This window comes from Sphaerisporangium sp. NPDC049457 (genome assembly GCF_055586705.1).
In genome coordinates, this window is sequence record NZ_JBVJHR010000011.1 from 229,304 (window position 1) to 285,103 (window position 55,800).

Sequence of the window (55,800 nt, forward strand, 5' to 3'; positions counted from 1 at the left end):
TGCTCTGCGACGTCTCCGGCACCACCCCCACCACCACGGAGGCCCAGGAGGCCCTGCAGGAGGTCCTGCGCGACTGGGCCGTCGAGTCCCTGATCACCCCCGACGAGTACGCCACCCTGATCGCGGAGGCCGGACTGGAGCTCAAGCAGATCACCGACGTCAGCGAGCGCACCCGCTACTCGCCGGCCAAGGTCGTCGACATGATGCGGAAGATGATCGAGGCCCAGGGCATCGCCGTCGACTCGGTCGACCTCCCCATGGACGTGTGGGAGAAGTCGTTCACCGCCTTCGAACACATGGGCTACCTCCTCCTCACCGCCCAACGCCCGATTTTCTGACTGCCTCCCCTGCGGCCGCGTGGTCGGCGTGGTCGGTCCATAGGTCGGTGCTGTGCGCGGTCACGAGGGTGTGGACACGGGCGACGGCCTCGGCGGCCGGCAGGGCGTCCAGGCGGCGCCCGTCCCGCAGGCGCGGGGCGACCTCGCCCCGGGCGGCCTCCCTGGCTCCGATCACCAGCTGGTAGGGCGCCAGGCGGGCGGCCCGGACGCGGGCGCCCAGGCTGCCGTGCTCGGGTCCGGCGGCCTCGGCGCGCAATCCCAGTTCGTCGCACCGCCGCAGCAGGTCGCTGGCCTGCGGCATCTCGGCGTCGGAGATCGGCAGGACGACGACCTGGGTGGGGGCGAGCCAGGCGGGGAAGGCGCCGCCGTGCCGCTCGATGAGATGGGCGACGGCCCGCTCCACGCTGCCGATGATGCTGCGGTGCACCATCACCGGCCGGTGGCGGGCGCCGTCCGGGCCGATGTAGTGCAGGTCGAACTGTTCCGGCTGGTGGAAGTCCACCTGGACGGTGGACAGGGTGGCCTCGCGGCCGGCGCTGTCCGCGATCTGGACGTCGATCTTGGGGCCGTAGAAGGCGGCCTCCCCTTCAGCGGTCTCGTAGGCGACCCCGGAGTCGTCCAGGACGGCGGTCAGCAGGGCGGTGGCCCGTCGCCACATCTCCGGCGCGGCGACGTACTTGCCGCCCGGCCCGGGCAGGGAGAGCCGGTAGCGGGACGGCCGGACGCCGAGGGCGCGGTAGGCGCTCCGGATCATCGAAAGGGCCCCCGCCGCCTCGTCCGCGACCTGGTCCAGGGTGCAGAAGATGTGCGCGTCGTTCAGCTGGATGGCCCGTACGCGGGTCAGCCCGCCGAGCACCCCGGACAGCTCCGAGCGGTACATGCCGCCCAGCTCGGCCATCCGCAGCGGCAGGTCGCGGTAGCTGTGTCCCCGGGATCGGTAGATCAGGGCGTGGTGCGGGCACAGGCTCGGCCGCAGCACGACCTGCTCACCCCCGAGGTCCATCGGGGGGAACATGTCGTCGCTGTAGTGCGACCAGTGGCCGGAGATCTCGTACAGCTCCCTCTTGCCGAGCACGGGGGAGTAGACGTGCCGGTAGCCGGCCCGGCGCTCTGCGCCGCGGATGTACTCCTCCAGGGCGTGCCGGACGACCGCGCCGTCGGGCAGCCAGTACGGCAGGCCCGCGCCGATCAGCGGGTCGGTGTCGAACAGGCCCAGCTCGCGGCCGAGCTTTCGGTGGTCGTGCATCGTGGTCTCCTCGCGGGTGTCGAGGCGGGTGACCACACGGCGAAGCCCCGGGGCACTCGCCCCGGGGCTTCGGACTCGAAGTCAGCTGTCAGCGCGCCGGGACACTCCTCGGCGTCGTCGTCATCTCAGCGCGCATCATGCCGGCCACGGTAACAGAGGCCGCGACGCCCGCGCGCCCGCTTTCCCTCCCGCCATGCCGGAAGTGGTGGGGGTCCTAGGCGACGGGGGCGGTGAGGACGAAGGCGCACTCGCCGAACGAGATCTCGTCGCCCTCGCGGACGCGGGCCGGGCCGACCAGGCGCCAGCCGTTCAGCCGCGTGCCGTTCAGCGACCCGAGGTCGACCAGCAGCCATGACTCGCTCTCGCGGCGCAGCTCGGCGTGCACGCGCGAGACCGTGAGGTCGGTGAGCACCAGGTCGCACTCGGAGCCCCTGCCGACGACGTAGCGGGTGCGGCTGTCGACCGGGAGGGCGAGCCTGGGCAGCCGCGGGCGGCGCCAGGCGGTCTCGATGCGGGTGGTCAGGTCGGAGACCGAGGCCACGGCGTCGGTCAGCCTGCGCCGCCATTTCCCGCGCGGGGGGAGGTCGGAGACCAGGTCGGTCAGCTCGACGCGGCTGCGTGCCTGCAGCGCGCGATCGACCCGCCCGAGGAAGGTGTCGTGCGAGATCTGACCTTCGACGGCGTGATCGCGGAGCTCGTTGATGGCGCGATCACGGTCTCCGTCGGAGGCGCGCACAGGCGGGTGCGTCGAGCTCATGTCCCGAGTATCGGGCTGGCAACGGCAAGGTGTCCAGAATATGCGGGATCTGTTGCCCCGGGCATACCGAGTATGCATACTCGGTATTCATGTCCATCAGGCACGGCCTGCTCGCCCTGCTGTCACAGGGGCCCAGATACGGCTATCAGTTGCGCGCCGAGTTCGAGGCGTCCACGGGGGCGACCTGGCCGCTCAACATCGGCCAGGTCTACACGACGCTGTCGCGCATGGAACGGGACGGGCTGGTGGCGCCGGGCGAGCAGGACGACCAGGGCCGGGTCGTGTACGCCATGACCGACAAGGGCCGGTCGGAGCTGGAGCGCTGGTTCGGCACCCCCATCGCCCAGGCCGACCGGCCCAGGGACGAACTGGTGATCAAGCTCGCGATGGCCGTCACCGCGCCGGCGGTGGACGTCCGCCAGGTCGTCCAGACCCAGCGCACCGCCACCATGCGCACTCTGCAGGAGCTCACCCGCGCCAAGCGCGCGGAGGCCGGGACCGCGCAGCGGCTGGTGCTCGATTCCATGATCTTCCAGGCCGAGGCCGAGCAGCGCTGGCTCGACCACTGCGAGGCCGCACTCGCCACTTCCCAGGAGACCACCAATGACGACTGAACGCGTTGTCCGCCTCAGGGGCGTGACGCGCATCCACGGCAAGGGGGCCGCGGCCGTGCACGCCCTCAGAGACGTGAGCCTGCACGTCGCCGCCGGAGAGCTGGTCGCGGTGATGGGTCCGTCCGGGTCCGGCAAGTCCACGCTGCTGAACGTCGCGGGCGGCCTGGACCGGCCGACGACGGGCGCCGTCAGCGTCGAGGGAGTCGACCTCGGTTCGCTGCCGGCCCGAGAGCTGGCGGGCATGCGCCGGCGGCACGTCGGCTACGTCTTCCAGGATCTCAACCTCATCCCCTCGCTGACCGCCGCCGAGAACGTCATGCTGCCGCGCGAGCTGGACGGCGTGCGCACCGGCCAGGCCAGGCGCGAGGCGGTGGCCGTGCTCGGCGAGGTCGGAGTGGCCGAGGTCGCCGACCGCTTCCCCGACGAGATCTCCGGCGGGCAGCGCCAGCGGGTGGCCATCGCCCGGGCGCTGGTGGGGGAGCGGCGGCTACTGCTCGCCGACGAGCCGACCGGCGCCGTGGACAGCGCCACCGGGGAGGAGATCCTGGCCCTGCTGCGCGCCCGCTGCGACGCCGGCGCCGCCGTCCTGCTGGTCACTCACGAGCCCCGCCTGGCCGCCTGGGCCGACCGGGTCGTCTTCCTGCGCGACGGCGCGATCGCCGACAGCACCGGCGCCTTCGTCCCGGCGCCCGCCTCGACCGGTACGGCCACCGCCTCGACGGGCACGGCGAGCGGCACCGGCGTCTCGACCGGTACGGCCCCATGTTCCGGCGACCAAGGCAGGGGGGACGTCCGATGAGCGGCATCCGCGCCGCGTTACGCATCTCCCGCAGGGACGCCTGGCGGGCGAAGGGCAGAAGCGCAGTGGTCCTGCTGATGGTCGGCCTGCCCGTCCTGGCCATCACGGCCCTGGCCACCTTCATCGCGACGTTCGACATCTCGCCGCAGGAGTCGCTCGGCCGCGACCTCGGCACGGCCGACGCGCGGATCAGCGTGCCCCGCGGCCCGAGCCGCGTCATCCAGCAGGACTACTCCGGACACGCCCTGTTGTACAACAACGAGGCGCCGCCCAGGGGCGACAAGCCGTGGACCGCGGGCGAGATCGCCGGACTGCTGTCGCCGGGCGCCCGTGTGCTTCCCATCTGGACCGGCTCCCGGGTCTACCAGGGAACCTGGCTCAAGCCCACCCCGGTGAACGAGATGGACCCGCACGACCCACTGACGCGTGGCCTGGTGCTGCTGCGGCAGGGCCGTCTCCCGGAGCGGGCCGACGAGGTGCTCGTCTCGCCGTGGCTGGTGCGGCGCGGCGTCGGCATCGGCGCCACCCTGTCGCTTTCGGGGTCCGCCACCGCCCACCGCGTCGTGGGCGTCGCCGACGACTCCCGCCGCGTCGGCCGCGACCTGGTCATCACGCTGCCCACGGGCGCGCCGGCCGCGCGGCCGGCCACAGAGTGGCTGGTCGACGCGCCGGCCGGCGTGTCGTGGACCGAGGTCCGGCGGCTCAACGCCCAAGGGCTGTCGGTGCGCTCCCGCGCCGTCATCACGGCGCCGAATCCGCCACGAACCTTCTTGGACGGCACGAGCGCCGCGGACGGGCGCGACCAGGCCGTCGTCGGCGCTCTGCTCGTCACGATGATCGTGCTGGAGGTGGTCCTGCTGGCCGGCCCGGCCTTCGCGGTGGGCATCCGGCGCCGCCGCCGCGAACTGGCGCTGATCGCGGCCCAGGGCGCCTCCGGCCGCCAGCTCGCCGGCATCGTGCTCGCCGACGGGTTCGTGCTGGGCGGCGTCGCCACCGTGCTGGGCGTGGCCGGCGGCCTGGCCGCCGCGCGGGCCCTCGCTCCGGCGCTCGACGGGGTGAACACCTGGGTGGCCGGGCCGTACGAGGTGCCGGTCGCCCAGGTGGCGGCGGTGGCCGCGCTCGGTCTGGCCAGCGCGGTCCTCGCGGCGGCCGTCCCCGCCTGGCAGGCCGCCCGGACGCAGGTGGTGGCGGCGCTGTGGGGGCTGCGCGGCCAGGTGCGGACCCGTGCGGGATGGCCGCTCGCCGGTCTCGTCCTGATTCTCCTCGGCGTCGCCGGGACGGTCACGAGCATCGACGTCGCGGGGCGGCTCGTCGGCGGGTCGCCCGTCTTCGCCGGGGCGTCGCTGCTGACGATGGTCGGGATGGTCCTGCTGACGCCGTGGCTGGTCGGCGTGGCGGGACGCCTGGCGGCGCGCCTGCCGTTGCCGTTCCGGCTGGCCGCGCGGGACGCGACCCGCAACCGCGGCCGTACGGCTCCGGCCGTCGCCGCGGTGGCCGCCGCGACAGCCGGCCTCATGGCGCTGCTGATCGCCGCAGGGACCACGGACATGCGCCGCGCCGCCGCCTATCGGCCCATGGAGAGGATGGGCGCGTACTCTCTGCTCCTTCCCGACCTGAACCCGGATCAGCAGGTCCGCCTGCGGACGGCCGTCCAGCGCGCTCTGCCCGGCGTGCCGCTGGTCGACGACTACCGGCCGTCGTATCCGGGTGGTTTCGAGGGGAGCGTCGTACCGCGTCCACGGGAGTGCGGTGCCGCGGGGACGTCGCCCGTCGCCTGCCGCCGCGCCGAGTTCGAGCTCGCGTCTCTGGGACCCGCGGTCCGCATCGGCGGCCCGGACCTGCTGCGCTACCTGCTCGGTCGTGACGACGCCGACGCCGCCCGTGCGCTGGGAGAGGGAAAGGCCGTCGTCCTCGGCCCCGGCGTCGTCGAGGGCGGCAAGGCGACGCTGCGGATCACCAACGCCGACAAGAGCGACCTGTCGCGTGAGGTCGCCGTGCCGGCGGTGGAGGCCGCGCCGACGGAGCCGGGCATCGCCTCCATGGTGCTGCCGATGTCGCTCGCCGCCGACCTGGCGCTGAAGCCCCGGCCGGCGCAGTACATCGTGGACCCCTCCCGGTACAGGGTGACGGCGGCCGAGGAGGAACGGATTGCCCACATGCTGGAGGACATGGCGGCGGACGCCTCGGGCCGTGTCGAGCGAGGGTACGAGCACCCCCTTCTTCACGAGCTGCCGCTTCTGGCGATCGGCGCGGCGGCCGTCATCCTCGTCCTCGGCGGCACCTTCGCCGCCACCGGTCTGGCCGTCGCCGACGCGCGGGCCGACCAGGCGACGCTCGGCGCCATCGGCGCGCCGTCCAGGACGAGGCGGTTGGTCACGATGGGCCAGGCGTGGTTCATCGCCGTGACCGGCGTGACCCTGGGAGTGGTCGTGGGATTCGTCCCCGGCCTCGGCGCCGCCTGGCCGCCGAGGACGATGCCGAGTCCGGTCGGCCCGGTGTCCCGGTGGGCCGCGGCGGGGTACGCGATCTCGATCCCCTGGACGGCGATCGCCGTCCTGGTGGTGGGGCTTCCCCTGGCGGCGGGCCTGGTCGCCTCGGCCTTCGTCCGGACCCGCGTGGTGCTCACCCGTCGGATGACGTGACCGGCGCCGCGCCCGCCTCGGCGAGGTGGTCGGCGGTGAGGTCGTACTTCATCGTCATCCAGATGGCGACGCCGACGATGAAGGCGGGGATGACGGCCTGCGCCACGATGATCGCGGTGAGCGCGCTGTCGGGCTGGGTCACGGGGTGCTCGGGGTCGGAGGAGACGAAGCCTCCGGCGGCGAGCACCGCGCCGACCACCAGGGCTCCCAGGGCGGCCACCGCGCTCTCCACGGCCGTCCACAGGCCGGTGAACACCCCGCCCCTGCGCTTGCCGCTGCGCGAGGAGTCGTGGGCGATCACGTCGGCCAGCATGGAGAACTGCAGGAGTTGCAGGCCGGCGTACCCGACGCCGATCACCAGCGTCGCCATGTGCGCGTAGAGCGCGCCGAAGGCCGGGGTGAAGGCCATCGCGACGCCGCCCACGAGGAAGAGCGCGCCGGCCAGGATCATCGCGCCGCGCTTGTCCATCACGCGTGCCACCCACACCCACAGCGGCATGGTGATCAGCATGGGCCCCACCAGGGCGGCGAACAGGGTGCTGGTGGCCGCCGGGTTCTCGATGATGTACGACGCGAAGTAGGGCGCGCCCGCCAGCATGACCCCGGAGGCGAGCGTCTGCGCGCTGGACAGGCCGAGCAGCCACATGAACGGCCGGCTCGCCCGGGCGGCGGCGAGCTGGGTGCGCAGGCTGGGCTCGGGCTCGACGACGCCGGTCATCGGCGCCTTGGCCGTGCCGAGGAAGGAGGCCAGCATGGCGATCAGCAGCAGGGCGCCGAAGGCGAGGCCCATCGTCCGGTAGCCCTCCAGCGAGTGCGCCGCGACGGCGGGGGCGATGATGCCGCTCAACGCGATCGCGATCGCGACGAAGATCATGCGCCACTGCAGCAGCGAGGTGCGCTCGTGGTAGTCGTCGGTCATCTCGGCCGGCATGGCCTTGAACGGCACCTCGTACAGCGCGTACCCGGTGGCGGACAGCAGGAAGAACACACCGACGAACAGGGCGGCCGGCGTGCCGGTCAGCGAGGGGCCGGAGAAGGTGAGCGCGAAGGCGGCGGGCAGGACGGCCGCGCCGGCGAGCAGCCACGGCCGGCGCGGTCCCCACCGGGAGACGGTGCGGTCCGACCACTGGCCGACGAGCGGGTTGATGACGAGGTCCCAGGCCTTGGGCGCGAAGACCACGACGCCCGCCAGCCATGCGGGGACCGCGAGGATGTTGGTCATGTAGAACAACAGGAGGAGACCGGGGATGGCGCCGAACGTGGCGGTGCAGAAGGAACCGACCCCGTAACCGAGCCGGACGCTTCGCGAGACGGCCTTGACCGGAGTCGCCGTGGTCGAGGGAACCATTGCGCCATTACAGACCAGCAAGCGCTTGGCCGCCAGCCCTGACCGGCTCCAGCTCTGTGACGATCGCGCCCGGCGGCCCGCGCGGGGCTGTTCCAGGCTGTGCCAGGCCGTGCCGCCGCTCCTCGCGGAGTGCGTGCCGCCGCCGCGCGCGGGCCGTGCCGCGGTCATCACGGGGCCGGCGCCGCCGTCCGTTCCCCGGGTCGGCGCGCGGGCCGTCGCAGGGCCGGGCCGAGGGCGCGGACCGTGGGCGAGAAGTCAGAAACAGGAGTCAGGAACCCCGCGCCGGGACGCGGCCACGGCGTGGCCGGCGGATCGGCTGTCGCCGGGTCCGCCGGCCGTGGCGGGGCCGACCGGTGGCGGTCAGGTCAGGAGTCCGACACGTCGGCGCAGACGACGTGCGCGCCGAGCTCGATCATGCGGCGTTCGGTGTTGGCGTCGGCCACCCGTGCCATGAGGACCGGCGCCTCGCTGGCCGCGAGCTGCGGCAGCCGGGCGCGGACCATGCGGTGCAGATCGCGGACGATGTCCTCGGCGTCGCGGGTGTGCACCTTGACGTGCAGCATGATGCCCGAGGAGCCGGAGACCGTGCGCGCCTCGGAGATCCACACGTGGTGGACCAGCGGGAAGTCGCGCAGCAGCTCGGAGATCGCCACGCGCAGCGCGGGGAGGATCGGGTGGACGCACCGCTTGTACCCGGGATCGACCTGCTGCATCGGCCCCGAGAGATGGGGACGGGGAGCGGGGATCCACGCCCGAGCCGCCGCGTCCGGCGCGCTCTGTGGCACGGGGGCGGTCAGCGTCTCGTGCCGCCCGAAGGCCGGCGCGCTGGGCACCGTGCTGTGGCGCGACACCGTCGCCATCGCGCCGGTGGCGTAGGCCGTCGGCGACGCGCTGGACAGGGCCGGCGCGTGCGGGCCGCTGCGCGTCGAGGCGAGGTAACGCTGGAGGTCCTCGATGGGGACGGCCGCCGCCGCCGGTCCCGCCGCGTCGATGACGATCTCCCGCACACCGGTGACGCGCTGGATGTCGAGGATGGTGTCGGCGTCGCAGGCCGACAACGAGTGGTTGCCGCGGTGCCGTGCGTAGGTGTTCGGGCCGGTGTATCCGAGCAGAACACGCTCGCCGGCCTGCGTCGTGCCGAGCACGACGGACCGGTCGGGCCGCACGGCCACCAGGATGCCCCACTCGGCAAGAGCCGCCAGTAGTCGGTGCGGGCTGCCGTGCTGCGCGAGCACTTCTCCGAGAGCGGGGTTCCCGATGCTCATACGACAAACGATAGGTAGTAGGACACGGCTTATCAGCCTAATCGTCAAGAAATGTTGTGAGCAATACCAAGATGGCGGCTCGCGCGTGGAATCCTGCGGAGGTGGGTACCCGGTCGCCGTCTCGGATGGCGGACAGGCCGGGCGGCGCGCGGCGTCTCGGATGCCGGACGCTCGTGAGTGGTTTCACAAGCACGGATAGACTCGAACCTTGTCCGTGCATCCGCACTCCCAAAGGACCTACCCGTGAACAAGCCCGTCGTCCTGGTTGCAGAGGAGCTCTCCGAAGCAGGTCTCGCCGTGCTCGGGGCGGATTTCGAGGTCCGTCACACCGACGGGGCCGACCGCTCGCAGTTCCTGCCCGCTCTCGCCGAGGTGGACGCGCTCATCGTGCGCAGCGCCACCCAGGTGGACGCCGAGGCGCTGTCCCACGCGCCTCGCCTGCGCGTCGTCGCCCGAGCCGGGGTCGGCCTGGACAACGTCGACGTGGAGGCCGCCACCAAGGCCGGTGTCATGGTCGTCAACGCGCCGACCTCCAACATCACCAGCGCCGCCGAGCACACCGTCGCCCTGATCCTGGCCAGCGCCCGCAACGTCGCCCAGGGGCACGGCGCGCTCAAGGCCGGCGAGTGGAAGCGCTCCAAGTACACCGGCGTCGAGCTCGACGAGAAGGTCGTGGGCATCCTCGGTCTCGGCCGCATCGGTCAGCTGGTGGCGCAGCGCCTCGCCCCGTTCGGCGTCGAGCTGATCGCCTACGACCCCTACCTGCAGCCGGCCCGCGCCGCGCAGATGGGCGTGCGGCTGGTCTCGCTGGAGGAGGTCCTCAAGCAGGCCGACTTCATCACCGTGCACCTGCCCAAGTCCAAGGAGACCATCGGGCTCATCGGCGACCGCGAGCTGCACACGGTCAAGCCGTCGGTCCGCATCATCAACGTCGCCCGCGGCGGCATCGTCGACGAGGCCGCCCTGTACGCCGCCGTCAAGGAGGGCAGGGTCGCCGGGGCCGGCATCGACGTCTTCGCCAAGGAGCCCTGCACCGACAGCCCGCTGTTCGAGCTCGACAGCGTCGTGGTCACCCCGCACCTCGGCGCCTCGACCCACGAGGCGCAGGAGAAGGCCGGCACCCAGGTCGCCCGCAGCGTCAAGCTCGCGCTGGCCGGCGAGTTCGTCCCGGACGCCGTGAACGTCCAGGGCGGCGCCGTCGCCGAGGACGTCAAGCCCGGCCTGCCGCTCGCCGAGAAGCTCGGCCGGGTCTTCACCGCCCTCGCCGGGGAGGTCGCCACCCGCCTGGACGTCGAGATCCGCGGCGAGATCGCGGCCCACGACGTGCGGGTGCTCGAACTCGCCGCCCTCAAGGGCGTGTTCACCGACGTGGTCGAGGACGCCGTGACCTACGTGAACGCCCCGCTGCTCGCCAAGGACCGCGGCGTCACGGTCGAGCTGGTCACCAGCGACGAGAGCCCCGACTGGCGCAACGTCGTCACCGTGCGGGGCGTGCTGGCCGACGGCCGCACCGTCTCGGTGTCGGGCACGCTGTCCGGCCCGCGCCAGATCACCAAGATCGTCGAGGTCAACGGCTTCCAGATGGAGATCGAGCCGACCGAGCACCTGGCGTTCTTCACCTACTCCGACCGTCCCGGCATCGTCGGCATCGTGGGCAAGATCCTCGGCGAGCGCGAGGTCAACATCGCGTCCATGCAGGTGGCCCGGGACGCCAAGGGCGGCCGGGCGCTGATCGCGCTCACCGTCGACTCGGCCATCCCGGCCGAGGTGGTCGACCAGATAGCCGACGAGATCGGCGCCGAGGGCGGCCGCACCGTCGACCTCACCGACTGAGCCCCGGCGGGCCCCGGCCACGCCGCGGGCCCGTGTTCTCCTGTCCGTCGCGCCGGGCCGAGGCCATGGCGCCGCGACGCGGGAAGGCCCGCCACCGTCCGGGTGGCGGGCCTTTCTTGTCTCACATAACGAGATACTAGGTCTTCCTAGCAGACAGGCGCGCTACCGGCAGGTAACGTGGTGGGTGATGAAGCGCCAGGTACTCGTACTCATTACCTGCCGCGGCGGGGCCTGATCAGGGCAGGCCGGCGACCCGCCGCGGTGATTCCGGCGTCCGCCCGGCCGTGAGACCCGATTTCCCGCTCTGCGACCCGGAGCCGGGAGATCATCCCGGGAGCGGATTCGCGACCCGAGATCCGCTCGATTCTGCTGATCCAGGCGGTTCATCCTGATGCAGGCGGTTCACCGTCGAACCCTCCTCAGCCGACAAGCCTGGTTCGTTCCAAGACCACATCCGATCGCGTGCGCCCGAGCGCGTGCCTTCCAGCGAATGAGACCTGACATGTACGACATGTATCCCTGGAACCGTCCGGCGGCCGAAGAGCATCGCCATGACGACGAGACGCCCGACGCCGTGCAGACGGCTCTGGACCGCCGCGACAACGGCGGCGTGCCCCTCTCCTGACCCCTCGCCGGCCGCGCCGCCACCATGGCCGCCGGCCGAGGTCTCTTCTCGTCGCCGTCGCGTCTTCGCCGGTGCGACGCCGCGACGTCCGGAGAATGAGATGACGTGTTCGACCATCGAGACGGACCGGTAGGGTACGTGCATGCGGGATTCTCATGACATCCGTCTGGCCGCCATCCCGGGAGACGGCATCGGCGGTGAAGTGGTCGCCGAAGGGCTGAAGGTCCTCGACGCCCTCGGCCTGAAGGTCGAGACGACCACCTATGCCCTGGGCGCCGCCCACTATCACGCCACCGGCGAGATCCTGCCGGATGAGACCCTCGCCGAGCTGCGCGGGTACGACGCCATCCTGCTGGGCGCGGTCGGCCACCCGAGCGTGCCGCCCGGCGTCCTCGAACGCGAACTGCTCCTCAAGCTCCGCTTCGAGCTCGACCACTACGTCAACCTGCGACCGGTCAAGCTCTTCCCCGGCGTCGACACCCCGCTCGGCAAGGCCCGCCCCGAGGACATCGACATGATCGTGGTCCGCGAGGGCACCGAGGGGCCGTACGCCGGCGCCGGCGGCGTCATGCGCCGCGGCACCTCACAAGAGATCGCCACGCAAGAGAGCCTCAACACCGCCTTCGGCGTCGAGCGCGTCGTGCGCTACGCCTTCGACAAGGCCATGACCCGGCCGCGCAAGAAGCTCACGCTGGTCCACAAGACCAACGTCCTGACCTACGCGGGCGACCTTTGGGCCCGCGTCGTCGAGCGCGTCTCCGCCGAGTATCCCGAGATCACCACCGACTATTGTCACGTCGACGCCGCGTCGATGTTCTTCGTCACCGACCCGCGGCGCTTCGACGTCATCGTCACCGACAACCTCTTCGGCGACATCCTCACCGACCTCGGCGCGGCCATCGCGGGCGGCATCGGCCTGGCCGCCAGCGGCAACGTCAACCCGGCGAAGCCCGGCTCGGCCTCCTGGGCGCCCAGCATGTTCGAGCCCGTCCACGGCAGCGCCCCCGACATCGCCGGGCAGGACAAGGCCGACCCGACGGCGGCCATTCTGTCCGTCGCCATGATGCTCGACCACCTCGGCCTGGCCGGCGAGGCCGCCCGCATCGAACAGGCCGTGGCCGTCGACCTCGTCGAACGCCAGGTCGACTGGATGTCCCGCACCACCCGCGAGATCGGCGACGACATCACCGCGCGAGTAACCGGCTGAGGGGGCTGCCCGACGCCGGACCGACGCGCATGGTGGCCCCTGACCGGGCCGCCGTGCGCGTTTTCGCGTTCTCAGAGCAAGGTAGGCCCGGTCGGGGGAGGTCAAGGGAAGGTCGAGGGAAGGCTGTACCGACACACTCCCGTATGCCCAGTTGATGCAGTAGTTTCCCGTTACCTGGTCCGTCGCACAATGGATGCAGGCGCGACCGACAGAGCAGAGAAGGATCCCGACATGACCACCGCTCAGCAGCTCAGCTTCGACGTGCAGCTCTCCGACACCGCTCGCACTCCGGCCGAGCGCGAGGGTGTACTCGCGGCTCCGGGGTTCGGGCAGACCTTCACCGACCACATGATCTCGATCGACTACACCGAGGGACGCGGCTGGCACGACGCCCGGCTCATGCCGTACGGGCCGCTCACGCTCGACCCGGCCACCTCGGTGTTCCACTACGCCCAGGAACTGTTCGAGGGGTTGAAGGCCTACCGGCAGTCGGGCGGCTCGATCGTCGCCTTCCGCCCGTACGCCAACGCCGCGCGCTTCAACCGGTCGGCCGCCCGCATGGCGATGCCCGAGCTGCCCGAGGAGACCTTCGTCGAGTCCCTGGAACTGCTCGTCCAGACCGACCGCGACTGGGTGCCCACCACCGAGGGCCACAGCCTCTACCTGCGCCCGTTCATGATCGCGACCCAGCCGGCGCTGGGGGTCAACTACCCCTCCCGCACCTACAAGTACATGGTGATCGCCTCGCCCGCCGCGGCGTACTTCTCGGGCGGCGTCAAGCCGGTGTCGGTCTGGCTGTCGCAGGACTACACCCGCGCCGCGCCGGGCGGCACCGGCTTCGCCAAGTGCGGCGGCAACTACGCGGCCGCGTTCGTGGCGCAGCGGCAGGCCGTCGAGAACGGCTGCGACCAGGTCGTCTGGCTCGACGCCTTCGAGCACAGGTACGTCGAGGAGATGGGCGGGATGAACCTGTTCTTCGTCTTCGGCGACCGCCTGCTCACCCCCGACCTGACCGGGACGCTCCTGCCCGGCATCACCCGCGACTCGCTGCTGACCCTCGCGGCCGACCTCGGCCTGACCGCCGAGGAGGGCAGGATCTCCATCGAGGAGTGGCGGGAGGGCTGCCGGTCCGGCGAGCTGACCGAGGTCTTCGCCTGCGGCACGGCCGCCGTGATCACCCCCGTCGGCTCGGTCAAGGGCGTCGACGGCGGCTGGACCGTCGGCGACGGCACCCCCGGCAAGCTCACCCTCCAACTGCGCGACGAGCTCATGGGCGTCCAGTACGGCACCCGCCCCGACCCCCACAACTGGGTCCACAAGATCTGCTGACGCGCCTACCTCGCCCCGCCCGGCCGCCCGGCCGGGCGGGACCCGTCGCTCAGCCGACGAGCCTGGCGGTGTCGATCGTCAGCCGCCACGGCTCGGGCAGTGCCAGAGGCTCGCCGAGCGCCACCGAGACCTCCTGCCCGTACCGCCCCTGGTGCGGATGGCTGAGCAGCCGCGCCTTGCCCTCGAAGGTGTCGATCACCAGATACGCCGGCACGCCCGCCACCGCGCACTGGCCCGGCTTGACGATGTGGTCGTCGTGCGCGCTGCTCTTGGACACCACCTCGGCGACCAGAAGCGTCGCGTGGGCATACACCTCGTCCGGCTGCCACATCGGCGGATCGGCGGGCACGACCGTGGCGTCCGGACGATAGCGGTCCATCTGAGGGCCCAGGAAGATGGCGATGTCGGGAAGGATCTCCCAGCCGCGCTCGGTCACCATGGGGATGAGCTGCAGGAGCAGCCGGTAGACGATGCGCGCGTGTTCGGCGGTGGGCATCTCTCTCACCACGACCCGGCCGTTGACGAGCTCGACCTTGCGTCTGTTCTCAAGACGGGCGCCGGTCTCGTAGTAGATGCCCTCAAGCTCCGCATGGTCGCCGAGCGGGTCGACGGCCGGGCCGGGCCGGGTGCCGGAGGCCGCGACGAGATCAGGTGCCCTGTCTTCCCTGTCTTCCCTGGCAGAGCCGTCATTCCGGTCTTCCTGGGCGGAGTCGTCACTCCGCTTGTCCTGTTCGTCCGCTCGGGCAGCATTCTGTGGTTTGTCCAGGACCTTGGCCATAGGTGCATCATCCCCTCCAGGCGGGTTGCGTAACGTCGCTTTGCCGTCGCTTAGCGTAAGGGCGACGGGTTGCGGCCCGCCCGGAATTCGCCGACGCCTGTGGACGGCGGTGGGGCCGGTGGGTCGCCGGAGATGACGGTGGTCCGAATGTTGAGATCGATGTGCCACATGGTGGCGATGTATGGCAGACTGCCTAGCACTATGTTCTCTGGTCTGCTCATTATCAGCAGGCGCGCTGGCTGAAAAGGGACACCGCCAGCGCGCAGACCTCTCACGTCCGTGAGGGGTCTTTTTGTTTGGGGCCAGGTTCGCCCCTGACGGCGGACATCGCGCGCGGCGAACGCAGAAGACATCCCCGAAGGAGACGAAACCATGGCCGACGACCGCTTCCACGTGTACGACACGACGCTGCGCGACGGCGCGCAACAGGAGGGGCTGTCCCTCACCGTCGCCGACAAGCTCGCCGTGGCCCGCCACCTGGACGCCCTGGGCGTCGGCTTCATCGAAGGCGGCTGGCCGGGGGCCAACCCCAAGGACACCGAATTCTTCCGGCGGGCTCAGACCGAGCTCGACCTGAAGCACGCGCAGCTCGCCGCGTTCGGCGCGACCCGCCGGGCCGGAGTGAAGGCGGCCGACGACCCGTTGGTGGCCGCTCTGCGCGAATCCGGCGCGCCGGTCGTGACCCTTGTCGCCAAGAGTCACGACCGGCACGTCGAACTGGCCCTCCGCACGACCTTGCAGGAGAACCTCGCGATGATCCGCGACACGGTCTCCCATCTTCGCGCGGAGGGGCAGAGGGTCTTCCTCGACGCCGAGCACTTCTTCGACGGTTACAAGTCCAACCCGGCCTACGCGCTGGAGGTCCTGCGCACCGCCGCCGAGGCCGGCGCCTCGGTCATCGCCCTGTGCGACACCAACGGCGGCATGCTGCCCGACGAGCTCGCCGACGTCGTCCACGAGGCGGCCGGCACCGGCGCCCGCGTCGGCATCCACTGCCACGACGACACCGGCTGCGCCGTCGCCAACACCCTGGCCGCCGTCACGGCGGGAGCCACCCACGTCCAGGGCTGCGCCAACGGGTACGGCGAGCGCTCGGGCAACGCCAACCTGTTCACCGTCGTCGCCAACCTCCAGCTCAAGAGGGGCTTCGACCTGGTGCCGCAGGAGTCCCTGGCCGAGATGACCCGCATCGCGCACGCGATCACCGAGGTCACCAACGTCACGCCCAACTCCCACGCCCCCTACGTCGGCGTCTCGGCGTTCGCCCACAAGGCCGGCCTGCACGCCAGCGCCATCAAGGTCGATCCGAACCTCTACCAGCACATCGACCCGGCCCAGGTCGGGAACGACATGCGCATGCTGGTCTCCGACATGGCCGGGCGGGCGTCGGTGGAGCTGAAGGGCAAGGCGCTCGGCTACGACCTCACCTCCCAGCAGTCGCGCGAGCTGGTCGACCGCGTCAAAGATCTGGAGTCCCGCGGGCACACCTTCGAGGCCGCCGACGCCTCGTTCGAGCTGCTGCTGCGCGACACCGTCACCGGTGAGCGGCGCAGGCACTTCACCGTCGAGTCCTGGCGGGTCATCGTCGAGCGCCGTCCCGGCGGCGACGTGGTCAGCGAGGCCACCGTCAAGCTGCACGCCAAGGACGAGCGCATCGTCGCCACCGGCGAGGGCAACGGCCCCGTCAACGCCCTCGACCGCGCCGTCCGGCTCGCGCTGGAGAAGCTGTACCCGGAGCTGGCCGAGGTCGAGCTCATCGACTTCAAGGTCCGCATCCTGGAGGGCACGCACGGCACCGACGCGATCACGCGCGTCCTGATCACCTCCAGCGACGCCAGAGGCGAGTGGGCCACGGTCGGCGTCGACGAGAACATCATCGAAGCGTCCTGGAACGCCCTGGAGCAGGCCGTGACCTACGGCCTCCTTCGCGCAGGCCACTCCGCCTGACCGCCGTCGCACGCCCGGCCGCCGGGGGCGGCGGGCGTGCAGGGCGCGTGAACCGGACGTGCACGAGCCGTCAACGTCGCGGCGCTTTCATCGGGACGTGACCGGAACGCCCGGTCGCGAATGCTTCAGGGAGTTGGTCCCGATGACCGACAAGAGGATCACCGACGCCGGCCGCGGCGTCCTCGTGGCGGGGTGGTGATCGCCATGCAGTTCGGCATCTTCACCGTCGGCGACATCGCGCCCGACCCGGCCACCGGGCGCGCGCCGACCGAGCACGAGCGCACCAAGCGGATGGTCGAGACGGCGCTGAAGGCCGAGGAGGCGGGCCTGGACGTCTTCGCGATGGGCGAGCACCACAACCCGCCGTTCGTGGCGTCCTCGCCCACCACCGTCCTCGGCTACATCGCGGCGCGCACCAGCAGGATCCTGCTGTCGACGTCGACGACGCTGATCACCACGAACGACCCCGTGAAGATCGCCGAGGACTACGCGACGCTCCAGCACCTGGCGGACGGCCGGGTCGACCTGATGATGGGCAGGGGCAACACCGGCCCGGTGTACCCGTGGTTCGGCAAGGACATCCGCGACGGCATCGCGCTCGCCGTCGAGAACTACGCGCTGCTGCGCCGGCTGTGGCGCGAGGACGTGGTCGACTGGCAGGGCAGGTTCCGCACGCCGCTGCAGTCGTTCACCTCGACCCCGCGCCCGCTGGACGGCGTGCCGCCGTTCGTGTGGCACGGCTCGATCCGCAGCCCCGAGATCGCCGAGCAGGCCGCGTACTACGGCGACGGGTTCTTCCACAACAACCTCTTCTGGCCGAAGGAGCACACGCGCCGGATGATCGACCTGTACCGCACCCGGTTCGAGCACTACGGGCACGGGCCGGCCGACCGGGCGATCGTGGGGCTCGGCGGGCAGGTGTACATGCGGCGCAGGTCACAGGACGCGATCGCCGAGTTCAGGCCGTTCTTCGACAACTCCCCGGTGTACGGCAACGGGCCGTCGCTGGAGGAGACCATGCGGCAGACGCCGCTGTCGGTGGGCAGCCCCGAGGAGGTCATCGACAGGACCCTCCGGTTCCGGGAGGACTTCGGCGACTACCAGCGCCAGTTGTTCAACGTGGACGGCATGGGCCTGCCGCACAAGGCGGTGCTCCAGCAGATCGACTTCCTCGGCGAGGAGGTCGTCCCCGTGCTCCGCAAGGAGTTCGCGGCGCTGCGGCCGGCGCACATCCCGGACGCGCCGACGCACGAGTCGCTGAAGGCCGCGCTCGGAGGCGGCGAGTCGTCGAAGGAGGCGGAGACCCGATGAGACGCACCATCGCCGTGGTCTCGGCCGGGCTCCGCCGTCCGTCGTCGACCCGGCTGCTCGCCGACCGGCTGGCCGCCGCCACCGAACGCGAGCTGCGCGACGCCGGAGAGGAGGCCGAGACACGGGTGGTCGAGGTCCGCGAGCACGGGCACGAGTTGGTGGACAACCTGGTCAGCGGCTACCCGGGTCCCGCGCTCAAGGACGCGCTCGAAACGGTCGCCGCAGCCGACGGGCTGATCGCGGTCACGCCGACGCTGGCCGCCTCCCACAGCGGGCTGTTCAAGGCGTTCTTCGAGGTCCTGGACCTGCTGGACGACCACGCGCTGGCGGACAAGCCGGTGCTGCTCGGCGCGACCGGCGGCACCGCGCGCCACTCGCTGGTGCTGGAGAACACGATTCGGCCGATGTTCGCCTACCTGCGGGGCGTGGTCGTGCCGACGTCGGTGTTCGCGGCGCCGGAAGACTGGGGCGGCGCCGCCGCGCCGGACCTCCTGGCCCACCGGATCGACCGGGCCGCCGCACAGTTCGCCGTCGAGATCCGCAGGCGAGAGGCGCCCGCCGGCCGCGACCCGTTCGCGCCGATGCCGTTCACGGACCTGCTCGGCGCGGGCTGATCTGGAATACCGGTCACATTCCGGTCGTTGCCGCAGACGTCCAGGCGGTCGGTCGGGGGGAGGCCCTGGTGGCGGAGCGGTTGCGCTTCGAAGTGCTCGGCCCGGTGCGCGCCTGGCGCGGCGACCGGGAGATCGACCTTGGCAGCCCGCAGCAGCGGGCGATCCTCGCGATCCTGCTGCTCCAGGCCGGCCTGCCCGCTTCGCCCGACCAGCTGATCGCCGCCATCTGGGGCGGCGCCGCGCCCCGGGCCGCGGTCGGCGTGGTCCGCTCCTACATGTCGCGGCTGCGCCGCGTGCTCGACCCCGGCCGCCCGGCGGCGGTCATCGAGTCGGTCGGCGGCGGTTACGCGCTGCGGGCCGAGCACCTCGACCTCACCGAGTTCCAGCGGCACATCGGCGTCTCCAGGGAGGCGCGCCGGGCCGGTGACGCCCCAGCGGCGGCGGCCGCGCTGCGCGCTGCGCTCGGCCTGTGGCACGGCACCCCGCTCGCCGGCGTGAACGGGGACTACGCCGACTTCGAACGCGTACGGCTGGAGCAGCTTCGGCTGACGGCGATCGAGGACCTGGCGGCGGCCGACATCGACTCGGGCCGGCCCGTCGAGGCCGCCGCGGAGCTCGCCGAGGTGATCGCGGAGCAGCCGCTGCGCGAACGGCCGCGCGAGCTGCTGATGCTGGCGCTCTACCGGTCGGGCCGGCAGGCGGACGCGCTCGCCGCGTTCGAGGACATCCGGCGGCTGCTCGCCGACGAGCTGGGCCTGGATCCGGGGCCGGATCTCCGCGAGATGCAGCGCCGCATCCTCGCCTCCGACCCGGCGCTGCTGGCCCCCGCCGCGCCCGCGCCCGCCGCTGCCGCCGCCTCCCACGGCCCGGCCCAGTTGCCGCCCGACCTGCCGGACTTCGTCGGCCGGGACGAGGAACTGGCCCGCATGGCCGCCACGCTGACCCCGTCCCGGGCCAGCGTCCCGGTGGCCGGCGTCGAAGGACTGGCGGGCGTCGGCAAGACCGCTCTCGCCGTGCACCTCGGGCACGCGGTCGCCGCCGACTTCCCCGACGGCCAGCTGTTCGTCGATCTCGGCGCCGCCGGAGAGCCGCTGGCCGAGCTGCTGCGCGGCGTCGGCGTCCTGGACGCGGGGCTGCCCGGCTCGTTCAGCGAGCGGATGGCGCTGTGGCGGACGCTCACCACCGGCCGCCGGCTGCTCGTCGTGCTGGACGACGCCCGCGAAGCCGAGCAGGTGCGGCAGCTGCTGCCCGGCCCGGGCGGGCCCGCGGTCGTCATCACCGCGCGGCAGCGGCTGTACGGCCTGGCGTCCATCGACTGGCTGCGGCTGGCCGGGCTGGGCGAGGACGACTCGATCGCGCTGCTGGAACGGCTCATCGGCGCGGAGCGGACGCGTCCGGAACCGGCGGACCTGCGCGAGCTGGTCCGGCGCAGTGCCGGCCTGCCGCAGGTGCTGCAGGCCATCGGCGCGCGCGTCGCCTCGCGGCCGGGCTGGAGCATCGCCGAGGCGCGACGGCGGCTCATCAGGCCCGCCGCCGGTTCGCCGGTGCTCCCCGAGGAGTGCCGGGCCATCGAACGGCCGTACATGTCGGTGATGGAGCGGCTGTCGCCCGCGCAGGCGCGCGCGTTCCGGATGCTGTCCATGGCGGAGGAGCCCGAGATCTCGCTCGGCGCCGCCGCGGCCGTGCTGGAGCTGCCGCTCGGCCACACCGCCGCGCTGCTGGAGTCCCTCGTGGACCTGCACCTGCTGGAACCCGGCGACCTCGACAGGTACCACTACCAGGAGCCGCTGTGGATCTTCGCCCGCAGCCGCGCCTTCGACGACGGCCCCGAGACGGCCCGGGCAGCCCTCACCAGACTCGCCCGCTTCCACGGAACCGCCCCAGAACCCATCCGCGTCGAAGCCTGAGACGACCTGACGACGGCCTTCGACCAGGGGCTGCTCGTCTCGTGCTCCCCGGCCCACCGCACCGCGTCGGGGTGATCGAGGTCGTACACCGGGTGCGGTGGTCGGGGCGCGCACCGGGGCCGGTGGTCGGGGCGCGCACCGGGGCCGGTGGTCGGGGCCGCACACCGCGTCGGGTGGTTGAGGCCATATCGTCGCACTGCCGCTGCTTGATCGGCGCCGGTACGGTGGGTCGTGGGACGGTGAATACGGCGCCGTTTGCGGCGGGAAACCGGTCTGCGGCGCATGGGGTGCGGGTCCTTCAAATGGGGCGAGCCCTTGCCAGGGGCAAGGGCTCTTTTCTGTCCCTATTGGTGCCGCCGCATCTGGTTGAATGCGTGTTACGTGAGACCTGTCTGGTTCACGTGTCGAGCGCACCATCTTTGATGCCGTTCAGGAATGCCGACCAGCCGTCGGACGTGCACAGTATGGCAGGGCTGGCAGCGGTCTTGGTGTCCCTTACGGCGACGACGCCGGAGAGGTTCGACGCGACTTCGACGCAGTTGCCGCCGTCACCGCCGCTGTAGGTGCTCTTCCGCCACCGAGCGTCCCGAAGATCATGCATCCTGGTCCACCGCCTCGTGTATGAGCTTGAGCGATTCTCTGTACGGTACGGCCTCGGAGCTGAGAGCGTCATACCTGCGGAGCAATCTGACGATCGTGGGACGATCATCCACGATGCGTCCGTTGGGCTGTCCTTCCACGTATGCGGCGTACGAGGAGCCATTGCGCTCCGCGATGATGAATCCGCCCAGCAATCCGCAGAGCGCCCGCGCTGCGCGAGGCACGATCTGGATGGTCACCTGCGGATGTTGGGCCACCTCCAACAGGTGGATCAGCTGTTCCTTACGCACTTCGGCGGTACCGACCGGCCGGTGAAGGACGGCTTCGTCGATCAGGGCCACGACGAACGGGGGATCGTCTCGATCGAGGACCGCCTGCCTCTGCATGCGACTCGCGATGCGTTCGTCTATCTCATCGCTACCGATGCCGGGCTCCGCCGCGAACAACTCTCTTGCATATGCCTCTGTCTGAAGTAGTCCGGGAATGAGGACGGGCTCCCAGCCCCGTAGGGCTGTGGCGTCCTGTTCTTCTTCGAGCCACAGTCTGAAGTGTTCGGGGGCCTTGTACCAGGTGGTGGCGGTGTAGAGCCTTTTCATGGCGCCATCAAGGTGCAGGGCCTCGTCGCACAGTTCGGCGAAGCGCTGGGACGGGGCCCGCTTGAGGGACTCGATCATGGCGATCATGGACTCGGAGAACCCGACGCGTTCGGCGAGCTGTTTCTGGGTGAGGTTGGCTGCGGCCCTGTACCGACGTAGCTCGAAGACAAATAGGGCGCGCGGTGAGTCATGGGGATCTATCTCATTAATAAACGTCATATTCACTTGCCGGGGGAATGGCATTCGGGTGGACGCCTCACCCCCTGGGTCACCCCTATTGTGCCTGGGGTGTGAGCCGAATTCACTACCGATGGTAGCCGCACGTTGACATTCTGGTAAGGCGAAGTCTTCAGGACGCGTAAACGTTCCCGGTGGAGGAAAGGTGTTCGCGCATGGCGACAGGTCGGCTGTTGGGCGTCACCGAGCTGGTCGGCTCTCCGGAGTCGGTGTCACAGGCGCGTGAGTTCGTAAGGCTGAAACTCGGCGCCGCTCATCCGGCCATCGACGACGTCACATTGCTGGTCTCCGAGGTGGTCACCAATGCGATCCTGCATTCCGACTCCAGGAACGGCGGAAGGGTGACCCTTGCCATCGCCGACTGCCATGACTTCATCCACGTCGACGTCGTGGACGCCGGAGGCGAGTCCGCGCCGCGCGTGTGCGACGAAACGCTCGCGGAAGGAGGCCGGGGACTGATGCTCGTCGACCTCATCTCGCAGCAGTGGGACGTGTACGAGGACGACGCCGGGCGCACGGTCTGGTTCGACGTGAGATACAAGCGGGGGAGCGGCGGCACCGTGGAGCACGGCACCGCATCGTCGTTCGTTCCCCGTTCCAGCGGGGGCGGCGGCACGGAGGACCCATCGCGGGCGAGCCCCGACGGGTCCCTCCCCCCGATCCGTGCCGCCGCCCCGTCCGAGCCCGGCACCGGGGGCGGCGCGTAGGCCGTCTTCCAGCCGGTGACGCGGACGGTCGACACTCCGAGGATGTCGTCGGGCGTCATGTCTCGAATGGATGTGTCGGGCATGGGGCGTGGTGATTCTCTCAGGGACGGGAACGGTCGGTGGGAAGCAGGTCAGGGGCCCCGGCCCGCCGCCTTTGCGCCGGATGGACGACGGCCGTTATGAGGAGCGCGGCCAGGGTCGCGAGGAGGCACAGCCAGGGCAACCAGTCGCCGAAACGGGTGTAGAGGGTGGCGCCGGGGCCGGAGGGCACGGCGGCGGAAGCCACGGCGAAGGTGGTGCCGGCGACGGTGCCGATGCCGGTTGCGATGCCGGTCGCGGTGCCGGTTGCGGTGACTGTTTCGATTCCTGTTTCGGTGCCGGTCATGGTCTTGGTCTCGGCGTTCACCCGGCCCCAGGGGTCGGAGATCATCGGGAGGCCGCGCTGGTCGGACCAGGCCACCGCCAGGCCGTTCTCCACGCCGCGCAGCAGCGCCGTACGGCTGTGCTGCCACCCGTCGACGTCCTCGTCGGACGCCGGGACGGCGAGCAGGCCCGCGCCGGCGGCGGCGTAGGAGCGCGCCGGGTCGGGGAAGTTGACGTCCATGCAGACCGCCATCCCCGCCCACGGCCTGCCCGGCAGGAAGGCGAGGTCGTGGCCGGGACGGCTGTCCGGGTCTACGCCGACGTTCCATTTGCGGTACTCGACGGGAGCGCCGCCGGCGGCGGGGACGGCCAGCGCCGCGTTGTACCGGACGCCGCCGGTGGTGTGCATCAGGCCGACCACGATGTCGGCGCCCCGGGCCCGGGCCGCCCGTTCCATCGGCCGGAGCAGGGCGGGAAGGCTCGCGTCGTCGGCCGCGAATCCGGCCTCGGGCAGCACCACGATCTCGACCCCGTCCGGGAGACGGGTGATCCGATCCGCGTAGGCCGCGGCCAGCTTCCGGCCCTCTGGGGTCGCGATATCGGTGGCCCAGTGGTTCTGGTCCCGCACGACGACGGCGATGTGCCGCATCGCGGAGGCGCCGGGTGATCCCTGCAGGCGGAGGGCGCCGTATCCGAGGGCGAGGGAAAGGACCACCAGGCCGGTCACTGCTGTGCGCAGCCGCGCGGCGGCGGGGACGCCGGCGGTCAGCGACGCGGCGATCGCGCAGGGCGCCAGCAGGACGAGGTACTCGACGCCCCAGAACCCGGTCACCGAGGCGATCTGCACCACAGGAGTGACGTCGGCCTGCGTCGTCGCCAGGGTGCCCATGACGCCCGAAGGGCTGACCAGCGAGGTGAGATAGAGCGCGCTCACCCACGCGGCCGGAGCCGCGCACGCGGCCGTCACGGCCCACCCCCGGACGAGGAGGACGCGGAAGAGCAGCACCGCAGCCGCGAACAGCGCGGAACCGCCGATCAGGATGTTCAGGGCCGCAGGCAGCGGGATCGCGAGCGAGGGACGCGGGCGCAGCAGGTAGTCCCAGCTGTTCGCGCCGCCGAGCAGGTAGGCGAGGAAGGCGACCGCCGCGGCCCGCCGCGCGGTCACCCTGGGGGCGAGCAGCAGGACGGGGAGGGGCGCGATCCAGGTCAGCGCCGCGACGGGCGCCAGGCCGGTGCCGAAGTACAGCAGCACCGCCGAGCACACCAACGCCGCCCACGACCAGCCGCCGCTCCTCGAAGAGGCGGCGGGAGCCGTCCCCGCACCGGCACGGCCAGGCCATGAGCCGGTGTGTCCGGGGTACGAGCCGGTGTCCGGGGTCCGGGCCGGTGTGGTGGGGGGTGAGCTGGTGTGCCCGGGTTCTGGGCTGGTATGGGCGGGTTCTGGCTGGTCTGTGCTGGTGTGGGAGGTCGCCGATGTGGCGTGCAGCCTGTCTGTCGGGCTAAGTCTTGAGTCCATCGAGCATCCTTCTGGCCGAGCGCTCGCACAGGGAGCGGAAGTCCTGTTCCGACATGCCGATGCGCCGGCCGAGATACAGCTGCACGAGCCCCTGGGTCTGGGCGGTGATCGCCAGGGCGACCTCCAGGGGGTCGTCCGGCCGCAGGATTCCCAGGCGCATTCCTTCTTCGATGCCTTGGACGATCTGGCTGAACGGGGGCGCGTCGCCGCTCCGGTAGTCCTCGGGGAACAGCCGCGCCTCGTCCCGCTCGTCCGTCATCAGGAACTGGTACAGGTGCGGCGTGCCGAGGGCGAAGTCGAGGAAGTCGTCGAGCAGCCCGAACATCCGGCCGTCCCAGTCGTCCCCCCGGCTGCGCCCGCCCCATCCTTGGGCCAGATCGCGGAAGGACGTCTCGGCGACGGCCCGCAGCAGCGCGTTCCTGTTCGGGTAGTGGCGGTAGATCGCCATCGGCGTGACGCCGACGGCCTCGGCCACCCGGCGCATGCTGACGGCCGCCGCCCCCTTCTCGACCAGAATCGCCCGCGCCGCCGCCGCGATGCGCTCAGCGGTCTGCCCGTCCATCATGTATACACTGTATACTATTGATGTATACGCCGTATACGTCAGCGCGGTTCAGCTCCTGCCGCGGGGGGGCCAACGTCGACGGAAGACAGGGCCCGCTCCGGGTCACGACCGCAGGTTGGGGAGGAACCAGCAGTAGTTCGTCGCGGCCAGGACGATGTTGGCGGAGCGCGAGGTACGGTCGGTCAGCACGGCGTCCACCGCCTCGGCGGCCATCCGCCTCAGCACCTCGTCGTCGCTGGCCGCGGCCAGGCTGATCGCCAGGGACTGTTTGACGATGTACCCCTGCCCGACGGCGTCGCCGAGCAGTTGGAGAGCGCCCGCCGATCCATTGTTGGCGGAGATGAGCTCGGGGCAGGTCTCGGCTGTGGGGATGTAGAACCCCGACGCCATGTCCGCGGTCAGCGACATCGTCGCCTTGGTCTCCTCGGAGGCGTCCCAGTTCCCGTCCGTCCACGAGGTCAGGTAGCCGACGGCGAGGACGAAGACGGCGAGCGGCGCGGCCGCGACGACCGCCATGACACGCGAGGACCGGCGCCCGTCGGACGCCGCCGGTGTGCCGGCCGAGGTGGCGCGGCGCCGTGCCCGCGCGGTGACCAGGTAGGCCAGGGCGGCGGCGATCAGCCCCGGCAGCGCCGTGATCGCGTAGCCGAACAGGTTGAGGCCGCCGTAGAACTCCAGGTTGAACAGCCGGTCACCGACGCACGAGACGATGCGCCCGGCACCGCAGCTGATCGCCGTCCCGTGGACCACGTAGACGACGCCGGTGACGGGGGCGGCGAAGGCCAGGCCGAGACCGGTGACGGCCAGCGACCGTCCCGCCGTGTCCGTGCGGCCCCGCAGACCGCCCACCGCGCCGCCGACGAGCAGCCCGGCCACCACGGCGCCGATGCCCGGCGTGATCACGCCGGCCAGCGGCAGGGTGGCGAAGTCCATGGAGTCGGTGTAGCGCTTGCCGGCGTCCAGCCGCCGGGCGAGACCGTAGAAGGGGATGACCAGGACGCCGTAGACCCCGAGTGCGGCGGCGGCGGCCAGCCACGCCCGCATCAGCAGATGGCGGCGCAGGATGGCGACCAGCAGGCAGCAGCAGATCACCGACAGCAGGACGACCGGGTTGACCGTCTCTACGAGCGTCAGCAGCAGGAACTGATCCCACTGCCGCGCGCTGGAGTGGAAGGCCGAGATCCCGTTGAACCAGACGGCGAGCCACACCGCGAACACCGCCGCCGCCACCGTGGAGCCGGCGACGTAGGCGCGGCGCGGAGTGTCGGTGACGGTCAGCCAGAGGCGGGCGCACAGCATGACCCACCTGAGGAAGATGTGGCCGGCGGCCAGGATCAGGGCGGCCATGACCAGCGCCACGCCCCAGTGATCGCCGATGAGCGTCTTCCAGGTGCCCACCTGTGCCTGGTCGGGGAGGAACATCTGAGCCGCGAGCAGGCCGGCGGCGAACGACGCGGAGGCCCGCCACAGGGGCGGGGAAGGCGTTTCGCGCACCGAGGCGTACAGGGCGGCCCGCCAGACGAGCCCCGCCAGGCCGATGGCGCCGACCGCGCCGAAGGGCACGCCGACGATCCACCCGTTCAGGTGCGCCTCGGGCATGTTCGGGAACACCAGCGACACCAGGTCGAAGGCCGGAGAGTAGCCGAGGCCGACGAGAGCTCCGACGGCGGCGGGTTCCCAGACGCCCATCGTGAACAGCAGCGGCGCCCCCTTCAGCACCCGTGCCCTTCTGGAGTGGGAGGGATGGTAGAGCCGGGCCAGGCGTGACCAGCGCGAACGCGGCAGGGGGGCCGGCTCGGCGAACAGCGCCAGCAGCCTCGGCCCGATCTCGGGCTCCTCGGCCGCGCGGAGGTCGGCGTAGTACTCGCGGGTGCGCAGCACCGACGCGCGGGCGGACCACAGCGCGACGAGCAGGATCGGCAGGCGCCAGCCGAGGTGCAGGCCGAGCGCGGGCTCCTGCACGGCGACCGCGACCACGGGAACCGCCACCACCGCGACGAAGGCCCACCAGACCGCGACCGCCAGGTAGGTGATGTCGATGTCCCGGTTGCGCACGTGGGCGAGCTCATGCGCGAGCACGGTCTCCACCGCCGCCGGACCCTTCGCGATCAGGCCGAGGTCCATCGCGATCCGGTAGCGGGGGTACCGGCCGAACGACCAGGCGTCGGCGGTGCCGCGCAGTGACGCCACGTAGATCTCGGCCCGCACCCCGGACCGGGCGACGAGCGCCTCGATGACCGGGACGACGCCGGGCGCCCAGGGCTCGCCGGCCAGGGAGGACAGCGGCCGCACGCCTGATCGCAGCATCAGCCGGGGGATCAGGAGGTACACGGCGAAGGTGGCGAGCGCCAGCAGCAGCACCGCCGCCAGGGCGGCGAGCCCGAGGCGTACCGACATCTGGTTCAGGCAGCGGGTGAACGTGTCCGCCAGGGGTGCGCCACGCGTGAGAGTTTGGCCGCCGCGAGAGTGACGGCGGAGGAGGTGACGGACCAGCCGTCCGTCCGGCCGATGTTCATGTTCTGCACGGTCGACACCGCCGACTTGACCTTGGTGGTGGCGAAGTCGATGGACACCACGCTCGCGCCGGTCCTGCCGGTGAAGCTGAACGCGGAGGTCCCGGCCGCCCCGGGGACGGTGCGGCGGCTGATCAGCATCGTCACCGAGCTGCGCGTGCTGCGGGTCCCGTCGCAGGCGCGGCCGACGTTCGCCGTGGCCTTGAGCAGCGCGTTCAGCGTGGCGTCGGGTCCGGTGGTGACCGCGTGCATGATGATCGTCTGCTTCGTCGTGTCGCCCAGGTACACGCCGTCGCGCTTGCCGGCGTACGCACTGGTCAAGGCCCGCAGAGCGGTCGCGCACGCGGGCCCGGTCACCTGGGCCATCCGCGTGAAGATCGTGACGAAGGACATGGTGGCGTACTCGCCGATGTACTGCTTGCCGAGATCGCCCGGTACGAGCAGGGCGCGCTTCTGCTCCGCGGCGGACAGGGGCGGCTCCGCCGTGGTCGCGGCGGCCGCGAATGGCAGGGGCAGGCTGGTGAGGATGCCAAGGATGAAGAGGAGGGTGACTGCGGCACGTCGTGTTCTGAGCATTTCAGCTCCTATGGGGAATGCGTGCGCCGAGGTCCACCACGAGACGCGGCTCCGGCCTGCCGGACGCGACGCTCGTGTTGTTTAGCTGACTACAGGAAATGACGGGAAAGATGGAAGTTTCTGGCCATTGCGGCATCGTGAAGTGGTATAGCCAAGACTAGGCGATTGGCGTGGCTTGCCGTGGCGCGGCGCGTCCGCCTCTTTCGGCGCCGGGCTTTTCGGACCCGGGGCGGGGTCGATCACCTGTGGGATTCCTCGGCGATATGCCACCTATGCCGTGTTTGCGATGAGGTGGCGGCCCAGATGATCAACGGGATTTCGCGCGCGCAATCTTCGATACGGCCGACCGGATACCCCGAGCGGAGTCCGGCCGGATGGACAGGCCGGCTCCGCCCGCGGAGCACTCCGCCGCGGCGACGCGGCCCCGTTTCACTGCCAGGTCGCCGGGATCGGCCCGTGGATGATCAGAGAACGCTTCCCGTTCCCTCAGGACAGGTTGCCGGCGGAGGCGCGGAAGGAGGTTTCGCCGTCGGAGGTCTTGACGGTGACCCGGGTGCCCGAGCAGGTGACGTCGGGCTCGCCGGTGCCGGGGACCACGATGGTCAGCAGCGACCCGGTCGCGGGGGAGACGACCACCGAGGCGGGCACCTTCCGCATGTACGACGGCGAGATCCAGCCCTGGTAGGGGTTGGACTGAGCGCGCACGACCGACAGGCCGGAGATCGGCTTGCAGGACGGCATGGCCACCTGCACCAGGGTGGCCTTCCAGCCCGACTTGTCCTTCACGACGACACGCCCGCCGCTGGTGGACACCGGGGTCAGCGCCGGGTCCAGATGCCAGTAGCCGCGCACCCGCGCACCGGAGGCCACGGTGTCGTACACGGCCATCAGGTCGTCCCCGTGGTTGACCAGCACCGAGCGGTTCCGGCTCACGCCGTAGGCCTTGTCGGTGAGCTTGTACGCCTGCCGGTCGCTCTTGACCGACGAGCGGACCAGGGACGTCGCCGTCCGCCCACGGAAGGGCCTGCCCACGACGACGGGCACGTTGTGCGCCTCGGGGGACATGGTCCAGTAGCGGTACGCCGTCCGCTCGTAGGAGTGGAACCCCGCCTCCACCAGCACGTCGTGACCCTGCGCGTAGTACGTCACGCCCAGGTGATCCTCATGCCCGTGGAACTTCAGGCCGGGACCGAACCGGATGGAGTAGTACGCCGATTCGGGCTTGTCCCACGCGGTCCGCCCGAAGACGTAGCCGGACCGGAAGACCTGCACGGTCTTCTTCGAGTGCTTGTACCCCGACGGCTTGACGTCCGCGCCGCCGTCGCCGATCGGGACCATGTGCCCGCTGGGCTCGGTGGCGTGGGTGATGTACGCCTCCAGCGACTCCCAGCGCTTCTCGATCTCCGAGGGGACCTTCCTGCCGCAGTCGGAGATGGCCTCCATGCCGACCTTCAGCCGCTCGTGCACGTAGATCCCGTAGCGCGGGGCCTGCTCCTGCAACGCGCCCTGGGAGTCGATGTCGAGCTTCACCGAGCCGGTCATGCGGCGGATGGCCAGGTCGGTCCACTCCTTGTGCCCGGTGCGGCAGCCGATGCGCAGCAGCGCGATGTCCTGGTCCAGCCCGTGGTTGTGGCCCTTCTCGTACAGGGCCGGGTTGGACAGCATCTTGGCATGGTCGACCAGGCTGCCGGTCAGCCAGGACGCCTTGACGTGGCGGCTGAGGCAGACGAGGACGGGGGCGCGCAGCGCGATCGGGTGCTCGTCCCAGGCGTAGACGCTGGCCCGCGAGCTGCCACGGGGGTTGCTCTCCACCCAGCTCTTCACCAGTTCGGTCGCGCGGTCGAGCAGCTTCTCGTCACCGGAGGTCTCGTAGTCGGCCACCAGCCTGCCGACCCAGCGCAGGGAGGAGAAGACCATGTCCCAGGAGCGGTTCTTGTACGGGCTCCACCGCCAGTTGATCGTCTTGCCGATCTTGACGGACGGGAGGTCGAGGAACTGCACCTCTCCGGACATGACCTGGGCGGAGGTGGGCGTGGCGGGCAGCCAGTCGCCCTGGCATTCGGCGCTGGGCTTCACGGCGGAAGCCTCGGCGCCGCCGCGGGCGCCCGCGGGCGCGGCGTGGAAGATCCAGCCCCCGGTCAGCAGAAGGGTGGTGAGAAATCCGAGGGCTCGTGTCCGGCGACGCACGCCAGTTCCTTCCGTGACCAGTGACGGGGGGCGGATCATGCTGTCCGAATCATGACGAACAGGTCAAGTCGCCGCCGCCCCTTACGCCGCATCGTTAACAACCAGATGCCGCGCCCTCAGTCTTCTCCCAGCTATCGCCCCGATCTCGGGTCGGTCTCGTCCAGCCCCGGCGACGCCCCCGGCCGTGCCGGGGTCCGGGCTCAGGAGTCCTTGCGGCCGGCGCTCTGGACGACCTCGAAGGTCCACAGCTCCGAGTCGGCCGCCGCCGGGCCCTGACCGTGCCCGTGCCCCTGCCCGTGCCCCGCGCCCTGGCCGTGGCCATGCCCCTGGGCGGCGGCGGCGGCGTCGGCGGCGGCCTGGGCGTGGCCTCGCTGGAACGCCTGGCTCTGCTGCCAGCGCTGGAAGTCCTCCTCGCTGCGCCAGCGCGTGTACACCAGGTAGCGGTCGGTGCCCCCCACGGGCCGTAGCAGCTCGAACCACTCGAAGCCGTCCGACGCCTCCACCATGCCCGCGCGGCCCGCGAACCGGCGTTCCAGCTCCTCCCGCATCTCGGCGGGCACAGTCAGCACATTGATCTTCACAACGGACATGTCCACTCCTCGCCAGGGGATCTCCGGCCGGGGCCGCCCGCCGTCCGCCGCTCCCGCCGCGGGACGGCGCGAGCCCCGGTAGGGCAAGCCTATGATCCGCCCCCTCCACCATCGTGGAAGCATCCCTCCGCCGCGTCCGGCAAGGTTCCGCGCCGCGTCCGGCGAGGTGTCCGCGCCACGACCGGCCAGGGGCGCGCTCCATGGTCGGCCAGGTGTCCTCGGCACGGCCGGTCAGGTGTCCGCGTCGCGTCCCACCAGGTGGTCTCGCCACGGCCGATAAAGGTGTCCGCGTCGCCCGCCGGGCGGCACTAGCCTTGTGGGGTGCGTATCGCAAGGTTCTCAACAGGTGACGGGGTCGCGTTCGGCGTGGTCGAAGGCACTCAGGGTGAGGAGTTCATCTCCAGGATCGCCGGGCATCCGTTCGGTGAGATCCAGTTCACCGGTGAGCGCTTCCCGCTGCAAGAAGTGCGCCTCGTGACGCCGATGCTGCCCAGCAAGGTCATCGCGATCGGCAAGAACTACGCCGAGCACGCCCGCGAGATGGGCGGCGAGCCGCCGGCCGAGCCGCTGATCTTCAGCAAGCCGTCCACGTCGGTGATCGGCCCGGGCGAGGCGATCGCCTACCCGCACAAGCTCTCCGAGCGCGTCGACTACGAGGGCGAGCTCGCCGTGGTCATCGGCCGCCTCTGCCGCGAGGTGCCCGTGGAGCGCGCCCACGAGGTGATCTTCGGCTACACCTGCGCCAACGACGTCACCGCCCGCGACCTGCAGCGCAAGGACGGGCAGTGGACCAGGGCCAAGGGTTTCGACACCTTCTGCCCGCTCGGCCCGTGGATCCAGACCGAACTGGATCCCGCGGACCTGGCCATCACGACGACCGTCAACGGCGAGCTCAAGCAGAGCGCGCGCACATCCCAGCTCATCCACGACATCCCGAAGCTGATCGCCTACATCACCGACGTCATGACGCTCATCCCGGGCGATGTGATCCTCACCGGCACGCCCGAGGGGGTCGGCCCGCTGGAGGACGGCGACGAGGTAAGCGTGGGCATCGAAGGCATCGGCACTCTCACCAATCGGGTGGTCTCCCGTGACTGATCTCCAGGACGGCTCCGTCGAGCCCGCGCTGCGTGTGCGGTTCGCGCCGTCGCCGACCGGCATGTTCCACGTCGGCGGCGCCCGTTCCGCACTGTTCAACTGGGCGCTCGCCGAGCAGTCGGGCGGCCGGTTCGTGCTGCGCATCGAGGACACCGACGCCGCCCGCAACCGGCCCGAGTGGACCGAGGGCATCATCTCGGCCCTCGCCTGGATCGGCATCAACGGCGACTCGCCCTACTTCGAGGGCCCCTACTTCCAGTCGGCGTACGAGGAGCAGCACCGCGCCGCCGTCGCCAAGTTGATCGCCGGCGGCCAGGCCTACCACTGCACCTGCACCCGCGACGACGTCAAGGCGCGCACCGGCTCCGAGCACCAGGGGTACGACGGGTTCTGCCGCGACCGCGGGCTCGCCGAGGGGGCGGTGCGCTTCCGCACGCCCGACGAGGGCGTCACCGTGATCGACGACCTGGTCCGCGGGCGGGTCGAGTTCCCCAACAAGGCCATGGAGGACTTCGTCATCGCCCGCACCGACGGCTCGCCGCTGTTCGTGCTGGCCAACGTGATCGACGACATCGAGATGCGCATCACGCACGTGGTCCGCGCCGAGGAGCACCTGTCGAACACGCCCAAGCAGCAGCTGCTGTGGCAGGCCCTCGGCGTCACGCCGCCCGTGTGGGCGCACCTGCCGGTAATCGTCAACGAGAAGCGGCAGAAGCTCTCCAAGCGCCGCGACAAGGTGGCGCTGGAGTCCTACCGCGACGAGGGCTACCTGCCGGAGGCGATGGTCAACTACCTCATGCTGCTCGGCTGGGGGCCGGGCGGCGACCGCGAGATCATGCCGTGGTCCGAGATGGTGCCGCTGTTCAAGCTGTCCGACGTCAACCCCTCCCCGGCGTTCTTCGACGAGAAGAAGCTGCGGGCGTTCAACGGCGAGTACATCCGCGCCCTGCCGCTGGAGGTCTTCATCCGGCGCTGCGAGCCCTGGCTCGACCCCTCATGGGGACGTGAGACCTTCGCCAAGGTCGCCCCGCTGGCGCAGACGCGCATCGCCGTGCTGTCCGAGATCACGGCCAACGTCGACTTCCTCTTCCTGGACGAGCCCGTGTTCGACCAGGCGAGCTGGGACAAGGCGATGAAGCCGGGCGCCGAGAACGTCCTGGCCGGCTATCTCGCGCGGCTGGAGTCGGTGTCGTTCGACCCCGAGTCCCTGAAGACCGCCCTGGAGGAGGTCGGCGCCGAGCACGGCCTCAAGCTCGGCAAGGCCCAGGCCCCCGTCCGGGTGGCGATCACCGGCCGCACGGTCGGTCTTCCGCTGTTCGAGTCCATCGAGGTCCTCGGCCGCGCCCGCGCCATCGACCGCCTGCGCACCGCCCTGACCAGACTCCACGAGGCAGAGAACTCCCCGGCCTCCTGACCGGCCCCACAAGGTGACACCCCCAGCCTCCTGACCGAACCCGGGGCTGGGGTGGAGCTTCCCGGTCTGCCACCGCATCCCGCAGGGCAGCCCGCTCCCTCGTCGTCCCCGGCCTCGGCGAGGACCACGCGGAGGCGAGCGGACCCGGCGCCCATCACTCCAGCACCACATCGGGTGGACGCCCCACAGGCGGGCTCCTGGGCGGCGCCGGCGGGGACGGGGGTCAGAGGAGGCCGCGGCGGGTGAGGAGGGGTTCGATGTGGGGGTCACGGCCGCGGAAGGCGCGGAAGGCGGTCATGGCGTCCACGCTGCCGCCCTTGGACAGCAGCTCGCGGCGGAAGGTGTCGCCGTTCTCCCGGGTGAGGCCGCCGTTCTCCTTGAACCACTCGACCGTGTCGGCGTCGAGCACCTCGCTCCAGATGTAGGAGTAGTAGCCCGCGCTGTATCCACCGGCCCAGATGTGGGCGAAGTACGTGCTGCGGTAGCGCGGCGGCACGAGTGGCAGGTCGACGCCGGCGTTGCGCAGCGCCTGCCGCTCGAACTCCTGGGCGTCGCCCGGATCGCCGCTCAGCGTGTGCCACGCCCAGTCGAGCAGGGTAGCCGCGAGGTACTCCACCGTGGCGAACCCCTGGTTGAACTTGCGGGCCTCCAGCATGCGGTCGGCGAGGTCCTGCGGCATGGGCTCGCCGGTCTCGTAGTGGCGGGCGTAGTTGGCCAGCACCTCGGGCCAGGTGGCCCACATCTCGTTGACCTGCGAGGGGTATTCGACGAAGTCGCGCGGGACGGTGGTGCCGGAGAACCTCGGGAACCGCACGGCCGAGAACAGCCCGTGCAGGGCGTGCCCGAACTCGTGGAACATCGTGTTGACCTGCTCCCAGGTCATCAGGGTCGGCTCGCCCGCCGGAGGCTTGACGATGTTGAGGTTGTTGACCACCACCGGCCGGGTGCCCTCCAGCCGCGACTGCTTGACCAGGCTGTTCATCCACGCGCCGCCGCGCTTGGAGGCCCTCGCGTAGAAGTCGCCGAGGAACAGCCCGAGCGGCGAGCCGTCCTCGTCGGTCACCTCGAAGACCCGCGCGTCGGGGTGGTAGCCCACCAGGTCGGAACGCTCGGTGAACCGCAGGCCGTAAAGCTTGCCGGCCGCGTAGAAGACGCCGTCGCGAAGGACGCGGTCGAGCTCGAAGTACGGGCGCATCTGGCGGCTGTCGATCGCGTAGCGCGCCTCACGGACCTTCTCGGCGTAGAACGACCAATCCCAGGCGGCGATGTCGAAACCGGCCTCCTCGCGCAGCTCGTCGGCCTCCCGGTGGGCGTTGGCCACGGCCGCGGGGGTGAGCTTGGCGAGCATCTCGGTGACGGCGCGGGTGTCGGGCGCCGTCTGGTCGGCGACGACGAACTCGGCGTGGTTCTCGTAGCCGAGGAGCGCCGCCCGCTCGGCTCGGAGCCTGGCCATGCGGACCACCGGCTCGGAGTTCTCGGTGAGACCCCGCTCGGTGGAGGCACGGTGGATGCGCTCGCGCAGCGCGCGGCTCGTCAGCTCCTCCAGCGCGGGCTGGCCCGTGGGCAGCACCAACGTGAGGACGTACTTGCCGTCGAGCCCGCGGGACTTGGCGGTCTCGGCGGCGGCCTTGATGGCATCCGGGGACAGGCCGTCGAGCTCGGCGGCATCGTCGACCACGATCGCCGAGGCGTTCGTCGCGGCGAGGAGGTTCTGCTCGAAGTTGGTGGACAGGGTGGACAGCTCTTCGTTCAGCGCCCTCAGCCGCTCTTGGTCGTGCGGTTCGAGCTCGGCGCCCGCCCGGACGAAGTCGGTGACGTAGCGTTCGAGCAGCCAGCGCTCTTCGGCGTCGAGACCTTCGGTGGGGATGGCCTTGATGCGGGCGAACAGCCGCCGGTCGAGGTGGATGGCGTCACCGTGCTTGGTGAGCTTGGGCATGACCTCCTGCTGGATCTGCTGGACGGTGGGGTTGGTGTCGGAGGACGCCTGGTTGAAGAACACCGCCGAGACACGGGACAGGAGCTGACCGGACCGTTCGAGCGCGGCCACGGTGTTGTCGAAGCTCGGCGCCTCCTCATCGGTCGCGATGGCTTCGACCTCGGCGAGCTGCTCGGCCATGCCGCGTTCGAAGGCGGGCGCGTAGTGCTCCTCACGGATCTGCGCGAACGGCGGCAGCTGGTAGGGCAGGTCACTGGGGACGAAGAAGGGGTTCTCGGTCAACGCGCGGGCTCCTCACGTGGCGACGGCTCTCCTTGCAGCGTTACACAGCTGAGCCGTCCTCGGCACATCAAGAGGCGATCCTGTGGACAACGGGCCGGATCAGGGGCCGACCAGGGGGAATCCGGGGGATGGGCAATCGTTTTGGTCTTGGCCCCCAAGCTGGGCTATTCTTTCGGAGTCGCGAGCGACCCGGCGACGAGCAGGGGTCGCGAGCAATGGGGTATGGGGTAATTGGCAGCCCGGCTGATTCTGGTTCAGCTAGTCTAGGTTCGAGTCCTGGTACCCCAGCAGGTTTCCTGCTGGCGCCTATGTCCTTCAGAGGGCATAGGCGTTTTTGCTTCTCTGGGGCCGGGCCTGGGGCCGCCCAGGTTGAGGTTGAGCCCATCCCTCCACCGCCCTCGTCTCGCCGTCGTCGGCCGTCGCAGGGGGACTGTCGCCGTCCGAGCGGCCGGCGGTTTCCCGTGATCGGCGCGCCGCGAGGGGGTGGGCGCCCGCCGGCGGGACAACGGTTTGGCCGTGGTCTGCGGGGTGCGGTAGAGTTACGGCCGTTGCCGGGGCGTCCGCAAGGGCGCCTCCGTCGATTCAGATAGCTGCAGGGTCCCGTCGTCTAGTGGCCTAGGACGCCGCCCTCTCAAGGCGGTAACGCCGGTTCGAATCCGGTCGGGACTACCAACCTGCAGAGACATGACCTGAGGTCGTGTCGGCTCGGCTCCGTCGTCTAGTGGCCTAGGACGCCGCCCTCTCAAGGCGGTAGCGCCGGTTCGAATCCGGTCGGGGCTACACATCGGGAACCCTCGGAAGCGTCGCTTCCGGGGGTTTTTCGCATTACAAGCAGGGCGCCCGCGTCCTGGTCGCCGTCGCGTGCGGGAGGAAGCCTCCGGGACGGCGGACCAGGACGCGAGAGGGTCACTCGGCGCCGGTCGAGGCCTTCGAGCGGGCCTTGAACAGGGCGCGCTTGGCGGCCTTGGCGACCTGCTTGTCAGGGTGGGCCTCGCTGATGGCCTCCAGCAGCTCCTCGACGTGCGGGTGCGGGACCTTCCAGATGACCTCCAGCAGGCTGCTCAGCACCGGCGCGGGGCCGATGTCGTGCAGGCTGCTGACGAACTCGGGCCGGCCGAGCCCCGCCGAGATCGTCCACATGTCGAGGATGAGCCAGTGGGTGTCGCTCTGGCTCGGCTCCGGGGCGTCCTCGATGCCGAGCTGGGCCAGGTGCGTCGCGGCGTACGGGCGCAGCGAGGGCTCGTTCAGCGCCTCCCGCCAGGCGGGCACGGCGACCGGGCCGAGCGTGCCGACCAGGCTGGCCGCCTGCACGCGGATGAGCGCGTCCGCCTCGTCCTCGGCGGCGGCCTCCAGCAGCTCCTCGGCGGCCGTGGCGGGCTCGCGCAGCCGCATCCAGGCCGCGAACTCGGCGTCGGCCTCCTCCTCGGGCAGGTCGGCGCTGAGCGACAGCAGGTCGAGCGCGGTCATCGCGTCGATGGCCGGACGCGCGTCCACCTCGATGTCGTCGTCGTCCAGCAGGTGGACGACGCCTTCGATGCCGAGCGGCGTGAGCCGCACACGGTCGTCGTCGACGACGGCCATGCCGTAGCCCGACAGCCACTGGAGGACGGAGGCCAGCGGGTCGCCGGCCTCCTCCCACGCGGTGGCCCCGAGGTCGTCGAACTCGGCGGCGGCCTCGGCGAGCTCCTCGCGCAGCTCGCCGACCGGGCGTTCTCCCCCGGCGATCAGCAGCCTGACCAGCAGCGCGCGGGTGAGGCCGGAGAGCGCCAGCGTCAGATCGTCGTCGTCCAGCTCGGGGTCGCCGTAGTCGACCGAGTGGAGCCCGAGCATCCAGGCGTCCAGGACGTCCTCGTCGTTGTCGAACGGCCACGCGGCGGTGTCGTCGTCGACGCTGACGGTGTCGTCGCCGTCGGGGGTGAGGAACTCGAGGTCGACGGCGAGGTTCCACAGGTTCCACAGGGCCGGGACGGCGTGGGCCAGCGGCTTCTCGTCGGGCTCCGTCAGGCCCAGGACGGCGAGGGCCTGACGGATCTCGTCGTCGTTGAGCAGGCTGTCTTCGCCGACCTTGCGTGCCCTGCCCACCCAGACGGCCAGGTCGCGGGCCTTGTGGATCAGCGGCACCTCGCGCGCCGCGGCGGCCAGCTCGGCGTCGGGGCGCAGGCGGATGGTGGGCAGATCGGCCAGCTCGTCGGCGAAGGGCTCGAAGTCGCCGAGGCCCTCGACCTCCTCTTCGTCGAGCTCGTCGTCCTCCTCCTCCCAGTCGCGTTCGCCGAGGACCTCCTCCATCGCCTCGATGAAGTCCTCCTCGACGGCGTCCAGCTCGTCCAGGAGATCGCCCAGGTCGTCGGACCCCTCCGCCAGGCGGCCGGTCTCGGAGAGGAAGGTCAGGTAGGCGCGCACGGCGGGGAGCATGCCGTCGGCGGCCGCGTCGGGATCTTCGACGACCTGCGGCAGGCGTTCGACCAGCACCATGCGCAGGTCTTCACGCTTCCACAGGTGGACGTCGTCGCGAGCGATCAGGCGGTGCCAGAGAGCGGCGGGTCCCACCAGGTCTGGATCACTGTCCGGCGCGTTGTTCGGTGCCCAGAGAATGAACTCTTGAAGGAGGGGACGCAGCTCCGTCGCGGCTGCCTCGATGCGATCTGTCACTCCGCCAGGCTAGTGCTTGGCGGCGGCCGTCTCTAATCAGTTCGCACGGGTTGGGGACGACGCCGTGGGCCGGCGTCGCCCGGGGGCCCACGCCGGTCAGTTCGCGCGGCGCATCGCCTCGGTGATGCGCTCGGCGGCGGCGACCACGGGGGCGGCGTGCATGCGGCCCGGGGTGCGGGTGAGACGCTCGATCGGCCCTGAGACCGACACCGCGGCGATGACCTTGCCGCCCGCGCCCCTGATGGGCGCCGACACGCTGGCGACGCCCTGCTCTCGCTCGCCGACACTGTGCGCCCAGCTGCGCCTGCGCACGCTGGCCAGCGTGGCGGCGGTGAACTTGGCGCCGCGCAGGCCGCGGTGCAGCCGGTCGGGCTCCTCCCAGGCCAGCAGCACCTGGGCGGCCGAGCCGGCGGTCATGGGCAGCGAGGTGCCGACCGGCACGGTGTCGCGAAGGCCGCTCGCCCGCTCCGCGGCGGCGACGCACACGCGCTCGTCCCCCTGCCGCCGGTAGAGCTGGGCGCTCTCGCCGGTCAGGTCGCGCAGTTGGGTGAGGACGGGGGAGGCGACGGCGAGCAGGCGGTCCTCGCCCGCCGCGGTGGACAGCTCGGACAGACGGGGGCCGAGGATGAAACGGCCCTGTGTGTCGCGCGAGACGATGCGGTGATGTTCCAGAGCGACGGCCAGCCGGTGGGCGGTGGGGCGTGCCAGGCCGGTGGCCTGGACGAGCTGTGCCAGTGACGCGGGACCCGCTTCGAGGGCGTTGAGCACGAGGACGGCCTTGTCGAGTACGCCGACTCCGCTAGAGTTGTCCATACCCCGATACTGCCGTCTCGCTATCCGAGATGCAACTGGCATATGGGAGAGGGGCGGGTAGGCTGTCCATATCCCGAAATTTCTGTCTTGTCATATGAGACGTTGCCCGGGGGACCGAAGACGCAAGGAGGCGTTCAGGACATGGGTCGCACACTGGCCGAGAAAGTATGGGAGCAGCACGTCGTCCGCCGTGCCGACGGCGAGCCCGACCTGCTCTACATCGATCTTCACCTCATCCACGAGGTGACCAGCCCGCAGGCGTTCGACGGCCTGCGCATGGCGGGGCGCAAGGTGCGCCGGCCCGACCTCACCATCGCCACCGAGGACCACAACGTCCCCACCGTGCTCGGCCCGATCGCCGACCCGGTGTCCAAGGCCCAGGTCGAGACCCTCCGCAAGAACGCCGCCGAGTTCGGCGTGCGCCTGCACCCGATGGGCGACGCCGGGCAGGGCGTGGTGCACATCATCGGTCCGCAGTTCGGTCTCACCCAGCCGGGCATGACCATCGTGTGTGGTGATTCCCACACCTCGACCCACGGCGCGTTCGGCGCGCTCGCCTTCGGCATCGGCACCTCAGAGGTCGAGCACGTGCTGGCCACCCAGACCCTGCCGGCCTACCGGCCGAAGACGATGGCCATCGAGGTCACCGGCGCGCTGCCGTACGGCGTGACCGCGAAAGACCTGATCCTCGCCATCATCGCCAAGATCGGCACCGGCGGCGGCCAGGGGCACATCATCGAGTACCGCGGCCAGGCCGTGCGCGACCTGTCGATGGAAGGGCGGATGACCGTCTGCAACATGTCCATCGAGGCGGGCGCCCGCGCGGGCATGATCGCGCCGGACGAGACCACGTTCGCCTACCTCGAAGGCCGCCCGCACGCGCCGACCGGGCAGGCGTGGGACGCCGCGGTCGAATACTGGCGCTCGCTCAGGACCGACGACGACGCCGTCTTCGACACGGTGGTCGAGATCGACGCCTCGACGCTGTCGCCGTTCGTCACCTGGGGCACCAACCCTGGGCAGGGCGCGCCGCTGACCAGCGCGATCCCCGCCCCCGAGGACACCGCCGACCCGGCGGCCGCCCAGCGGGCGCTCGAATACATGGGCCTCACCGCCGGCACCCCGCTCCGCGAGATAGAGGTCGACACCGTCTTCGTCGGCTCGTGCACCAACGGCCGCCTGGAGGACCTGCGCGCGGCCGCCGACGTGCTGCGCGGCCGCAAGGTCAAGGCGCGCACGCTCATCGTGCCAGGCTCGATGAAGGTCAGGGCCGACGCCGAGGCCGAGGGCCTGCACGAGGTGTTCCAGGCCGCGGGCGCCGAGTGGCGCCAGGCCGGCTGCTCGATGTGCCTGGGCATGAACCCCGACACGCTGTCCCCGGGCGAGCGCAGCGCCTCGACCTCCAACCGCAACTTCGAGGGGCGCCAGGGCAAGGGCGGGCGCACCCATCTGGTGTCGCCGGCCGTCGCCGCCGCCAGCGCCGTCACCGGCCGTCTCACCGCGCCCGCCGACCTGTAAGGAGCTCGCCGACCATGGAAGCCTTCGCCACGCACACCGGCCGGGCCGTGCCTCTGCGCCGCAGCAACGTCGACACCGACCAGATCATCCCGGCCGTCTGGCTCAAGCAGGTCAGCCGCACGGGGTTCGAGAAGGGGCTGTTCGCGGCCTGGCGCGAGGACCCCGGCTTCGTCCTGAACGACCCCGCCTACGCGGGCGCCACGATCCTGGTCTCCGGGCCCGACTTCGGCACCGGCTCCTCGCGTGAGCACGCCGTGTGGGCGCTCCAGCAGTACGGCTTCCGCGCCGTCATCGCCGCCCGCTTCGGCGACATCTTCCGCAACAACTCCACGAAGATGGGCCTGCTGCCGGTCGTCCTGCCCGCCCCGACCGTGGAGGCGCTGCAGGCGGCCGTCGAGGCCGACCCCGCCACCGAGGTGACCGTCGACCTGGTCGGACGGGAGGTGCGCTGGGGCGGCGAGTCGGCCGGTTTCGAGATCGACGACTACACCCGCTGGCGCCTGCTGGAAGGGCTGGACGACATCGGACTGACCCTGAGGTACGCCGACGAGGTGGCGGCGTACGAGAATGGTCGGCAGCCATGGCTGCCGACGACCGTCTGACCGACACCGCGGGCTCCGAAGACGAGCTGGCGCGGCGGTTGCGCGACGTTTACCGTCGCGTGGCCGCCGCGCGCATGTCCCCTGAGGACAAGGAACGGATCACCCGTCGCTTTGTCGCTATTTGTGACATTGCGAAGCGTGACGTCGATCACGCCTGCGCCCGCTTGGACGCCTTTCTCGCCGACCTCCAGGCCGATTTCGACACGCCGGGTAGGCGAAACATCGCGGAATGTGATTGAGTCCTGGCCGTGTGTCCTTTAATTTCAAGCGGGTAAGGGGTTTCTGACCGTTGACTGGTGGGTGCGTGCCGAAACCCCGCACCTGGCACACCGGGTGAGACGGGGCCGCGCACTGCCGGCCGCGATGTTCATCCTCAGACAGCGGTAACAGGGGGAGCAAGCTAGATGAACAAGCGAGAACTCGTCGACGCGATCACCGATCGGGTCGGCGACAGGAAGACGGCCACCGAGGCCGTGAACGCCATAATCGAGGCCATCCAGCATGCTGTCTCGAACGGGGACAAAGTCTCTATCACGGGCTTCGGAGCCTTCGAGATGGCCCACAAGCCGGCCCGTCAGGCAAGGAACCCTTCGACCGGTGAGCCCATCAAGGTCTCCGAGAGCTGGGCGCCCAAGTTCCGGCCCGGCGCCGACTTCAAGGACCAGGTGAACGCGGCTGGGAAGAAGGCCGCCAAGAAGAAGTGAGTGCCTGAGCGGCACGCAGGCGCCCGGTTCCCCTTCGCGGGGGTTTCCGGGCGTCGCCGTCTCCAAGGGCCCAGGGCGTCGGCTGCCGCCCGCGCGGGACGACCTACGGGGCGTCCTCGGGGAGGGGGAAGGTCGACAGCGTGATCGCCGTGATGACGCCGTCCGTGAGCCTGATGTTCACCCGCTGGCCAGAGCGCAGAAGGCGCAACGGGCCCGCGTCGAAGGCCGCGGCGTCGAAGGGGATCTCGGCGCCGTCGTCGAGGAAGACCGCCCCCGACCGGGTGTCGGGGTCGAACATGCGCACCGTGGCCTGCACGCTGGTGAGTGTACCCCGCCGATAACCGTTTGACCGGTCCCCCAGGCGGCGGCCATGGTGGCTGTCCGTGGCCATGACCGAGACCCCCGACCGTTCCCGCGCTCTGTGGCGCGGCAGGTCCTACGTCCTGTTCGTCGGGGCCGACGCGGTCAGCCAGGTCGGCGCGCAGGTGAGCCTCGTCGCTTTGCCGCTGGTCGCGGTGCTGAGCCTGCACGCGGGTCCCTTGCAGGTCGGCCTGCTGACGGCCGCCGAGATGGCGGCCTTCCTGCTGATCGGCCTGCCGGCCGGGGTGTGGGTCGACCGGCTCCCGCGCAGGCGCATCCTCGTCGCGGCCGACCTGGTCCGCGCGGTGGCGCTCGCGAGCATCCCCGTGGCGGCCGTGGCCGGCGGCCTGTCGCTGCCCCAGTTGTACGCGGTGGCCTTCGTCACCGGGGTCGGCACGGTGTTCTTCGACGTCGCCCACATGAGCTTCCTGCCGTCGATCATCGACCGGCGCCACCTCGCCCGGGGCAACGGGACGGTCGAGACCATCCGCTCGACGGCGTCGCTGACCGGGCCGGGCCTCGGCGGGTGGCTCGTCCAGGTCCTCACCGCGCCGCTGGCGCTGCTCGCGGACGCCGTCAGTTACGCGCTGTCGGCGGCGATGCTCCGCGCCATCCCCGCCGCCGGAACGCCGCCGCGCGCCGACACCGCCGGCTCCGGCCTGCCGCAGGCCGACGCCGGCGGCCCCGGCCTGCCGCGCGCCGAGGCCGGCAGGCCCGGTCTGGTCACCGAGGTCGCCGAAGGGGTGCGCTACGTCGCGGGCCACCGGGTGCTGCGCGTCATCGCGCTCGTCGGCGCCCTCAACATGCTGGGGTACGGCGCGTGGGTGTCGGCTCAGGCGCTGTTCGTGCTGCGCGAGCTGCGGCTCGGCCCCGGCCTGTACGGCGCGGTGATCTCCGCCGCGGCCGTGGGCGGCCTGCTGGGCGCGGTGGCCGCCCCGCGCGCGGTCGCCCGCTGGGGGACGGGCCGCACGCTGTACGGCGCGGCGGCGGTCGCGCTGCCCGCCACCGGCGTCGCGTGCCTGGCAGCCCCGGGCTGGCGGGTCGTGCTCTTCCCGCTCGGCCTGGCCGTCGCCGGGCTCGCGGGGACGGTGTTCAGCGTCACGCAGCTGAGCTACCGGCAGGCGATGTGCCCGCCGCACCTGCTCGGCCGGATGAACGCCTCCATGCGGTTCCTGATGTGGAGCGCCATGCCGTTCGGCGGCGTCCTCGGCGGCCTGGTGGGGGAGTGGCGCGGGGTCGGGGACACCCTGTGGGCGGCGGCGGGCGTCATCGCCCTCGCGCACGTGCCGGTGCTGGTGGCCTACCGGCGGATCACCGCCCTGTAGCGCCGCCGGCGTCCCCGGACGGGCGGCCGGCCTCCCGGGCGGCCGTGTCGTCCTCGGCTCGTGCACCGGCGTCCCGGGCGGCCGCGTCGTCCCCACCTCGTCCACCGGCGTCCCCGGCCGCCGTGTCGTCCTCGGCTCGTGCACCGGCGTTCTCATCGGCGCCCGCGCCGGCTTCCGGCTCTATGTAGCTGGCCAGGCCGCGAATGATGATCTCCAGGCCGAGCTCGAACCGGGCGTCGTAGGTGCCGTCGAACATCATGTCCGCGAGGGCGAGCAGGTTCGGGAAGCGGTCGGGCGGCAGCGTGTCGAAGTAGCCCTTGATGGTCTGCCGCATCTCCGCCCAGGTGCGCGCGTCGGTGTTGCGCTGGCGCTCCTGCCACATGCTCTGCTCGAAGGTGAAGCCTTCGAGGAACGTGGAGATCATGTCGCCCGCCGTGGCGGCCACCCGGTCGGGCAGCCCGGCGGAGCGGAAGATGGCGAGCAGGCGCTCGATGTGCGGGAGCAGCTCGGGGCTGAAGGGCACGTGGGCCATGGAGATGCGCGCCATGTCGCGGTGGCTGAGCAGCCGTGCCCGGCCCTGGATGGCGTACTCCCTGACCTGTTCGCGCCAGCGCGCGGGGTCGGGCTCCGGCAGCTCCTGGCCCTGGAACATCCGGACGTACATGCGTTCGAGGAGCTCGTCCTTGCTCACGACGTGGGCGTACAGCGCCGAGACGGCGACGCCGAGCTCGGCGGCCACCTGACGCATGCTCAGGCCCTCGTACCCCTCGCGGTCGAGGACGGTGTAGGCGGCGTCGACGATGCGCTCAAGGGTGAGCGGCACGCGTGCGGGAGCGGCGCGCCTGCGCGACCGTTCCCAGGGGGGCGCGGGGACGTCGCCGCCCTCATGACGTGGCTCGCTCATGCCCTCACCGCCTGGTTCCTGATCGCTTCCCACGGAGTCTAGTCGGCCCGCCGAACGCCGCTCACCCGCGTGAACGCTGCTCTTTTTCGCGATATATCTTGTATCGCGAACACATGCGACATATCTTGAGAACGCCGAACGGATCCACGAACGCTGTTCAATTGTAGAACGCCGATCGGCTATGGTGAACACTGTTCAGATCCACGGTGTCGTCCGCCGGCGCCCACCCCCTGCAGAAGGAGTTCCCATGACCACCGCAGACACGACCGCGCCGGCGGCGCCGCCCGGGCCGGCGCCCTACCGCTGGCGGTGGGCCGCCCTGTTCGTGATCCTCGCCGCCGAGGTGATGGACCTGCTGGACGCCATGGTCACCAACATCGCCTCGCCCACCATCCGCGCCGAGCTGGGCGGAAGCGCCACCGTCATCCAGTGGCTCGGCGCCGCCTACACCCTGGCCATGGCCGTCGGCCTGATCACCGGCGGACGGCTGGGCGACATCTTCGGCCGCAAGAGGATGTTCCTCATCGGCGCCGCGGGCTTCACCCTCGGCTCCCTGCTGTGCGCCGTGGCGCAGGGCCCCGAGGTGCTGATCGCCGCGCGCGTCGTGCAGGGGCTGTTCGGCGCCGTCATGCTGCCGCAGGGCCTCGGCATGATCAAGGAGATGTTCCCGCCCAAGGAGATGCAGGCGGCCTTCGGCATGTTCGGCCCCGTCATGGGGTTGTCCTCGGTGGGCGGCCCCATCCTCGCCGGCTGGCTGGTCGACGCCGACTTCTGGGGCACCGGCTGGCGCATGATCTTCCTGATCAACCTGCCGCTGGGCCTGGCCGCCGTGCTGGCCGGGCTGCGCTTCCTGCCCGAGTCGCGCTCGCCCCACCCGCTCAGGCTGGACGTCCCGGGCATGGCGCTCGCCTCACTGGCCGGCCTGCTGATCATCTTCCCGCTGGTGCAGGGCCGCGAGCACGACTGGCCGCTCTGGTCGTTCCTGATGATCGCCGGCTCGGTCGTGGCGTTCGCCGTCTTCGGCTGGTACGAGTCGCGCAAGGCCAGGGCCGGCGGCGACCCGCTCATCGTGCCGAGCCTGTTCCGCAAGCGCGCCTTCACCGGCGGCCTGGTCACCGGGCTCGTCTTCTTCTCCGGCATGATCGGCTTCACGCTGGTGTTCAACCTCTACACCCAGATCGGCCTCGGCTACTCCCCCCTCAAGGCCGGCCTGTCGATGGTGCCCTGGTCGCTCGGCATGGTCGTCGGCTTCGGCATCGCCCAGCCCCTGCAGAAGTACGGGCGCAGGCTGCTGCACGGCGGCACCCTGCTCATGGCCGCCGGCGTGCTGGCCGTCCTGGTCACGCTGAACCTCGCCGGCGTCGGCGTCACCCCGTGGCAGCTCGCTCCGGCCCTCGCGGTGACCGGCATCGGCATGGGCATGCTCATGGCGCCGTTCTTCGACATCGTGCTCGCCGGCGTCGAGCAGCACGAGACCGGCTCGGCGTCGGGCTCGCTGACCGCGATCCAGCAGCTCGGCAGCGCGTTCGGCGTGGCGCTGCTCGGCACGGTCTTCTTCGGCCTGCTCGGCGGCAACGTCGGCGCCGCCGCGGACGACAACGCGCCGAAACTGCGGGCCGAGCTGGCCGCCGTCCAGGTGACCGGCGCCCCGCAGGACCGCCTGGTCGAGGGCGTGCGCGCCTGCGTGCACGACCGCTCGGTCGCCAAGGACCCGATGCTGGTGCCCGCCTCCTGCGCGCGGCTGGAGGCCGACGCGGCGTCGGCGGCGAAGGGACCGGAAGCGGGAGCGGCCATCGGCAAGGCCGTCGCGTCGGCGGGGGCCGAGGCGGCCACGCAGGGCTTCAGCGTCGCGATGAAGACGATCCTGTGGGTCGTGGACGGCATGCTGCTGCTGACGTTCCTGGTCGCCTTCCTGCTCCCCGAGCACGCCCGCGAAGAGCAGGCCGCGGGTCACTGAGAGGCGGGTCCGCCGACGGGGTCCCGCCCGTGCGGGACACGCCGCCAAGATCAGGTCAAGGTGAAGGAGTCTCCCGGCCGGGGGACTCCTTCATCGTCTCCACCACCGCCCGGGTGTGGCGGCCGACACCGAGGGCCAGGGCCTCCGCGAGGTCGGCGGGGGTGTCGACGTCCAGGCGCACCGACGCGATGCCGTCGGGCGTCAGCTCCTTGGCGCCGGCGCCCAGGTGCCCGGCCCGCGACTCGCCGCCGAAGCGCGGCCGGAACGCCACGCCGGGACGCACCCCGTAGAAGGTGGTGCCAACCTCCGCGGCGTCCGGTACGAACGCCTGGTCGAACTCGGCCGCCGCCGCGAGCGCGACGCCGAGCTCCGCCGGCCGCAGGGCCGGCAGGTCGGCCTGGAGCGCGCCGGTCGGCTCGTCGGGCGCCAGCCGCAGGGCATGCGCCGCGCCGGCCCGCAGCGCGGCGTTCAGCCCGGCCCGCGGGTCGGGCACCACGTGCGCCCCGAGCGCGGCCAGCGCCTCGGCGGGCACCGGGTCGCCGGTGACGACCACGACACGGGCCACAGCGGGACAGGCCAGGGCGGCCGCGACCGTGTCGCAGGCGATCGCCACCGCGAGCGCGGTCCGGTGCGGACCCGCCGCCGCGGCCAGGCGCGTCTTGGCGGCGATGAGCGTCTTGACCGGCACCACGATGGTCCAGCCGGGCCGCGGGACGGACCCGCCAGGTTGCGTACGGGACATGGCTTAAGCATCCCGCCTCGACATTCCGTGGAGGCAACCGGGAGACTGAGGGCGCACAGGCATGACTGGAGGAGTCGATGAGCCGCCCGGGACGTCCGCCCATCTTCTGGGAAGCCCTCGTCGTCGCGATCGTGAAGACGGTGTTGCTTCTCTTCACCAAGCGCGACTGGCGGGGCCGCGCCAACGTACCCCGCACCGGCGGTGTGATCATCGCGGCCAACCACCTGTCGTGGAGCGACCCGCTGCTGTTCGCCCACTTCGCCTACAACAGCGGCCGCTGGCCGGTGTACCTGGCCAAGTCCGGCGTCTTCGACATTCCCGTCATCGGCACCATCGTCAGGAAGTGCAAGCAGATCCCGGTGTTCCGTGGGAGCACCGACGCGGCGCGCTCGCTCAAGGACGCCGAGCAGGCGCTCCGCGAAGGCTCGTGCGTGATCTTCTACCCCGAGGGCACGATCACCCGCGATCCCGACTTCTGGCCCATGGCGGCCAAGACCGGCGTCGCCCGGCTGGCCCTCGCCACCGGCGTCCCGGTCATCCCGGTCGCCCACTGGGGCGCCCAGGAGCTGCTGCCGTACGGTCAGAAGAAGCCGCGGCTGTTCCCGCGCAAGACCTTCCGGGTCATCGCCGGCCCGCCCGTCGACCTGTCCAAGTACGAGGGCCTGCCGATGCGCTCGCAGGTGCTCAAGGACGCCACGGCCGACATCATGGCCGCCATCACCGCCCAGCTCGCCGAGCTGCGCGGCGAGAAGGCGCCGGACGCCCCCTTCGGCGACGCCGAGAGCCGCGCCGGGTGATCCCCGGCGCCGGGGGCGGCACGGCGCCGCCCGCCGGCGGTCCGGTGGCCATGACATTGGAAGATCCGGCGGCGAGGCCTGAGACGGTGCGCGGCCGCGGAGTGGGCGTACGGTGAGCAGATGACCAAGGCCGTCGTTTTCGGAACCGGTTCGTGGGGCACGACCTTCGCGATGATCCTGGCGGAGGCGGGCACGCCGACGACCCTGTGGGGACGGCGCGCCGAGGTGGTGGAGGCCATCGACCGCAGGCGCGAGAACCCCGAGTACCTGCCCGGGGTGCGGCTTCCCGCGTCGGTGCGCGCCACCACCGACCCGGCCGAGGCCATGGAGGGCGCCGACTTCGTCGTCCTCGCGGTGCCCTCCCAGACGCTGCGCGGCAACCTGGCCGAGTGGAGCCCGCACATTCCCCCACAGGCGGTGCTCGTCAGCCTGATGAAGGGCATCGAGCGGCGCACCTCCAAGCGCATGAGCGAGGTCATCGGCGAGGTCGCGGGCGTCCCGGCCGAGCGGGTCGCGGTCGTGTCCGGGCCCAACCTGGTGGGTGAGCTGGTGCGCCGCGAGCCCGCCGCGACGGTGGTCGCCAGCGCCGACGACGAGGTGGCGGCCCGGCTGCAGGAGGCCTGCCACCTGCCGTGGTTCCGGGCGTACACCAACACCGACGTGGTGGGCGTCGAGCTCGGCGGCGCGGTCAAGAACGTCATCGCCCTGGCCGTCGGCGTCGCCGCGGGCATGGGGCTCGGCGACAACATCAGGGCGACGCTCATGACCCGCGGCCTGGCCGAGATCGCCCGGCTGGGCGCGGCGCTCGGCGCCGACCCGCACACCTTCGCCGGCCTGGCCGGCATGGGCGACCTCGTGGCGACCTGCACCTCGCCGTTGTCGAGGAACCGCACCTTCGGCGAGAATCTCGGGCGGGGCATGACCATGGCCGAGACCATCGCCGCCACGAAGCAGACCGCCGAGGGGGTCAAGTCCTGCGAGTCGGTGCTCGACCTGGCCAGGAAGCATGACGTGGAGATGCCGATCACGGAGGTCGTGGTGGGCGTCGTCCACGACGGAATGACGCCCAGCGAGGCCGCGGTGCTGCTGATGTCGCGGACTCCCAAGCCCGAACGGTACGGCATGTGACTTCTCCCCGACGTATGCGAAGGAGGCTCGGCGAGAACAGCCGGGCCGTCCACCTCCCCCCGGCCCCGGCGTCGCGCCGGCTCCCCATAGGGCTGCCCGTCTGGCGCACCACCGCGTGGAGCTTCGACAGCTCCGCCGAGTACGCCGACGTGGTCGGCGAACGGGCGCCCGGCTTCGCCTACAGCCGCGTCGACAACCCGACCGTGGCGGCCTTCGCCTCCGGCATCGCCGCGCTGGAGGGCGCCGCCGCCCCCGAGGACGTCGCCGGCCAGGCGTTCGCCTCGGGCATGGCTGCGGTGAGCGCGGTGTTCATGACGTTCCTGCGGGCCGGCGCGCACGTCGTCGCCCCCGCCCCCGTCTACGGCGGCACGTACTCGCTGCTGTCGAACGTGCTGTCGCGGTTCGGCGTCTCCGTCGACTTCGTCGACTACTCCGACCTGCGCCGCGTCCACGCCGCCGTGCGCCCCACCACGAAGGTCATCTACGCCGAGACGCTGAGCAACCCCACCATGGCGGTCGCCGACATCCGGGGGCTCTACCGCATCGCGCGGGACGCCGGCGCGCTGCTGGTCGTCGACTCGACCTTCGCCACCCCCGTGGTCTGCCGTCCCCTGGAGCACGGCGCCGACCTGGTCGTCCATTCGGCCACCAAGTACATCGGCGGGCACGACGACGCCACGGGCGGGGCGGTGGTCGGCCGTCCCGACCTGATCGCGCAGATCCGCGAGGTGCGCGTCGACACCGGCGCGGCCCTCGCGCCCGACGAGGCGTTCCTGCTGCGCCGGGGCCTCGCGACGCTGACGCTGCGGGTGCGCCGCATGTGCGCGACGGCGATGGTCTTCGCCGCCGCCGTGGCCAAGCACCCGGCGGTGCGCCGCGTCGACTACCCGGGCCTGGCCGGGCATCCGGGCCACCAGCTCGCCCGCCAGCTCTTCGACGCCGGGCCCGAGGGCACCAGGTACGGCGCGTGCGTCACCGTCGTCCCGAACGGCGGGTACGAGGCCGGGGTCATGCTGGCCGACACGGTACGGATGCCGCGCATCGCCGCCTCGATCGGCGGCACCAGCACCAAGGTCGCCCACGTGGCCTCCACGACCCCGCACCGGCTCGACGAGCCGGCCCTGACGGGGGCCGGGGTCGACGCGGGGGCCGTGCGCTTCTCCATCGGCCTGGAGGACGCCGAGGACCTCATCGCCGACGTCACCGAGGCGCTCGACGCGCTGCGCTCGAACACCGCGACCCGCGCCTGACAGGCCGCTTGACAGGGTGGACCGTCCCGGCTCAAGATCTGTGCGCCGCGCCGCGCACCTGACAAGCAGGGACGACAGGGGCGCAAGGTAGATTCGGGCGTCATGAACGAGCAGCAGGAATCCCGGCCTCGCGTACGGGTGGCGGTGGTCTTCGGAGGCCGCAACTCCGAGCACGCGGTGTCGTTGATGGGCGCGGGCAGCGTCCTCGCGGCCATCGACCGGTCCAAATACGACGTCGTGCCCATCGGCATCGCGCCGGACGGGCGGTGGGTGCTGGTCCCTGACGATCAGAAGTTCGAGATCGAGGGCGAAGAGCTGCCCAGCGTGGACGCGACCGGCACGGCGCTCGCGCTGCCGTCCGGCGGCGGCTCGCTGGTGGCGCTGGACGCCGGGACGATCCCCGCCTCGCTGGGACAGGTGGACGTCGTCTTCCCCATGCTGCACGGCCCGTTCGGCGAGGACGGCACCATCCAGGGCCTGCTTGAGATGGCCGGCGTGCGCTACGTCGGCTCCGGGGTGCTCGCCAGCGCCGTGGGCATGGACAAGGCCTACATGAAGGCCGTGCTGGCCGCCGCCGGGCTGCCCGTCGGGCCGTACGTCGTCGTGCGCGACCGCGACTGGCGCCTCGACCGCGACCGCGTGCTCAAGGACGTCGAGCAGCTCGGCCTGCCCGTCTTCGTCAAGCCTTCCAGGGCTGGCTCCAGCCAGGGCATCTCCCGGGTGGACGACTTCGAGGCGCTGGAAGGTGCCGTGGAGCTCGCTCGCGAGCACGACCCCAAGGTCCTGGTCGAGGCCGCCATCGAGGGGCGCGAGATCGAGTGCGCTGTGCTGGAATGGCCCGGCGACGAGCCGCCCCGCGCGAGCCTGCCCGGCGAGGTGCTGGTCGACGACTCGCACGAGTTCTTCGACTTCTCGGCCAAGTACATCGGCTCGGACATGACGCTCGACGTGCCGGCCGACATCCCTGAGGCGGTCGGCGAGGAACTGCGGGCGATGGCGGTGCGTGCGTTCGAAGCGCTCGGCTGCGAAGGGCTGTCGCGCGTGGACTTCTTCTTCACGCCCTCGGGCGGCCTGATCCTCAACGAGATCAACACGATGCCCGGCTTCACGGCCATGTCGGTGGCGCCGCAGCTGTGGGCCGCCTCCGGGCTGTCCTACGCCGAGCTGGTGGACCACCTGCTCCAGCTCGCCCTGGACCGCCCGGTCGGCCTGCGGTGACCGGCCGGGCCGGTCGGCCGCGGGTCAGCCGCCGGGGAACGTCGCCTTGATCGGGGCGGCCAGGTCCACGAGGACGCCCGCGGCCTGGTGCTTGGGAGAGATCGTCACCTCGATGTAGTCGCGGTGGACGAGGGCCGTGAACAGCGACGACCTGGCGGGGTCGGCGAACCACGCGACACCGTTGATCTCGGGGACCTGCTGCGTCGGGTCCAGGGCGGCCGGCCTCGGCACTCCGCAGCGGAGCGCGATCTCGCCCGAGCCCCACACCGCCACGTACGGCGAAGGGGGATCGGACGGGACGCGTTCCGCACCGTCGAGCGTGCGGGGGAGCCGCTCGTTCAGGGCCGCGCACGCCGCCGCGGTCGCCCCCTGCGGGGACGGCGGCGCCACTCGCACCGCTCCGCCGCACCCGGCCAGCAGGGACAACGCGGCCATGGCCACGACGGCCCGCACCATGGCTCCCCCCGAAGACGTCGACGTCAGATGTGCACGATCGGACAGGTAAGGGTACGCGTGATGCCCTCGACGGCCTGAATCTGCGCGACGACCAGCTTGCCCAGCTCGTCCACGTTGTTGGCCTCGGCGCGGACGATCACGTCGTACGGGCCGGTGACGTCCTCGGCCCGTGTCACACCCTGGATGCCCGCTATCGCGCCTGCGACCTCGGCGGCCTTGCCGACTTCTGTCTGGATAAGGATGTAGGCCTGCACCATCACGTCCTCCCGCGGGGGCGAAACTGGTTTGTTTCAGTGCCGTTACTCGATCAGTCCGAATCGCAACCGTACATGCAACAGACCTGGAGGTGTGCTATCACAGCCGCAGATCTTGGCGAATTTGGGATCATTGCCCGTATTGCCGGACGATTGACACAATTTCCGGCGGTATTGCTCGGTCCCGGGGATGACGCCGCGGTCCTCCGTGCTCCCGATGGACGAGTCGTCGTGACGACAGATCTCCTACTTGAGGGTAGGCACTTCCGCCGCGATTGGTCCAGTGCGTACGACATCGGGCGGAAGGCGGCGGCGCAGAACCTCGCCGACGTCGCGGCGATGGGCGCCACCCCCACCGCGATCTTCGTCGGTCTCGGGATGCCCAGCGACACCACGACCGACTGGCTGGACGGCCTCACCGACGGCTTCGGCGACGAATGCGCGCTGGTCGGCGCGAGCGTCGCGGGCGGCGACATCGCGAAGTCCGACCTGGTGGTGCTGGGCGTCACCGCGATCGGAGACCTCGGCGGACGGGCCCCGGTCACCCGGGCGGGGGCGCGGCCCGGGGACGTGGTCGCCGTGGCCGGGCGGCTCGGCCACGCGGCGGCCGGGCTCGCGCTGCTCCTCGCGGGCCGTCCCGGCGGCGACTTCCCCGAACTGGCGGAAGCGCACCGTCGTCCCGAGCCGCCGTACGCGTGCGGTCCCGGGGCGGCCGAACTCGGCGCCACGGCCATGGCCGACGTCAGCGACGGGCTGTTGCAGGACCTCGGCCACATCGCCACGGCGAGCCGCGTTCGCATCGAGGTGGAACCGGCGGCCTTCCCGGTGCCGGAGGCGCTGGCAGCGGCCGCGGCCGAGCTGGGGGAGGACCCGCTGAGCTGGATGCTGACCGGCGGCGAGGACCACGCGCTGGTCGCGACCTTCCCGCCGGACGTCCTGCTGCCCGCGGAATGGCGGGCGATCGGCGAGGTGTCCGAAGGCGAAGGCGTGCAGGTCAGAGGGCATGCTGAGTCGCGGCGTGGGTGGGATCACTTCCGTGATTAACGTGAAAATTGTGACAAAGCCGTGTTGAAGGTGTTATGAAGTGACGCGCTGGGTTTCTAGGAGGAAGGCGCTTCATGGGACGGGGACGTCACACGTCATCGCGAGACCGGGGGTCCGATCCCGAGGGGCCGGATCAGCGTGAGCCGTCCGGCTGGCGCGACGACGAGCGCGGAACCGAGGAGTGGCTCGGCCCCGACGCCTGGCCCGACCCGGCGGCGGACGCCCCCGCCGAACCGCTGAAGCTCAGCGCGTGGCAGGCCGTTCCCACCCCCGCCTGGCCGACCGCCTGGGGCGACGAGCCCGAACCGTCCGCCTGGGACCACGAACCGAGACCCGCCTGGAGCGACGAGACGAGACCCGCCTGGGGCGACGAGGCGGGGTTCGCCGCCGGCGGGGGCGCGCCGCACGCCGGCTCCCCGTCCGGTCCCGGTGAGGACGTCCTGCGCCTTGGCCCGGGATCTGTCCCGGAGGGCGACGTTCCGCGCGCGACCACCTCGGAGCGCTACATCCTGCCTGTGGGGCCTGGGCCCGCCTCGGAGGACGACCTCCTGCGTGTGGGTGAGGGGCCCGTCCCGGAGGGCGACGTTCTGCGGGTCGGCCCGGCGCCCGGCGGCGGGGACGGTGAGCCTGCGGGCGCGGCGTACGGAGGCTTTGACGAGCCGGGAGACCGCGGGCGGGGCCGGCGACGCGGCCGGGAGGACGAAGAACGCCCGAAGGCCCGGCGGGGACGACGCACGGTGGCGCTGTCGGCCGTGGCCGTCGTCATGGCCGTCGCCACCGCCGTCATCGGCGTCAAGCTGTCGGCCGGCCAGGTGAACCTCGTGGAGACACCCGACTGCCCGAGCGGCCAGGTCTGCGCGGCCATCGCCCCCGGCAAGCCGTCACAGGGGCAGGACGTCTCGCCCGCACAGACCGGCGCTCCCGACACCCCGACGCCGTCCGACGACGAGTCCGCCCCGCCGGCCTCCAGCACGCCCAGTTCCGCCGCTCGCGACTCGTCCGAGCCCAGGACGGTCCCGTCCACCGGCGCGAGCCGTCCGCCCGCACGGCGCACGGCCGCCCCGTCCGCCCGCCCGACCCCCGACCGCACGCGGACGACCCCGACCGCGGTGCCGGACCCGCCGTCGGACGAGAACGCCGATCCCACTCCGGAGCCGGAGGACACCGAGATCGCGACGCCCGAGACCTCCCCCCTGGGCGACGACGCCGACCCTCTGGTCGCGCCCGGCCGGGTGGCGGTCGACTTCGGCGTGTCGGAGGTCACCCGGGCCGGGTACACGGGCCGGCTGATCATCACCAACACCGGCTCCGCGCTGGACGGCTGGAGCCTGCGCGTGCCCGTCGGCGGCCAGGTCACCGGAGCCGACGGGGCCGAGTGGTCGCAGGAGGGCGAGATACTCGTGCTCACCTCCACCGGCACGCTGGCCGAGGACGAGCAGGCCGTGGTCTCGTTCACCGCCGACGGCGACGCGGACTCTCCGCAGGACTGCGAGCTGACCGGCGGCACCTGCCGCCTCCAGACCGGCGACGACTTCTCATCGGAGGTCGCCCCCGAACGGTGACCCGCGCCGTGCGAAACGGTCCGAGGCCCGAGGGAGCCGTGGCGATCGGTCCCAGGGCAGAGGCGCGCGGACTCGCCGGGCGGATATTTGGTTTGATGGACGCGTGACTCCTCCCCGTGTGCTGACCATCGCAGGCTCCGACTCGGGCGGAGGCGCGGGCATCCAGGCCGATCTGAAGACCATGCTGGCGCTCGGCGTCCACGGCATGAGCGTGATCGCCGCGGTGACCGCGCAGAACTCCCTCGGAGTGCAGGGCTACTGGGAGCTGCCGCCCGACGCGGTGCGCGCGCAGCTCGACTCGGTTCTCGGCGACATCGGCGCCCAGGCGGTCAAGACCGGCATGCTCGCCTCACCACGGCTGGTCACGCTGGTCGCCGAGGTGCTCGCCGGCATGGACGTCCCCGTCGTCGTCGATCCGGTGGGCGTCTCCAAGCACGGCGACCCGCTGCTCGCGCCCGAGGCCGTCCAGACGGTGACCTCCCTGCTGCTGCCGGTGGCGACCGTCGTGACGCCGAACCTGTGGGAGGTCGAGCAGCTCACCTCGGTGAAGGTCGAGGACGAGGACGGCCTGCGGCCGGCCGCGGAGGCGATCTTGGCCCTCGGGCCCGCGTGGGCGTTGATCAAGGGGGGGCATCTCCCCGGCCGGCCGGTCGACCTGCTCACCGACGGCGTCGCCGAGTACCGCTTCTCCGCCGAGCGGCACGACAACCGCCACACCCACGGCACCGGATGCACGCTGGCCTCCGCCATCGCCTCGCACCTGGCGCTGGGGGAGGA

At 71.4% G+C, this 55,800-nt stretch carries 49 protein-coding genes and 3 tRNA genes (2 of these 52 only partly in view); 31 read left to right on the plus strand and 21 right to left on the minus strand.

All coding sequences use genetic code 11. The annotated features are described in order from the left end of the window. Nucleotides 1-338, plus strand: the 3' portion of a protein-coding gene (locus ACZ6QO_RS19130) for an SAM-dependent methyltransferase (protein ID WP_465852321.1). The gene continues 499 nt to the left of window position 1, outside the view; the window shows 338 of its 837 coding nt (coding positions 500-837); the start codon falls outside the window, past its left edge; the stop codon is at nt 336-338. On the opposite strand, the gene thrS is transcribed toward ACZ6QO_RS19130, so the two are convergent. Together thrS and ACZ6QO_RS19140 are read right to left on the minus strand one after the other, a co-directional pair. Next, nucleotides 313-1,620, minus strand: coding sequence for a threonine--tRNA ligase (thrS, locus tag ACZ6QO_RS19135; RefSeq protein WP_465852322.1), 1,308 nt, complete (start codon nt 1,618-1,620; stop codon nt 313-315). The genes ACZ6QO_RS19130 and thrS overlap by 26 nt on opposite strands. A 178-nt stretch (nt 1,621-1,798) precedes the next feature. Further along, nucleotides 1,799-2,341 (minus strand): FHA domain-containing protein, encoded by a 543-nt coding sequence (locus tag ACZ6QO_RS19140; protein ID WP_465852324.1) that lies wholly within the window; start codon nt 2,339-2,341, stop codon nt 1,799-1,801. A gap of 89 nt (nt 2,342-2,430) precedes the next feature. Between ACZ6QO_RS19140 and ACZ6QO_RS19145 the strand changes: the two genes are divergently transcribed. Genes ACZ6QO_RS19145 through ACZ6QO_RS19155 form a run of 3 tightly spaced genes read left to right on the plus strand, consistent with a single transcriptional unit; the run spans nt 2,431 to nt 6,396 of the window. Continuing rightward, nucleotides 2,431-2,955, plus strand: coding sequence for a PadR family transcriptional regulator (locus ACZ6QO_RS19145; protein ID WP_465852325.1), 525 nt, complete (start codon nt 2,431-2,433; stop codon nt 2,953-2,955). Continuing rightward, nucleotides 2,945-3,754: an ABC transporter ATP-binding protein gene (locus ACZ6QO_RS19150; protein ID WP_465852326.1), complete on the plus strand. Its 810-nt coding sequence runs from the start codon at nt 2,945-2,947 to the stop codon at nt 3,752-3,754. Before ACZ6QO_RS19145 ends, ACZ6QO_RS19150 begins: the two co-directional genes overlap by 11 nt. Next, the gene (locus ACZ6QO_RS19155; protein ID WP_465852328.1) at nt 3,751-6,396 is read left to right on the plus strand and encodes an FtsX-like permease family protein; all 2,646 of its coding nucleotides are present in this window, start codon (nt 3,751-3,753) and stop codon (nt 6,394-6,396) included. The genes ACZ6QO_RS19150 and ACZ6QO_RS19155 overlap by 4 nt, the downstream gene beginning before the upstream one ends. On the opposite strand, the gene ACZ6QO_RS19160 is transcribed toward ACZ6QO_RS19155, so the two are convergent. Both ACZ6QO_RS19160 and ACZ6QO_RS19165 read right to left on the minus strand, forming a co-directional pair. Continuing rightward, nucleotides 6,377-7,744 (minus strand): MFS transporter, encoded by a 1,368-nt coding sequence (locus ACZ6QO_RS19160; RefSeq protein WP_465852330.1) that lies wholly within the window; start codon nt 7,742-7,744, stop codon nt 6,377-6,379. The two genes, ACZ6QO_RS19155 and ACZ6QO_RS19160, sit on opposite strands and share 20 nt — an antisense overlap. 365 nt (nt 7,745-8,109) lie before the next feature. Then, nucleotides 8,110-9,009 (minus strand): hypothetical protein, encoded by a 900-nt coding sequence (locus ACZ6QO_RS19165; protein WP_465852331.1) that lies wholly within the window; start codon nt 9,007-9,009, stop codon nt 8,110-8,112. 243 nt (nt 9,010-9,252) lie between these two features. On the opposite strand from ACZ6QO_RS19165, the gene serA reads away from it, so the two are divergent. The 4 genes from serA (at nt 9,253) to ACZ6QO_RS19185 (ending at nt 14,003) form a co-directional block, all read left to right on the plus strand. Continuing rightward, nucleotides 9,253-10,842 (plus strand): phosphoglycerate dehydrogenase, encoded by a 1,590-nt coding sequence (gene serA, locus ACZ6QO_RS19170; protein ID WP_465852333.1) that lies wholly within the window; start codon nt 9,253-9,255, stop codon nt 10,840-10,842. Between the two features lie 502 nt (nt 10,843-11,344). Then, nucleotides 11,345-11,467 carry a hypothetical protein gene (locus ACZ6QO_RS19175; RefSeq protein WP_465852335.1) on the plus strand — a complete coding sequence of 41 codons (123 nt, stop codon included), beginning with the start codon at nt 11,345-11,347 and terminating at the stop codon, nt 11,465-11,467. Between the two features lie 142 nt (nt 11,468-11,609). Further along, complete coding sequence (locus ACZ6QO_RS19180; protein WP_465852337.1) at nt 11,610-12,674, plus strand: 3-isopropylmalate dehydrogenase; 1,065 nt, start codon at nt 11,610-11,612, stop codon at nt 12,672-12,674. 231 nt (nt 12,675-12,905) lie between these two features. Beyond that, complete coding sequence (locus ACZ6QO_RS19185) at nt 12,906-14,003, plus strand: branched-chain amino acid aminotransferase (protein WP_465852339.1); 1,098 nt, start codon at nt 12,906-12,908, stop codon at nt 14,001-14,003. 49 nt (nt 14,004-14,052) lie between these two features. On the opposite strand, the gene ACZ6QO_RS19190 is transcribed toward ACZ6QO_RS19185, so the two are convergent. After that, a complete protein-coding gene (locus tag ACZ6QO_RS19190; RefSeq protein ID WP_465852340.1) occupies nt 14,053-14,781 on the minus strand; it encodes a Uma2 family endonuclease in 729 nt (242 codons plus the stop codon). A gap of 372 nt (nt 14,782-15,153) precedes the next feature. Here ACZ6QO_RS19190 and cimA point away from each other — a divergent pair, with 372 nt between their 5' ends. The 4 genes from cimA (at nt 15,154) to ACZ6QO_RS19210 (ending at nt 20,560) form a co-directional block, all read left to right on the plus strand. Continuing rightward, the gene (gene cimA / locus ACZ6QO_RS19195) at nt 15,154-16,728 is read left to right on the plus strand and encodes a citramalate synthase (RefSeq protein WP_465852342.1); all 1,575 of its coding nucleotides are present in this window, start codon (nt 15,154-15,156) and stop codon (nt 16,726-16,728) included. Nucleotides 16,729-16,932: 204 nt separating this feature from the next. Continuing rightward, nucleotides 16,933-18,039: an LLM class flavin-dependent oxidoreductase gene (locus ACZ6QO_RS19200; RefSeq protein ID WP_465852344.1), complete on the plus strand. Its 1,107-nt coding sequence runs from the start codon at nt 16,933-16,935 to the stop codon at nt 18,037-18,039. After that, on the plus strand, nt 18,036-18,653 hold the full coding sequence (locus ACZ6QO_RS19205) for an FMN reductase (protein ID WP_465852345.1): 618 nt from the start codon (nt 18,036-18,038) through the stop codon (nt 18,651-18,653). The genes ACZ6QO_RS19200 and ACZ6QO_RS19205 overlap by 4 nt, the downstream gene beginning before the upstream one ends. Before the next feature lie 68 nt (nt 18,654-18,721). Beyond that, nucleotides 18,722-20,560, plus strand: a complete 1,839-nt coding sequence (locus tag ACZ6QO_RS19210; RefSeq protein ID WP_465852347.1) for an AfsR/SARP family transcriptional regulator — start codon at nt 18,722-18,724, stop codon at nt 20,558-20,560. Nucleotides 20,561-20,957: 397 nt separating this feature from the next. Here the strand turns inward: ACZ6QO_RS19210 and ACZ6QO_RS19215 are convergent, their stop codons facing one another. Beyond that, nucleotides 20,958-21,161, minus strand: coding sequence for a DUF397 domain-containing protein (locus ACZ6QO_RS19215; RefSeq protein ID WP_465852349.1), 204 nt, complete (start codon nt 21,159-21,161; stop codon nt 20,958-20,960). Next, nucleotides 21,154-21,999, minus strand: coding sequence for a helix-turn-helix domain-containing protein (locus ACZ6QO_RS19220; protein WP_465852350.1), 846 nt, complete (start codon nt 21,997-21,999; stop codon nt 21,154-21,156). The genes ACZ6QO_RS19215 and ACZ6QO_RS19220 overlap by 8 nt, the downstream gene beginning before the upstream one ends. Nucleotides 22,000-22,148: 149 nt before the next feature. Here ACZ6QO_RS19220 and ACZ6QO_RS19225 point away from each other — a divergent pair, with 149 nt between their 5' ends. Continuing rightward, nucleotides 22,149-22,700 carry an ATP-binding protein gene (locus ACZ6QO_RS19225; RefSeq protein WP_465852352.1) on the plus strand — a complete coding sequence of 184 codons (552 nt, stop codon included), beginning with the start codon at nt 22,149-22,151 and terminating at the stop codon, nt 22,698-22,700. A 100-nt stretch (nt 22,701-22,800) separates the two neighbouring features. Here the strand turns inward: ACZ6QO_RS19225 and ACZ6QO_RS19230 are convergent, their stop codons facing one another. The 6 genes from ACZ6QO_RS19230 to ACZ6QO_RS19255 all read right to left on the minus strand — a co-directional run bounded on the left by ACZ6QO_RS19230 (nt 22,801) and on the right by ACZ6QO_RS19255 (nt 31,010). Beyond that, the gene (locus ACZ6QO_RS19230) at nt 22,801-24,315 is read right to left on the minus strand and encodes a nitrilase-related carbon-nitrogen hydrolase (protein ID WP_465852354.1); all 1,515 of its coding nucleotides are present in this window, start codon (nt 24,313-24,315) and stop codon (nt 22,801-22,803) included. Between the two features lie 247 nt (nt 24,316-24,562). Beyond that, on the minus strand, nt 24,563-25,144 hold the full coding sequence (locus ACZ6QO_RS19235) for a TetR/AcrR family transcriptional regulator (protein WP_465852356.1): 582 nt from the start codon (nt 25,142-25,144) through the stop codon (nt 24,563-24,565). 102 nt (nt 25,145-25,246) lie between these two features. Next, nucleotides 25,247-27,541 (minus strand): M48 family metalloprotease, encoded by a 2,295-nt coding sequence (locus ACZ6QO_RS19240; RefSeq protein ID WP_465852357.1) that lies wholly within the window; start codon nt 27,539-27,541, stop codon nt 25,247-25,249. Between the two features lie 5 nt (nt 27,542-27,546). Beyond that, nucleotides 27,547-28,233, minus strand: a complete 687-nt coding sequence (locus tag ACZ6QO_RS19245) for a hypothetical protein (RefSeq protein WP_465852358.1) — start codon at nt 28,231-28,233, stop codon at nt 27,547-27,549. 486 nt (nt 28,234-28,719) lie between these two features. Beyond that, nucleotides 28,720-30,420 carry a heparinase II/III domain-containing protein gene (locus ACZ6QO_RS19250; RefSeq protein WP_465852360.1) on the minus strand — a complete coding sequence of 567 codons (1,701 nt, stop codon included), beginning with the start codon at nt 30,418-30,420 and terminating at the stop codon, nt 28,720-28,722. A gap of 200 nt (nt 30,421-30,620) precedes the next feature. Continuing rightward, nucleotides 30,621-31,010: an antibiotic biosynthesis monooxygenase family protein gene (locus tag ACZ6QO_RS19255; protein WP_465852361.1), complete on the minus strand. Its 390-nt coding sequence runs from the start codon at nt 31,008-31,010 to the stop codon at nt 30,621-30,623. Nucleotides 31,011-31,331: 321 nt separating this feature from the next. Between ACZ6QO_RS19255 and ACZ6QO_RS19260 the strand changes: the two genes are divergently transcribed. Then, complete coding sequence (locus ACZ6QO_RS19260; RefSeq protein WP_465852362.1) at nt 31,332-32,108, plus strand: fumarylacetoacetate hydrolase family protein; 777 nt, start codon at nt 31,332-31,334, stop codon at nt 32,106-32,108. A gap of 34 nt (nt 32,109-32,142) precedes the next feature. Further along, nucleotides 32,143-33,522, plus strand: a complete 1,380-nt coding sequence (gene gltX, locus ACZ6QO_RS19265) for a glutamate--tRNA ligase (protein WP_465852439.1) — start codon at nt 32,143-32,145, stop codon at nt 33,520-33,522. A 223-nt stretch (nt 33,523-33,745) separates the two neighbouring features. Here gltX and ACZ6QO_RS19270 read toward each other — a convergent pair whose 3' ends face one another. Then, a complete protein-coding gene (locus tag ACZ6QO_RS19270; protein WP_465852364.1) occupies nt 33,746-35,740 on the minus strand; it encodes a M3 family metallopeptidase in 1,995 nt (664 codons plus the stop codon). Nucleotides 35,741-35,956: 216 nt separating this feature from the next. On the opposite strand from ACZ6QO_RS19270, the gene ACZ6QO_RS19275 reads away from it, so the two are divergent. From ACZ6QO_RS19275 to ACZ6QO_RS19285, 3 genes are all read left to right on the plus strand, one after another. Next, nucleotides 35,957-36,028: transfer RNA gene (locus ACZ6QO_RS19275), tRNA-Gln, on the plus strand. A 308-nt stretch (nt 36,029-36,336) separates the two neighbouring features. Continuing rightward, nucleotides 36,337-36,412: transfer RNA gene (locus tag ACZ6QO_RS19280), tRNA-Glu, on the plus strand. Nucleotides 36,413-36,447: 35 nt separating this feature from the next. Further along, nucleotides 36,448-36,520: transfer RNA gene (locus tag ACZ6QO_RS19285), tRNA-Glu, on the plus strand. 126 nt (nt 36,521-36,646) lie between these two features. Here the strand turns inward: ACZ6QO_RS19285 and ACZ6QO_RS19290 are convergent. Further along, the gene (locus ACZ6QO_RS19290; protein WP_465852366.1) at nt 36,647-38,287 is read right to left on the minus strand and encodes a hypothetical protein; all 1,641 of its coding nucleotides are present in this window, start codon (nt 38,285-38,287) and stop codon (nt 36,647-36,649) included. 198 nt (nt 38,288-38,485) lie between these two features. Beyond that, nucleotides 38,486-39,202: an IclR family transcriptional regulator gene (locus tag ACZ6QO_RS19295; protein WP_465852367.1), complete on the minus strand. Its 717-nt coding sequence runs from the start codon at nt 39,200-39,202 to the stop codon at nt 38,486-38,488. 141 nt (nt 39,203-39,343) lie between these two features. Here ACZ6QO_RS19295 and leuC point away from each other — a divergent pair, with 141 nt between their 5' ends. From leuC to ACZ6QO_RS19315, 4 genes are all read left to right on the plus strand, one after another. After that, nucleotides 39,344-40,720: a 3-isopropylmalate dehydratase large subunit gene (gene leuC / locus ACZ6QO_RS19300; protein ID WP_465852369.1), complete on the plus strand. Its 1,377-nt coding sequence runs from the start codon at nt 39,344-39,346 to the stop codon at nt 40,718-40,720. 14 nt (nt 40,721-40,734) lie between these two features. Continuing rightward, nucleotides 40,735-41,322, plus strand: a complete 588-nt coding sequence (gene leuD, locus ACZ6QO_RS19305; RefSeq protein ID WP_465852371.1) for a 3-isopropylmalate dehydratase small subunit — start codon at nt 40,735-40,737, stop codon at nt 41,320-41,322. Beyond that, nucleotides 41,301-41,561, plus strand: a complete 261-nt coding sequence (locus tag ACZ6QO_RS19310) for an SCO5555 family protein (RefSeq protein WP_465852373.1) — start codon at nt 41,301-41,303, stop codon at nt 41,559-41,561. Before leuD ends, ACZ6QO_RS19310 begins: the two co-directional genes overlap by 22 nt. 165 nt (nt 41,562-41,726) lie before the next feature. After that, on the plus strand, nt 41,727-42,026 hold the full coding sequence (locus ACZ6QO_RS19315) for an HU family DNA-binding protein (protein ID WP_465852374.1): 300 nt from the start codon (nt 41,727-41,729) through the stop codon (nt 42,024-42,026). A 103-nt stretch (nt 42,027-42,129) separates the two neighbouring features. Here the strand turns inward: ACZ6QO_RS19315 and ACZ6QO_RS19320 are convergent, their stop codons facing one another. Further along, complete coding sequence (locus ACZ6QO_RS19320) at nt 42,130-42,342, minus strand: hypothetical protein (protein ID WP_465852375.1); 213 nt, start codon at nt 42,340-42,342, stop codon at nt 42,130-42,132. A 73-nt stretch (nt 42,343-42,415) separates the two neighbouring features. On the opposite strand from ACZ6QO_RS19320, the gene ACZ6QO_RS19325 reads away from it, so the two are divergent. Next, nucleotides 42,416-43,711: an MFS transporter gene (locus tag ACZ6QO_RS19325; RefSeq protein WP_465852441.1), complete on the plus strand. Its 1,296-nt coding sequence runs from the start codon at nt 42,416-42,418 to the stop codon at nt 43,709-43,711. On the opposite strand, the gene ACZ6QO_RS19330 is transcribed toward ACZ6QO_RS19325, so the two are convergent. Continuing rightward, entirely contained in the window at nt 43,698-44,615 is a 918-nt protein-coding gene (locus ACZ6QO_RS19330) for a TetR/AcrR family transcriptional regulator (protein ID WP_465852377.1), read from the minus strand. The genes ACZ6QO_RS19325 and ACZ6QO_RS19330 overlap by 14 nt on opposite strands. A gap of 247 nt (nt 44,616-44,862) precedes the next feature. Between ACZ6QO_RS19330 and ACZ6QO_RS19335 the strand changes: the two genes are divergently transcribed. Next, entirely contained in the window at nt 44,863-46,572 is a 1,710-nt protein-coding gene (locus ACZ6QO_RS19335; protein WP_465852379.1) for an MFS transporter, read from the plus strand. Between the two features lie 55 nt (nt 46,573-46,627). Here ACZ6QO_RS19335 and cofC read toward each other — a convergent pair whose 3' ends face one another. Continuing rightward, complete coding sequence (gene cofC, locus ACZ6QO_RS19340; RefSeq protein ID WP_465852381.1) at nt 46,628-47,314, minus strand: 2-phospho-L-lactate guanylyltransferase; 687 nt, start codon at nt 47,312-47,314, stop codon at nt 46,628-46,630. A gap of 77 nt (nt 47,315-47,391) precedes the next feature. Here cofC and ACZ6QO_RS19345 point away from each other — a divergent pair, with 77 nt between their 5' ends. The 4 genes from ACZ6QO_RS19345 to ACZ6QO_RS19360 all read left to right on the plus strand — a co-directional run bounded on the left by ACZ6QO_RS19345 (nt 47,392) and on the right by ACZ6QO_RS19360 (nt 51,707). Beyond that, nucleotides 47,392-48,111, plus strand: coding sequence for a lysophospholipid acyltransferase family protein (locus ACZ6QO_RS19345; RefSeq protein ID WP_465852383.1), 720 nt, complete (start codon nt 47,392-47,394; stop codon nt 48,109-48,111). 120 nt (nt 48,112-48,231) lie between these two features. Continuing rightward, complete coding sequence (locus ACZ6QO_RS19350) at nt 48,232-49,239, plus strand: NAD(P)H-dependent glycerol-3-phosphate dehydrogenase (RefSeq protein WP_465852384.1); 1,008 nt, start codon at nt 48,232-48,234, stop codon at nt 49,237-49,239. Nucleotides 49,240-49,253: 14 nt separating this feature from the next. Then, nucleotides 49,254-50,489, plus strand: a complete 1,236-nt coding sequence (locus tag ACZ6QO_RS19355; RefSeq protein WP_465852386.1) for a trans-sulfuration enzyme family protein — start codon at nt 49,254-49,256, stop codon at nt 50,487-50,489. A 102-nt stretch (nt 50,490-50,591) separates the two neighbouring features. Continuing rightward, nucleotides 50,592-51,707, plus strand: a complete 1,116-nt coding sequence (locus ACZ6QO_RS19360) for a D-alanine--D-alanine ligase family protein (protein WP_465852388.1) — start codon at nt 50,592-50,594, stop codon at nt 51,705-51,707. A gap of 24 nt (nt 51,708-51,731) precedes the next feature. Here the strand turns inward: ACZ6QO_RS19360 and ACZ6QO_RS19365 are convergent, their stop codons facing one another. Continuing rightward, nucleotides 51,732-52,163, minus strand: coding sequence for a DUF3515 family protein (locus tag ACZ6QO_RS19365; RefSeq protein WP_465852389.1), 432 nt, complete (start codon nt 52,161-52,163; stop codon nt 51,732-51,734). A 23-nt stretch (nt 52,164-52,186) separates the two neighbouring features. Then, the gene (locus ACZ6QO_RS19370) at nt 52,187-52,420 is read right to left on the minus strand and encodes an Lrp/AsnC family transcriptional regulator (RefSeq protein ID WP_465852390.1); all 234 of its coding nucleotides are present in this window, start codon (nt 52,418-52,420) and stop codon (nt 52,187-52,189) included. A 72-nt stretch (nt 52,421-52,492) separates the two neighbouring features. Here ACZ6QO_RS19370 and ACZ6QO_RS19375 point away from each other — a divergent pair, with 72 nt between their 5' ends. From ACZ6QO_RS19375 to thiD, 3 genes are all read left to right on the plus strand, one after another. Continuing rightward, complete coding sequence (locus ACZ6QO_RS19375; RefSeq protein ID WP_465852392.1) at nt 52,493-53,461, plus strand: thiamine-phosphate kinase; 969 nt, start codon at nt 52,493-52,495, stop codon at nt 53,459-53,461. Nucleotides 53,462-53,535: 74 nt separating this feature from the next. Beyond that, nucleotides 53,536-55,023, plus strand: a complete 1,488-nt coding sequence (locus ACZ6QO_RS19380) for a hypothetical protein (protein WP_465852393.1) — start codon at nt 53,536-53,538, stop codon at nt 55,021-55,023. Nucleotides 55,024-55,126: 103 nt separating this feature from the next. Further along, nucleotides 55,127-55,800: the 5' portion of a bifunctional hydroxymethylpyrimidine kinase/phosphomethylpyrimidine kinase gene (thiD, locus tag ACZ6QO_RS19385; protein ID WP_465852394.1), read on the plus strand. The gene runs 112 nt beyond the window's last position; only the first 674 of its 786 coding nucleotides appear in the window; its start codon is at nt 55,127-55,129; the stop codon falls past the right edge of the window.

Excerpts from the sequence above, each read along its gene's own strand:
- leuD (WP_465852371.1), top strand. The coding sequence starts at position 40,735 with ATGGAAGCCTTCGCCACGCACACCGGCCGGGCCGTGCCTCTGCGCCGC.
- ACZ6QO_RS19225 (WP_465852352.1), top strand. The coding sequence starts at position 22,149 with ATGGCGACAGGTCGGCTGTTGGGCGTCACCGAGCTGGTCGGCTCTCCG.
- ACZ6QO_RS19150 (WP_465852326.1), top strand. The coding sequence starts at position 2,945 with ATGACGACTGAACGCGTTGTCCGCCTCAGGGGCGTGACGCGCATCCAC.
- ACZ6QO_RS19255 (WP_465852361.1), bottom strand. The coding sequence starts at position 31,010 with ATGTCCGTTGTGAAGATCAATGTGCTGACTGTGCCCGCCGAGATGCGG.
- ACZ6QO_RS19160 (WP_465852330.1), bottom strand. The coding sequence starts at position 7,744 with ATGGTTCCCTCGACCACGGCGACTCCGGTCAAGGCCGTCTCGCGAAGC.
- leuC (WP_465852369.1), top strand. The coding sequence starts at position 39,344 with ATGGGTCGCACACTGGCCGAGAAAGTATGGGAGCAGCACGTCGTCCGC.
- ACZ6QO_RS19235 (WP_465852356.1), bottom strand. The coding sequence starts at position 25,144 with ATGATGGACGGGCAGACCGCTGAGCGCATCGCGGCGGCGGCGCGGGCG.
- ACZ6QO_RS19245 (WP_465852358.1), bottom strand. The coding sequence starts at position 28,233 with ATGCTCAGAACACGACGTGCCGCAGTCACCCTCCTCTTCATCCTTGGC.
- ACZ6QO_RS19355 (WP_465852386.1), top strand. The coding sequence starts at position 49,254 with ATGCGAAGGAGGCTCGGCGAGAACAGCCGGGCCGTCCACCTCCCCCCG.
- ACZ6QO_RS19335 (WP_465852379.1), top strand. The coding sequence starts at position 44,863 with ATGACCACCGCAGACACGACCGCGCCGGCGGCGCCGCCCGGGCCGGCG.
- ACZ6QO_RS19365 (WP_465852389.1), bottom strand. The coding sequence starts at position 52,163 with ATGGTGCGGGCCGTCGTGGCCATGGCCGCGTTGTCCCTGCTGGCCGGG.
- ACZ6QO_RS19325 (WP_465852441.1), top strand. The coding sequence starts at position 42,416 with ATGACCGAGACCCCCGACCGTTCCCGCGCTCTGTGGCGCGGCAGGTCC.
- ACZ6QO_RS19310 (WP_465852373.1), top strand. The coding sequence starts at position 41,301 with ATGGCTGCCGACGACCGTCTGACCGACACCGCGGGCTCCGAAGACGAG.
- ACZ6QO_RS19350 (WP_465852384.1), top strand. The coding sequence starts at position 48,232 with ATGACCAAGGCCGTCGTTTTCGGAACCGGTTCGTGGGGCACGACCTTC.
- ACZ6QO_RS19200 (WP_465852344.1), top strand. The coding sequence starts at position 16,933 with ATGCAGTTCGGCATCTTCACCGTCGGCGACATCGCGCCCGACCCGGCC.
- ACZ6QO_RS19360 (WP_465852388.1), top strand. The coding sequence starts at position 50,592 with ATGAACGAGCAGCAGGAATCCCGGCCTCGCGTACGGGTGGCGGTGGTC.
- ACZ6QO_RS19165 (WP_465852331.1), bottom strand. The coding sequence starts at position 9,009 with ATGAGCATCGGGAACCCCGCTCTCGGAGAAGTGCTCGCGCAGCACGGC.
- ACZ6QO_RS19345 (WP_465852383.1), top strand. The coding sequence starts at position 47,392 with ATGAGCCGCCCGGGACGTCCGCCCATCTTCTGGGAAGCCCTCGTCGTC.
- ACZ6QO_RS19140 (WP_465852324.1), bottom strand. The coding sequence starts at position 2,341 with ATGAGCTCGACGCACCCGCCTGTGCGCGCCTCCGACGGAGACCGTGAT.
- cofC (WP_465852381.1), bottom strand. The coding sequence starts at position 47,314 with ATGTCCCGTACGCAACCTGGCGGGTCCGTCCCGCGGCCCGGCTGGACC.
- ACZ6QO_RS19240 (WP_465852357.1), bottom strand. The coding sequence starts at position 27,541 with ATGTCGGTACGCCTCGGGCTCGCCGCCCTGGCGGCGGTGCTGCTGCTG.
- ACZ6QO_RS19180 (WP_465852337.1), top strand. The coding sequence starts at position 11,610 with ATGCGGGATTCTCATGACATCCGTCTGGCCGCCATCCCGGGAGACGGC.
- ACZ6QO_RS19380 (WP_465852393.1), top strand. The coding sequence starts at position 53,536 with ATGGGACGGGGACGTCACACGTCATCGCGAGACCGGGGGTCCGATCCC.
- ACZ6QO_RS19215 (WP_465852349.1), bottom strand. The coding sequence starts at position 21,161 with ATGCATGATCTTCGGGACGCTCGGTGGCGGAAGAGCACCTACAGCGGC.
- ACZ6QO_RS19370 (WP_465852390.1), bottom strand. The coding sequence starts at position 52,420 with ATGGTGCAGGCCTACATCCTTATCCAGACAGAAGTCGGCAAGGCCGCC.
- ACZ6QO_RS19155 (WP_465852328.1), top strand. The coding sequence starts at position 3,751 with ATGAGCGGCATCCGCGCCGCGTTACGCATCTCCCGCAGGGACGCCTGG.
- ACZ6QO_RS19375 (WP_465852392.1), top strand. The coding sequence starts at position 52,493 with ATGCAACAGACCTGGAGGTGTGCTATCACAGCCGCAGATCTTGGCGAA.
- ACZ6QO_RS19205 (WP_465852345.1), top strand. The coding sequence starts at position 18,036 with ATGAGACGCACCATCGCCGTGGTCTCGGCCGGGCTCCGCCGTCCGTCG.
- ACZ6QO_RS19315 (WP_465852374.1), top strand. The coding sequence starts at position 41,727 with ATGAACAAGCGAGAACTCGTCGACGCGATCACCGATCGGGTCGGCGAC.
- ACZ6QO_RS19185 (WP_465852339.1), top strand. The coding sequence starts at position 12,906 with ATGACCACCGCTCAGCAGCTCAGCTTCGACGTGCAGCTCTCCGACACC.
- ACZ6QO_RS19330 (WP_465852377.1), bottom strand. The coding sequence starts at position 44,615 with ATGAGCGAGCCACGTCATGAGGGCGGCGACGTCCCCGCGCCCCCCTGG.
- ACZ6QO_RS19145 (WP_465852325.1), top strand. The coding sequence starts at position 2,431 with ATGTCCATCAGGCACGGCCTGCTCGCCCTGCTGTCACAGGGGCCCAGA.
- ACZ6QO_RS19220 (WP_465852350.1), bottom strand. The coding sequence starts at position 21,999 with ATGCCATTCCCCCGGCAAGTGAATATGACGTTTATTAATGAGATAGAT.
- ACZ6QO_RS19190 (WP_465852340.1), bottom strand. The coding sequence starts at position 14,781 with ATGGCCAAGGTCCTGGACAAACCACAGAATGCTGCCCGAGCGGACGAA.
- cimA (WP_465852342.1), top strand. The coding sequence starts at position 15,154 with ATGGCCGACGACCGCTTCCACGTGTACGACACGACGCTGCGCGACGGC.
- ACZ6QO_RS19175 (WP_465852335.1), top strand. The coding sequence starts at position 11,345 with ATGTACGACATGTATCCCTGGAACCGTCCGGCGGCCGAAGAGCATCGC.
- ACZ6QO_RS19295 (WP_465852367.1), bottom strand. The coding sequence starts at position 39,202 with ATGGACAACTCTAGCGGAGTCGGCGTACTCGACAAGGCCGTCCTCGTG.